Raw genomic sequence first — 55908 nt, 5'->3', positions numbered from 1 at the left:
TCTTGTACTTCTCGCTGACGTCCTTGTGGAACGTGGTCTGCAGCCACTCGCGGCAGCCCTTGCGGACCTCGCCCTTCCACACGTCGTCGTCGCACGCCTCGTCGTCGATCTGGATGCCGACGTGACCGGCGGCGCGCCGGAGTACGCCCTCGTCCTCGCTGTCCGCGGCCTGAACGACCTCGCGGATCTGCGGTGGCGTCTTGCCGGCGATGTCGAACGGGCTGCCCACCCCGTTCAGGACCGCGTTCGCCTTGTCGTTCACCAGCTGCGAAACCGTGTGGCAGGCCAGGCGCGTCGCGTCGGCGACATGGTTGATGCCGTCCGCGACGGCGGCGCCCTTCTTCGAGAAGTCGGCGACGTAGGCGCGCGAGTTGTCCGCGGCGTTGCCGTCCCAGCTCGACCACAGCTTCGACATCGACTTCTCGGAGTCGGCCTGCTGAGTGCGCAGATCGGTGGAGACCTGCCGCATCTCGACGATGTCCTGGTCGATCTTGTGGAAGTCGATGTCGCGCTGCTCTTCGTAGAGCGTCTTGACGTTGTTGTAGTCGGTGTTGACGTCCGCGCCGACACCGATGACCGACTTCGCCTCCGCGTAGACCGGGAGGAAGTTCTCGAAGTACTTGAGACCGGGCGCACCCGCGTCGAGCAGGGAGTTGGAGTTGCCGACGCCCGCGCCGCCGTCGGCCGCGCGCTGTTCGGACTGGTCGAGCGCGTTCTGGCCGTCCGTCTTCGCCTTGTTGTGGTCGTCGACCTTCTTCTGCCCGGCCTCGCCCGACTTCTTCGCGATGTCGTAGGCGTTGTTCAGCCGGTCTTCCGAGCTGTCCGACCACGGCATCGAGTTCGACAGCGACTGGCCGAAGCCGTCACCGTACGAGATGTCGTAGTCGTCGAGGTACCTCTCGAGCTCGTCGTTGTGCGTGCCCGTGACGTCCTGGTCCATCTCGGTCGTGTAGTACGCCTCGAGAAGGGCCTTCTTCTGGTCCGGCGGGATCTCCGGGTTGTCGCAGAGCTTCTTGACTTCTTCCCAGCTGGGCATCTGCGACTACCTTCCCTGCTTGTTGACTTTGGCGGCGTTGGCCTCTTCGGTCCAGGCGTAGCCGTTCGCGGACTCGCGCAGCTTGTCCGAGAGACCCTTCATCGCCGCGGAGTAGGCACTGATCGCCTCGGCTATCTTCGGCAGGCCGGCCTTGTACTTGCCGCCACCGGCGTGGTGCGCGCGACCGAAGTCCTTCTCGCTCACAGCGGTCGCGGTGATCTTGGCCTTGTAGTTCTCGATCTCGGTCGCGATGCCCTGGATGGTCGTCGCGGACGACATCATTTCGCCGGCGTTCGCCTGATAGCCAGACATGTGCTCCTGCCTCCCCTTGTCCCCGATCTGACGCAGTTCGGCTCAGCGGGGTTCCGCCATACAGTGCCAGCCCAGATCACACGCTGACCTGAGCTCCGTGATGTCGGTTGCCTTAGTAAACAGCCATCCGGCGGCGTCCGCCGACGATCACCACTGATTGGGTGGCGGCTGCTGACCAGGAGGTTGCTGGGGCCACTGCTGACCGGGCGGAGGGCCCTGCTGGGGGTACTGGCCGCCGGGAGGAGGCGGGTAGCCCTGGCCGGGAGGGAACTGCGGGTGCTGGGCCCGCTGCTTCTTCTGGTTCTTCACCACGACCACGATCACCACCGCGACCACGACCACCACGACGACGAACAGGAAGATCAACAGCTGGGCCGGTCCGAACTTCACGGCGGATCACCCGCCGATCTGTGCGGACGGCGGCTGGCCGGGCGCGGGTTGTTGCGGATACCCCTGCGGTGCGTACGGCTGCTGCGGGTACTGCTGTGGCGGGTACTGCCGGCCCTGGACGGGCGGATACGGGGGCCGGGCGGCGTTCTTCCTCTTCGTCGCCGTGACGACGGCGATGATGACGACCGCTGTCACTCCTCCCAGCAGCACCAGGAGTATCAACAACATCAGCACGCTCATCACCTTCCGGCCCCCGTTCCGTCGTCAGTGCACCGAGGAAACCACACCGGCCAGGCGCTGCGCGGCAGACTGGGCCTGTTCGTGGCTCGTGGCCTCGACCATCACCCGCACGAGCTGCTCGGTGCCGGACGGGCGCAGCAGCACGCGGCCGGTGTCGCCGAGCTCGGCCTCGACGGCGGCAACGGCCTCGCTGACCGACGAGGCCTTGGCGACGGCCGCCTTGTCGGTGACCTTCACGTTGATCAGGACCTGCGGCAGGCGGCGCATCACCGAGGCGAGGTCGGCGAGCGACTTGCCGGTCTCGGCCATGCGGGCCATCAGGCGCAGCGCGGTGAGCAGGCCGTCGCCGGTGGTGGCGTGCGCGGGCAGCACGACGTGGCCCGACTGCTCGCCACCGAGCGAGTAGCCGCCGGCCTTGAGGTCCTGCAGCACGTAGCGGTCGCCGACGGCGGTGGTGCGCAGGCGGATCGACGACTCCCGCATGGCGATGTGCAGGCCGAGGTTGCTCATCACGGTCGCGACGAGCGTGTCCTCGAACAGCTCGCCCGCGTCGCGCATGGCGAGCGCGAGGACCGCGAGGATCTGGTCGCCGTCGACCGGGTTGCCCTCGGCGTCCACGGCGAGGCAGCGGTCGGCGTCACCGTCGTGCGCGATGCCGAGGTCGGCACCGTGCTCGCGGACCGCGGCGGCGACGACGTCGATGTGGGTGGAACCACAGCCGGCGTTGATGTTGAGGCCGTCCGGGTTCGCGTTGATCGCGATCACCTCGGCCCCGGCGCGGCGGTACGCGTCCGGTGCGGCCACCGACGCGGCACCGTTCGCGCAGTCCACCACGACCTTGAGGCCGTCGAGGCGGTGCGGGGTGACCTTGATCAGGTGCTCGACGTACTGGATCTCGGCGTCGGGAACGTCGCGCACCCGGCCGATCGCGGCACCGGTGGGACGGTCGAAACCGGTGCCCATGTGCTGCTCGATCTCGTCCTCGACCGAGTCGGGCAGCTTGTGGCCACCGGCGGCGAAGAGCTTGATCCCGTTGTCCGGCATCGCGTTGTGCGACGCGGAGATCATCACGCCGATGTCGGCGCCGAGCGCGGCGACCAGGTACGCGACGGCGGGCGTGGGCAGGGCGCCGACGCGCAGCACGTCCGCACCGGCCGAGGTCAGACCGGCGGTGACGGCGGCGTCGAGCATCTCGCTGCTCGCCCTGGGATCGCGGCCGACGACGGCGACGGGGCGGTGGGAGCGGTCGTGCTCGGCGAGCACCCTTGCCGCCGCGGCGGCGACGGACATCGCGAGCTCGGGGGTGAGATCGGCGTTGGCGAGACCGCGTACACCGTCGGTGCCGAACAGGCGGGCCATGAATCCTCCGAATTGGACACAGCGAGGCGGCGGGAAAGGACCCGGAAAACACTGCGGGAGCAGCAGTTCGTGGTGAACTGCTGCTCCCGCAGGTATAGCTGGATGACGCTCGGAGTGCGGGGTGTCCCCGCACTCACCGCGGAGGAGCAGTGATCTGACGAACGCAGACACGGCTCGCCCCGCGGTGGGGCATCAACGCTTGGAGTACTGAGGCGCCTTGCGGGCCTTCTTCAGACCGTACTTCTTGCGCTCCTTGACCCGCGGGTCACGAGTGAGGAAGCCGGCCTTCTTGAGGACCGGACGGTCCTCGGAGTCGACGGCGATCAGCGCACGCGCGATGGCGAGACGCAGCGCACCGGCCTGGCCGGTGATGCCGCCGCCGTGCAGGTTCGCGATGACGTCGAACGTCTCGGGCTTCTCCGTGGTGACGAGCGGCTCCTTGATGAGCTGCTGGTGCACCTTGTTCGGGAAGTAGGTCTCGAGGGTCTTGCCGTTCAGCGTGAACTTGCCGGTGCCGGGCACGAGGCGGACGCGGACGACGGCCTCCTTGCGGCGGCCGACGGTCTGCGCGAGGTGCGCGGCGCCGTTCAGCGAGAGGGCGACCACCGGCGCGGAGGTCTCTTCGACGGCCTCGGCGTCGGCCTCGGCGGCGTCGGCCTCGGGGGCGTCAGCGTCAGCCTCGACGGCCTCAACCTCGACGGCCTCAACAGCCTCAGCCTCAACAGCCTCGGGAGCCTCTTCGGCCTCAGGAGCGTCGACGACCTCGGCCTCGACAACCTCAGCCTCGACCTCGGGGGTCTCGACCTCGGGGGTCTCGTTCTCAGGGGTGGTCACAGGAACTTCCTCGGTGTACTCGTCGCTCACTGGGCGATCTTCTTGATCTCGAAGGCCTGCGGCTGCTGCGCCTCGTGCGGGTGGCTCGCGCCTGCGTAGACCTTGAGCTTGTTCGCGATCTGACGGCCAAGGCGGTTCTTGGGCAGCATGCCCTTGATCGCCTTCTCCACCAGGCGGTCCGGACGGGTGTCCAGGACCTCGCCGAAGGACTGCTTGCGCAGACCACCGGGGAAGCCGGAGTGGCGGTACTGGAACGCCTGGTCGCGCTTCGCGCCGGTCAGAGCGACCTTGTCCGCGTTGATGATGACAACGAAGTCACCAGTGTCAACGTGAGGCGCATAAGTCGGCTTGTGCTTGCCGCGCAGCAGCGTCGCGGCCTGGGTGGCGAGCCGGCCGAGCACCACGTCCTGGGCGTCGATCACATGCCAGGTGCGGGTCACCTCACCGGGCTTCGGGCTGTACGTGCGCACGGATCTACCTCGTCGTCACTTGCGTCTGGGGTCACTGCGGCGGTTGCCCCAGACCGATCTTGGACGAACCAAGCGGTGGTTCCGAGACAGACGCGGCACACATGGGCGCCCGCTACCGCACAACAACGTCAGAAGATACCGGATGGGTGGCGCGGGCACCAAAACGGCCCCTCTCAAGCCACCCTTCCCTGGACATACGCGAGCCCCGGACCACGTGGTTCCGGGGCTCGCGAGGGTGTTACGAAGGCCGAGCAGGCTTACCAGCGGTTGGCGTTCTGGCGCTCGGACTGCTCGTAAGCCTCGCCGGACTGCTGCACGGCGGTACCGATGGCGGCGAGCACGGCCTGCAGGTCTGCGGCGGCCTTGTCCCACTTGTCCTGCGCTGCCTGGTACTGCGTGGCGGCGTCGCCCTCGTAGCCGGAGAGCGTCGCCGTCACCTTCGTGCGCAGGTCGTCCAGCTGCTGGTCAACGCTCTTGGCGGCGCTGCTGATCTGCGAAGCCGCGTTCGCCACCTCGGCGAAGGTAACCTGAATCGGACCACTCATTGCTATCTCCCCTGGGATCTGTTTTGAAGTCTGGAAACGCTAGAAGCGACTGACGAACGAAAGCGAGATCAGCTGCCACTGAGCCGGCCGGTGATGCCGGTCATGCTCTGCTGCTGCTCCTCCTCGTTGCGGGCGTAGACGTCAGCGGAGCTGGAGATCTGCTCGGCGATGGCCATCAGCGCTTGCTGCACCTTCGCCGCGTCCTCGTGGAAGCGCGACATCAGGTTGCCGAACGCGGTGGCGGCGTTGCCCTTCCAGGTGCCGGACAGCGTGTCGACGGTGCTGCCCACCTGACGGAGCGTGCCCTGCGTCTGCTCGTTGACGTCGGCAATGTGCTTCGCCAGGGCGTCGAGCTCTTCAGACGTAACGGTCAATGCCATTGGGAGATGCCCCCTTCAGAGAACTTCAAGTCGCACTTCTTGGTTCGTACGCCTCTTCCGACGAGGACCCTGCCACGTCGGTTCCGTTCTGTCGCGACTTCGTTCGAAGTAGTTGCGCTAGTAAACGGCTCCGGGTGAAACCGGGAGTCAGTAGAGGATTCGCGACTGCGAAAAGTCCTCGTCATCGTCACTCACACGGGGAAGCTGACCACTCGGACCGGCGACGGCCGACGAACCGAGAGTCACCCGTTCCGTCTCAGCTGGGACGGGTGCGGCCGGTTCGGTGGCGTCCGGCACCTGTTCGACAGCCAGCCCGCGGTCGGTGCGGAACCCCCTGGCGGCCTCCCGGACGTCGGCAGGTGTGGCCTGGCCACCGGGCTCGACCTTGCGATCACGGGCCAGCGCTGCGAGGTCACGCGTACGTTCCCGCAGCTTGGCGTTGCGTTCACCGATCTCACCCGACGCGCGGCGGGCACGGGTGACCGCTGCTCCGACCTCGGCGCGGAACCGGGCGAGGACCTCGGTGGCGGACATCGGCGACTCCCTGACGTTGCGGCTACGACTTGATGACCAGTGAGCGGACGATCTGCTCGCAGGCGGCGCCGACCTGGGCTTTTGTGGCTTCCGTCGCCTGACATCCGACGCTCACCTGGTGCTCGCCCACGAACTGGATGTACCAGTCGACACCGGTCGTCCCGATCACTTCGCGATAGTGAACAACAGACTTGCCGGCGAATGAGCTTTCTTCGGAGAAGTTGGCGACCACATCGCCTTTCTCCTTGCGTTGCTCAAAGGTGTTCTTCAACTCACTCAGCGCGCGAGAGCGATCCGCGTCGCTGTCGTACTCAAGTGTTTGCTCCTGCACAGCAATACGTGCTTCCGGCTGTTCGCCATCGGAATTCTTGCGATCAATCGGTTGCAAAAGCACCTGGCGGACGGGCGCGGCGCCGCCCGTCTGCTCCCACCCGTCCGGCCGGGTGAAGCTGTAGTCGTAAACGGCGATCCGGTCGCCCTGCGGAGCCGGCTGTTCCTGCGTCCCCTCGGGCTTCAGCCAGTAGTAGCCGCCGACGCCGGCCGCCGCGAGCACGGCCACGACACCGATCGTGATGAACAGGCGCGCCTTGCTCTTCTTCCGCGGCGGTGGCGAAGCCGCCGGGAACGAGACGGGGAACTGCCCGGACGGCGGTGGCGTGATCCGGCGGGTGATCTTCCGCGTGGCCTCGTCGCCGACCCGCAGGTTGTGAGTCACCTCACCCGACGGGCCCTTCGACTGGGGCTGCTGGGCCACACCGCCGGTCCGTTCCGGATCGAGGCTGACCGCCCGCAGCGCGCCGCGGGCCACCACCGTCTCCGGCTGGTCGATGCTCGTCGGCACCACGCGGATCTGCTCGTGCACCATGCGCGCGACCAGCGGGATCCGGCTGGACCCGCCGACCAGGAACACCCCGGCGAGCTGCTGGGGAGCGAGACCGGCGTCGCGGACCGCGGCACCGGCCAGCGCGGCCGCCCGGCTGATCGGCGCGGCGATCAACTGTTCCAGATCCGAGCGCGTCACGTGCGCGTCGGGGAACGGCGGCGGCATCGGCACGTCGGTGTAGGCGTGCCGGGACAACGTCTCCTTGGCGCCGCGCACGTCCTGCCGCAGCACCCGCCGCTTGCGCCGGTCGGCCATCTCGCGGCCCTCGACGAGCTGCCGCCACGCCTCGGGGTCCTTGGCCGCGACCAGCCCGCCGACGTGTTCGAGCAACGCCTGGTCGATGTCCGCGCCACCGAAACTCGGGTCGCCCTTCGCGGACAGCACCCGGAAGCTCCTGCCCGCCCGCGCCACCACGCTCGCGTCGACCGTGCCGCCACCGAGGTCGAGCACGGCGAGAGCGGCACCGTCCGGAATGGAGTGGCTCGCGGAGTGGAAGACGGCGGCGGCGACCGGTTCGGGCACCAGCACCACCTCGCGGCCGAGCCCGCGGGCCGCCTGCAGCAGGACGCGGGTGCGGACGGAGCCCCAGTCCGCGGGGTGGGTGAGGACGAGAAGGTCGACAGGCGCTCCGCCACCAACGCGCCGTGCTTCTCCCACGGCTCGTGCCAGCACCGCCCGCACAACGTCCACAACGGGCAGCACGGTGCTGCCGAGCAACAACTCCCCCTCGTCGATACGACGCTTCGGGTGCGGCTCGTAGCGCGCGGGATCGACCGCCGCCTGGCGTTCGGCCTCCTGGCCGACGAACAACGTGCCGTCGGCGGCCGCGAACACGGCGGACGGCACGAGCGGCTGGCCGTCGAACACGACGACCTGCGGCTCCCGCCCGTTCGCGGAGATCGCCACACAGGTGCTCGACGTGCCGAAGTCGACCGCGACGTGCAGGCTCATGCACATTCCCCTCTTCCGCGCACATGCTTACCCGATACGACTGCCTCGGACGACACGGATGGCCAAGTCGGTCATTCCGGACCAGGTCGAGCAGCGCCTGCTCCGGGCGCGACCGGGTGATCGTGCCGCCCCAGCCGGGAACGGTGTCATCGAGACGTGATCGCCGCGTGAGCGGTGTGCGGCAGAGTTCTCCCCAGCCGGTTCGGAGGAGTCAGCCTGGGGGGTGGCTCGGAAGAACAGCATCCGGAACGCCGGTGCGGTCGCCTCCCTCTTGACTGCATCGGCGTTCCGGATCCGGCGGCTGGGGGAAGGTACTACCTGGAAAGGCCCGTGGCTTCGGCCGCGGGCCTTTGCCGTTCGCGCCGAGCTCCCCCGAAAACGACTCGTGGGTGGCCCCGCCGTTGCGGCGAGACCACCCACGAAGACGTTGCTACGGGGTCTAGTCCGGCGTGATCCAGGCGAACTGGATGCGCTGCTGACCGTGCTTGCGGGTCACCAGCGTGCCCCGGCCGGGAGGCTGCGGCGACGGCTTGAGGTTGCCGACGATGTTGCCCTCCTCCTTCGAACCGGAACCGACGAAGATCGGCGCCGAGATCTCCTTCAGCTTGCCCATGATCGGGTCGTACATCGCGCGGGACGCACCACCCATGCGGCGGACGACGACGATGTGCAGACCGACGTCCTTGGCCTGCGGGATGAACTCGGCCAGCGGCTGCATGGGGTTCGCACCACCCTGCGGAGCGACCAGGTCGTAGTCGTCGACGATGACGAAGACCTCGGGGCCCTTCCACCAGGAACGGTTCTTGAGCTGCTCCTGCGTGACGTCCGGGCCGGGCATGCGGCCGGCGAGCGAGCCCTTGATCTCCTGCACGTTCTGCGTGAACTGCGGGCCCGACACCGCGTAGGTGAGCAGGTGGTCGGTGTCGATGAAGCCGAGCATCGTGCGGCGGTAGTCCGCGAGCAGGATCAACGCCTCGGACGAGGTGTAGCTCTGCATGATGCCGCGGACGATCGTGCGCAGGATGTTCGTCTTGCCCGACTCACCGTCCGCCAGCGCCATGAAGTGCGGGTCCGCGTCGAAGTCGAGGTAGACCGGCGCGAGCTCGTCCTCGTTGACGCCGACCGGGACGAGGCGCCCGCGGTTGGGGGCGGCCTGCTGGACGTGGGCCATGAACTGCCCGTGGTCGAGCAGGTCGGGCAGCATCCGGACCTGCGGGGCGCGCGGGCCCTGCCACGCCGCCGTGAGCTTGCTCGCGAGGTCGGCGACACCCGCCGTGACGCTGTTCGCGTCCTGCGAGGTGTCGATGCGCGGCAGGCCGACGAGGTAGTGCAGCCGGCGTCCACTGGAACCGTCCATGACGATGCCGCGGCCAGGGCGGCCCGGCGGCACGTTGACCGCCACCTTGCGGTCGACCTCGGACTCGCTCGGGTCACCGAGCCGCAGCTCGAAGCGCGTGCCGAGGAGGTCCTTCATCGCGGGCCGGATCTCCGCCCACCGGCTCGCGCCGACGATCACGTGCACGCCGTAGGACAGACCCTGCGCGGCGAGCGCCTGGATCTGCGGCTCGACCATCTCGAACTCCTGGCGGAAGTTCATCCAGCCGTCGACGATCAGGAACGCGTCACCGAACGCGTCGTCCTTGATCTCACCGCGACGCTTGCGGTTGCGGAACTCGGCCAGTTCGATGCGCTGGTCGCGCCAGCGGAGCTCGCGTTCCGCGATCAGGGTCTGCAGCTCGGCCACCATGCGGCGGACCTTGTCGACGTCGAGACGACCGGCGAAGCCACCGACGTGCGGCAGGTCCTCCATCGCGGCGAGCGAACCACCACCGAGGTCGATGAGGTAGAACTGCACCTCCTCCGGCGTGTGGGTGAGCGCCATCGACGCGACGAGCGTCCTGAGCATCATCGACTTGCCGGACTGCGGACCACCGACGATCGCGCCGTGACCGGCCGCACCGGAGAAGTCCGCCCACAGCAGGTCGCGGCGCTGCTCGAACGGCTTGTCGACGATGCCGACCGGGATCTGCAGCGTGCTGTTGGCCGGGTAGCCCGGCGACGTGAGACCGCGGTCCGGGGTCACGTCGAGCGGCGGCAGCATCGTGTCCATGGTCGGCGGCTCGTTGAGCGGCGGCAGCCACACCTCGTGCGCGGGCGGGCCCTGGCCGTAGAGGCGTTCGACGATGAGCTCGAGCTGGGTCGGCTCGTTCGCGTCCTCCTTGACCGGCTCCGCGACCTTCACCGGCTCGAGCGGGCGCTCCGGCTCCTTCGGGATCTCGATGAAGTCCGGCACGAAGAAGCGCGGGCGCTTGTCACTGCGCACGGCCACCGACTCACCGGCGGACTGCATGCCCGCGGGACGGTAGGTACCCGAGACGTAGAGCGCCTTGAACCTGGTCAGCGGCATGCCCTGCACGCTCAGGTAACCCGAGCCCGGGATCGGCGGCAGCTCGTAGGCGTCCGGCACACCGATCGCCGCGCGGGACTCAGCCGCGTTGAACGTCTTCAGACCGATCCGGTACGACAGGAACGTGTCCAGACCGCGGAGCTTGCCTTCCTCGAGCCGCTGCGACGCGAGGAGCATGTGCATCTGCAGCGACCGGCCGACACGACCGATCTGGAGGAAGATGTCGATGAAGTCCGGCTTCGCCGTCAGCATCTCGGAGAACTCGTCGATGCAGATGAACAGCGCGGGCAGCGGGTCGAGCTGGGCGCCGTTCTCACGGGCCTTCTCGTAGTCCCAGACGTTCTTGTAGTTGCCCTTCGCCAGGACCTCCTGGCGACGCGACACCTCGCCCTCGATGGCGTCCTTCATGCGGTCGACCAGGCTGAGGTCGCCGGCGAGGTTGGTGATCGTGGCGGCGACGTGCGGTGCCTTGTCCAGACCGAGGAACGTCGCACCACCCTTGAAGTCGACGAGGATCATGTTGAGCGCCGTCGACGAGTGCGAGGCCAGCAGACCGAGCACCAGCGTGCGGAGGAACTCCGACTTGCCGGAACCGGTCGCGCCGATGCACAGGCCGTGGGGGCCCATGCCGTCCTCGGCCGCTTCCTTGATGTCGAGCTCGACCGCCTGGCCGTGCTCGCCGATGCCGAACGGGATGCGGTAGCGGTCGCGCTTGGGCCGCGGCCGCCACGCCTGCTGCACGTCGAACGTGATCGGGTCGCCGGGAATGCCCATGAACTCGAGCAGCGGCGGGTTGTTGCTCATCGCCAACGGGTCCTCGCCCGAGTCGCCACCGGCCTCACCGGCGGCGCCCATGCGGTAGGGCGAAAGCCTGCGGGCGAGCGCCTCGGACTCCACGATGGACAGCCGGTCCGGGGCACCGAACCACTCGACACCGGTCGCGGAACGGGCGCCCAGCTGGTTGTTCTCGACGACGAGCCGCAGACCGCGCCGCGCCGTCAGGTTGCCCAGGCACTCGCTCAGGTCCAGCAGCGTGACGCCGACCAGACCCTCCTCGATGATGATCATCTCTTCGCGGCTGATGTCGCCGTCGTCGATGACGATCACGATGTGCGGCTGGTCGGGCGGCGGCGGGGCGTTGCGGGTGAACCGCTGCCGGTCGCGCAGGTTCTCGTCCAGCATCGCCTCGACCTCGGCGAGCGAGTTCGCCATCATGCGGCGCTGGCCGATGCCGTCGATGTCGGTGGGGTGCTGCGAGTGCGGCAGCCACTTCGCCCACTCCCACAACTGCTTGGTGCGGCCCGCGCTGACGACCGCGATCAGCAGGTCGTCCGGGGCGTGGAAGGTGACGAGCTGGGCGATGAGGGCGCGCGCGACGTCACGGCGGTCCTCGATCTCACCGAGCAGGCCGACCGCGGCGAAACCGCGCAGTGCGATGGAGATCGGGAGATCGGGCACGAGCGAGTGGGCGCGCACGAAACGGCGCAGCGCCAGCGTCGCGATCGGCTCGAGCTCCTCGACGGGACCGGTCTGCGGCGGCACCAGGCGGGTCGCGAGGCGCTGCGAGCCCCGTCCCGCGCGCAGGTGGCAGAAGTCCGGGTCGTTCTGACGGCGTTCCCACATGCGCCTGGTGGTGGCGAGCGACCACAGCATCTGCGGGTCGGGGTGCACCCACTCGCGCTCGGCGCGCTGCTCGTCGGCGGCCTCACGGGCGCGGTCGCGCATCTGGCCGAGGTACCGCAGGTAGTCCTTGCGGTCCTCGTTCATCTCGGCTTTCTTCTGACCCTTGCCCGAGCCCATGCCGCTCGCCATCATGCCGATGGTCGAGATCATCATCATGCCCGGCATGATCATCGCCGCGGGCTGCCGGGGCATGAACACCAGCATCATGCCCATCATGCCCATCGACGCCACGATCATGACGACGGGCATCGCCTTCATCATGATGTTGCCGGGAATGATCCGGGGGACCTCGGGTGGCGGTTCGAGGTGGACCTCACCGCCCGGAGGCCGGGGAGCAGCAAGGCGTGCCGTTCGCTTGAACTGCAGCGTGCTCAACTGACAGGCACCTCTTCGACTCGTTACGCCACCAGTAGCAACCGACACTATTGCGCATCCGCGCGCGTCACGAAGGTGGGTCGGAAAAAAACCCAGTCGAACGTGTTCTGCGAACCACACGTGCAAGAGGCGTCGGTCCGGCCATACTAGGGCCGCCCGCCGACCGTCCAGGTGGACCAATAGGGTCGGGCACATCGTTTGCAAGTGCTGATCTGACTTAGGGGGCCCTGGTGGCGACCGGTACGACGGTGTTCAGCCGTGTCACGGTGGTGGCACCTCGAACGCGTATCGACGTCGCGCTGCCTGCCGACGTGGCGGTGGCCGATCTCCTGCCGATGTTGCTGGACATGGCGAGAGAGGCCACTCCGGACGGCGGCGTGCGGCACGGTGGCTGGTGCCTCGCCAAGCTCGGCGACAGCCCGCTCGACCCGGCGCGCACGCTTGCTTCGCTCGGCGTCGTCGACGGCGAGCTGCTGCAGTTGCGGCGCCGCAACGAGAATCCGCCGCCGCCGTTGTACGACGACGTCGTCGACGCGATCGCGGAGTCCGATCCGGACTCCTTCCGGCCATGGACCAAGGAGACCGCGCAGCGGTTCGGTCACCTGGCCGGCGCGATCGCGCTGATCGCGTCCGCGGTGGCGTTGTTCCTGTCCGGCCCGATCACGCAGGGCGGTTCCGGCAGCGGTCTCGCCGCCGCGATCGCCGGTGGTGTCGGCGCGATCGCCATGCTGGCGGCGGGCGCGACGATCTCGCGGGCGTACAGCTCGGCGTCGACCGGTGTACTGATCGCCGCGTGCGGCTCGCTGCCGCTGGCGTTCGTCGCGGGCTTCCACGCCGTGCCCGGCGTCGGCTTCAACCCGAAGATGCTGCTCGCGTCCGCGCTGATGATGATCTTCGCGTGGGGCGGCATCCTGCTGATCGGCCAGGGCATCACGGTGTTCATCGCCGCGGCGACCGGCGGCACCCTCGTGGCGCTGGCGTTCCTCGTCGCGACGTTCGTCGAGCACCCGCTGTCCGGCGTGGCCGCCGCGACCGGCGCCGTGGCGCTCGCCGCGCTGTCGATGCTGCCGAGGCTCACGCTGCAGCTGGCCAAGATCCCGCCGCCCGTCGTGCCGACGAACGCCGAGGACCTCAAGGAGGACAGCGGCTTCCCGGAGTACGCGGTCATCGAGCGTCGCACGGCCGTCGCGCACGAGTACCTGACGGGCATGATCATCGGCACCGGCGTGGTCGCGGCACTGGCCGCCATCGTCGCCGCGGGCGCCGACACGATCTGGGGCCCGATCTACGGCGTGGTCGTCGCGATCGTGCTGATGATGCGCGGCCGGGCGTACGCGAACGGCGCGCAGGCCGTCGCCTTGCTGTCGACCGGCATGTTCGCCAGCGCGGGCATCCTGATCGGCTGGCTGATCGCGTCGACCTCGTTCGACCGCATCGCGTTCGTCTTCGGCGCGCTGCTGCTGCTGGGCGCGCTCGCGCTGGTGCTCGGTGTGATCTTCCCCGGCCAGAAGTTCTCGCCGCCGTTGCGCCGCACCGTCGACATCATCGAGGCGATCCTGATCGCCTCCGTGCTGCCGCTGGCACTGGCGGTCATGGACATGTACCAGGTGTTCCGAGGCTTGATCACGCTATGAGGACCGGCATCAGGCGCACCACGGCGGCAGCGACCGCCGGACTGCTTCTGCTGACGGGGACGCTGCCGCAGGCCTCCGCTCAGCCGTCCTCCACACCGGCGGCCGCACGCCCGAACTCGGTGCCGCCGGACCTGCCCGAGGGCACGCAGCCCCCGGCGGACGAGGGCAAGCCCGACGTGCCGTACAAGCGGACCTCGAAGGGGTGCGTGGAGTCCGACACCAAGAGCGAACTGATCGAGTACATGCCCTGGGGCCAGGTCTACCTGAACCTGGACCAGGCGCACAGGTTCGCCACCGGCAAGGGCATCAAGATCGCGATCATCGACACCGGTGTCGACCCGCGCAACCCGCGCTTCGGCGGCAGGGTCCAGGGCGGCGGAGACTACGTCTCCAACCAGAACGGCATTGACGACTGCGACGGCCACGGCACCGAAGTCGCCGGTGTCGCCGCCGCGGCCAAGACCGAGGGCGACTTCATCGGCGCCGCACCGGAGGCGACGATCCTGGCGATCCGCCAGACCAGCGACCGCTTCGAGTTCGAGGGCAACGCGACCACCGAGAAGCGCGCGTCAGCCGGCAAGGTCGGCACGCTGGCGCAGGCCATCGTCCGCGCGGCGAACCAGGACGCCAAGGTCATCAACATCTCGCTGACGAACTGCAGCAGTCCCAAGGGATTCAGCGCGGACGACCAGAAGCTGCAGGCCGCCATCAGGTACGCGGTGGACGTCAAGAACGTGGTGATCGTCACGGCGGCCGGCAACCTCAGCGACCAGGGCACCGGCTGCGCCGCGCAGAACAACAACCTGGACCCCACCAACGTCAACTCGGTCTCGTCGCCCGCGTGGTTCGCGAACGACGTGCTGTCCGTGGCGTCGATCGCCCGCTCCGGCGAGGTCTCGGCGTTCAGCGTCTGGGGCCCGTGGGTCAGCATCGCCGCACCGGGCGAGGAGATCATCTCCGTCGACCCCAAGGGCACTGGCCTGACCAACGCGAACGTCACCGCGCAGGGCGTGCAGGACATCAAGGGCACGAGCTTCGCGGCCCCGTACGTCTCCGGCATCACGGCGCTGGTGCGTGAACGGTTCCCGAACCTCAACGCACGCCAGGTGATGGACCGCATCAAGGCCACGGCCCTGCACCCCGGCAACGTGTCCGGAAAGGACAACAAGATCGGCTTCGGGATGATCAACCCCGTCGCCGCGCTGACCGCGGTGCTGCCCGGTGAGTCCAAGGGCTTCCAGAAGGAGCAGTCCAAGGAGATGAACACGGCCGTCACCCCGCCGCCGGGGCTGGACTGGCCGCCGATCATCGTGGCGTTGTCGGGCATCGGCGCCGGCGGCGGGTTGCTGTTGCTCACGTTGATCGTGCGCAACTCGCTGAACCGCAAGCGCGGCCGCCCGGCCTGACGGGCTCGGCTCCTCGACAACGTGAACGGCTCCGCAGGACAGTGTCCTGTGGAGCCGTTCACGTTGTGCGCCGTATTCGTGGACGGGTTTTCCGGCGAAACCCCGAAAATGATGCAATTCCCCCTCTACGATGGTCATCACATCGAAAGATTGTCGCTTTATTGGGGGTTTGGTGACAAAACGAATCATTGCCGTGACCGTGGCTGCTCTGGCAGGCATGACGCTCACCGCGATGCCGGCATCCGCCGCGGTTCAGAGGGACTACCAGGTGCAGGGCGCGAGCATCCGTGCTTCCGCACACGGTGACTCCACCAGGGTCGGCCTCGGTTACATCGGACAGGGCCTGACCGCCTACTGCGGCAAGTTCGGGCCGACGGGCAAGGGCTCGACCGCGGTGCTCTACTGGATCCACCACCGGAACAACCGCACCGGCGTGACCGGCTGGACCGCGGGCGGCAACGTCGGAGGAATCATCCACAACATTCCGAGCTGCTGAACAACGAGAACGGCCCCGCCGATTCGGCGGGGCCGTTCTCGTTGTTCCGGAAAGCTTTCAGTCGTCGTCGCCGATCGTCTTCGGCGCGGCCTTCTTGGGCTTGCCGAGCAGGTCCTCGATCGAGCCGGTGATCCGCTGCTTCGGCTTGTGCTCCTTGTCGCCGCCCTGCTGACCGCCGCCCATGCCACCCATCATCGGCATGCCGCCCATCATCGCGCCGCCGGGAGCGGCCCCAGGACGGCCACCAGCGGCCGCGGCGGCCGGAGCCGCCCCAGCACCCTTGTCCGCGAGCGGTACCTGTTCAGCGACGCCTGTGGCGCCACCGAACTGCATCGGCTGCGGTGTCGCGGCGGCCGGCGCACCGACTGAACCACCGCCACCAACCCCGCCACCGCCGACCCCGCCGCCGCCACCGCCCGACGAGGCACCGGTGCTCGCGGCGGCAGTGGCCGAGGTCCTGGCCGGTTCCGGCATCTTGGTCTCCGGCTTGGCGGGCGCCGCGTAGGTCCAGTCCTTGTCGGGATACCTGTGCTCCATCCGCACGTCACCGAAGCCGGCCGCGTCACCGGACACCCCGTCGCACAGCTTCAGGAACGCCTCCAGCACCTGCCGCGCGGACTCGTGCAGTTCGCGGACGGGATCCTTGAGCTCCTCGATGTGCCTGATCGCGCGCTCGTCGCCGTCCAGCGGCAGCGAGGCCGTGCCGGACACCGAGTCGGCGGCGTCGGCCAGCACGTGCGCCATGTCCTGCACGATGACGCGCACGCCGTCCGCGGTCTCCTCCAGCGCGTCCGCCATGGCGTTCATCGCGTCGGACATGTCGCCGCCCGCGAGCCCCACCTTGCGCATGTGCTCGAGGAACGCGTCGGCGTCCTTGCCCTCCCACCGCGCGTCGACCCCGCCCAGTGGCGCCGTGACGTGTTTGTTGACCGCCTCGGTCACCTTCGCGGCCTTGCGCCAGCGTTCGGCTTCCTCGCGCAGGTCGTTCCAGTCGCCCACCAGCGGGTCGAAGAAGTCGTGCACGAGGTCCACGACACCGAGTTTGCGGCTGACCTGCGAGAGGTAGTCGAGCTCGGGACCGACCTCGGCCGCGATCTGCTTGCCGTCCTTGGCCATCACAGCTCCCCCTACCGCCGGTCGGCCTTCTTGATCGCCTGCAGGGCGTCGTCATCGCCCCTGCCGTGTGCACCGGCGACGGCGTGCAGGCCCTTGGCGGCCGCGTCGAGCGTGTCGCAGGCACGGGCGAGCTGCGAGTTGAGCAGCTCGGCCGCACGCGCGTAACCCTGGGCCGTACCGACGGTTCTGCCGATCTCGCCGAACGACTGCGGGCGCAGCGGGGACACCTTCATGGCGTCCCGCACCCGCCTCAGATCGTCCGTCGTGCCGTCGATCCGATCGGCGTACTTCTCCAGCCACTCGGCGTCGACGCTGATACGACCGGCCACAACTCGTCCCCCAAACAACTTCCGGGTGCCTGGTGTGACGGCACTCACTGGCCGCCACACCTTGTCCACATTCGACGGTGATACACCCGGCGCGGTTCCGCTACTTCTGCGCGGCCTGCGGATCCTTGATGGTGCCCTTGGGCGCGAGGATCGAGTCGTAGCTGCGGTTCGCCTCGTTCTTGTTGAGCTGCGGTCCCATCGGCAACAGGCTCAGGATCTGGTTCGGTGCCGGCGGGAACGTCCCGGTAAGACCCAACGCCGTCGCGGTCGCCGCGTCCGGGACGCCGTAGCGGACGCCGCGGCCCGTGACGACCTGCACAGGCCCGGTCCCGAAGTCGCCCTTGCCCTGGCTCGCCCGCACGACGGCGGCCTTGCCCGGCAGCATCAGGAACTCGTCGAGGATCTCGCCCGTCGCGCCCGTCGCGTTCAACTCGACCGGGGTCATCTCCTTCGGACCGGGCAGCTTGGAGCCGATCGTCACGGAGGTGTGCTCGGCCTTGGTGTTCTCCGTGTAGTTGTCGGCCTTCCAGCCCAGGCACAACACGGTGTTGCCGGGGTTCGCCTCGAGCGTCGTCGGAATCCGCTCCGGGTACGAGTCGAGCTTGAGCGGGGACTTCGGGTCCCTGTGGTCCACGACCGCGTTCGGCGTGAGCGGGATCGACTTCTGGTTGTTCGAGTACGACCAGCGCAGCAGGTCGCCGACGGTCTGGTCGACCTCCTGGAAGCCGTCCTTGAGCGCCACCATGTACGTCGCGGTGCCGGTCAGGTTCACCTCGACGACCTCGCCGATGTTCACGTTCGTCTCGGTGACGTAGGTCGCCTTCTTGCCCTGGTCGGCGATGACCGGCGCGATCAGCGGGGCGACCTCGGGGATCGCGTTCAGCATCGCCGTGCTGATCGCGCGCGGCTGCTTGCCCTTCAGCTTGAGGGCGTTCATCACCTTGTCGTTCTTGAGGTCCACTTCGGCGCGGACCGTCGACGACGAGATGTTGCCCAGATCCTTGGGCTTCTTGTAGATCAGGTACGCCTTCTTGGCGCCGGTGCGCTGCTGCACCAGAATCGCCTCGTCGCCCAGTTCGGGGTTGCCGCCGCTCACACCGGCGACGACGGAGGTCTTGATCTGGTTCTCCGCCGCCTGGTTCTCACGGAACTCGTCCAGGTCGAGCGTGTCGCAGACGGACCACTGCGCGTCGATGCGGAGGTTCGCGTTCGGCAGCACGTCCGGAGCGTCCGGCAGGCCGGTCAGCCGGCCGCGCGGCAGGTTCGCGAGAGCCTTCTCACTCACCAGCTTCGGGGTCCCGCCGGCCGCCTCCTGCTGACCGCCCGCCGTGCCGGCCGGTGCGTCGCCGCCGCCCTGGCCCTGCTGCGCGTCGGGGCTGTTGCGCGAGTACCAGAGCAGCCGGGCGGAGGCCAGGTTCGTCATCGGGATCAGCCGCCGCGGCGCGTTGTCGACCACGTAGACCTGGCCGGTCTCCTTGCTGATGGCGATCTGTGTCTCGGTGTCGAGCTTCGGCGCCGGGCTGAAAAGCCCGACGATGAGGAAGCCCAGCAGACCGACGACACCGAGGACCACACCCACCGCTGTCGCGCGCGAGTGGTTGCGCATCGGGTCGTGCAGCATGACCGCGTCTCTGCGGACAAGCGCGGACTGCATCCGCTGCAGGACGAATCGGTAGGCCTGGACCTGTGACTTGGTGGTGGGTGTTGATGCCATTCTCGGCTCGCTGCTCTCCCAGTCGCGGTACGGTTCGGCAGGATAGCCGGACGCAGGTTGCTCCGTGGGCCGGTTCGCCAAGCCCGCCGACCATCGAGGGGAAAGAGACCACAACGGATGTCCGTGACCACTCCACATCCGCCCCGGCCCAACCCAGGGATGGCACGGCCGCAGGGATCCAAGGGTCCTGGCCAGCAGGCACCTGCGCCGCCCCGCCCGGTCGGGCGTGTCCGTCGCAGCACCTCCGGCGCCAGCCTCGGTTCGTTGCCGGTTTCCAACGTAGTCACGATCGAGGTCGGTCTCGCGATCGCACTCCTCGTGCTCACCCTCATGGGCGTCAAGCAGGGCGACGCGCTGAACGTCGTCTCGGTCTCGATCGCCGGCGGTGTGCTCCTCATCGCACTGATCCTGGCGTTCACCCGATCGCGTGGTCGCTGGCTCACCCAGTGGATCGGCGTCCGGATGCGCTACAACTTCCGGTCGCACAGCCGCACCGCGAAGCGCCTGGACCCGCAAGAGTCCAAGCCCGGTGACGACGAGATGCAGGTGCTCGGCCCGGAGGACCCGCGCGTCGCGTTGCTGCGACTCGCGATCCCGGACCTGGTGATCGCGAAGGGCGTCGACCACGAACGCCGTCCGCTCGCGCTGTCGTGGCACGAGGGCGTGTGGACCGCGGTGCTGCTCGTCGACCCGACGCCGCCGCTGATCTCCGCGGTCGGCTCGGCACCGTCGCTGCCTCTGGGAGCGCTCACCCCGTGCCTCGAAGACCGCGGTGTCGTGCTGGACGCGATCACCGTGATCTGGCACTGCTACCCCGGCAGCGCGGCACTCCCGCCGAACTCGCCGGCGATCAGCTCGTACATGGAGGTGCTCGGCCCGCTGCCCGCGGCGGCCCGGCGCACCACGTGGATCACGGTCCGGCTGGACCCGCGCCGCTGCGGCGAGGCGATCCGGGAGCGCGGCGGCGGCGTCGTCGGCGCGCACCGGGCGCTGATCGGCGCGTTGTCCCGCGTCCGCAACGCCCTGGAGTCCGCGGGCGTCACGATCCGCCCGCTCGACTCGGACGAACTGCTGCGCGCGGCGATCTCATCGGCCGAGCTCACCGCGGCCGTCGGCAACACGAACCCCGTGTCGCTGCGTGAGAAGTGGGCGGGCGTCACCGCGGGTGGCGTCGGTCACGCGAGCTACGCGATCACCGGCTGGCCGTCCAAGGGCCTCAAGGGCAACCTGAACGCACTGACCGGTGTGCGCGCTCTCTCGTCGACGCTCGCGATGTCCATCTCCCCGTCCCGTGAGGACGGTCAGGTCTCGCTGCGCGGCCTGGTGCGGGTGAGCGCCCGCACGCCGAGCGAGCTGGACCGCGCCGAGGACCAGTTGTCCAAACTGGGCGACAAGCTCGACATCACGCTGACCCCGTTGCGGGGCATGCAGCTCGCGGGCCTCGCCGCGACGCTGCCGCTGGGAGGTGTGGCATGAGCTCGTCGTCCCGTCTGCTCGACACGCGCGGCCGCGGCGCGGTGGCACCGGAGTTCCTGGTGTCGCCGGACATGCTCGACCTGGTCAGCCCCAGCGGTGACCGCGGCGGCATGATGCTCGGCCAGGGCACGAAGGGCGAGCCGCTCAGCGTGTCCGTGCTGCGCCCGACGCCGACCCGCATGGTGGTCGTCGGCGGCCTGTACCTGGCCCGCCAGATCGCGTTGCGCGCCATGGCGACCGGAGCGTGGATCATCATCGCGACGGGCCGTCCGCAGGCATGGCAGCCGGTCGTGCGCGCCGCGGGTCAAGGTCCGGACGGCCGTCCGTCCCAGTTGGTGCAGCTGCGCCGGCTGTCCCCGGCGGACCTCCCGCGCCCGACCGAGGACATGCCGCTGCTGGTGATCCACGACGGCGGCCACGTCCCGCAGGAACTGTTCCCGCCGCGCGCGCCGTGGCAGACCACGATGTACGTGCTGCCGTACCTGCACCCGCAGGCGTCGTCCACGGCGAACAACGCGGACCTCGTGCTCCTGCAGCGCCTCCCGATGGGCCAGGCACAGCTCGCCGGCCAGATGTGGCGCCTGCGCCCGCAGATGTTCCAGCAGCTCACCCAGCTCAAGGACGACCAGGTCATCGCGATGGGCCAGGACATGTGGGCGCACCTGCGCCTCTACACGACCCCGGCCGAGCAGCAGATCCTCGGAGCAGTCCGCAGAGGCGATTGAGACGCTCAGCAAATAGGCGAAACTTGCGCCCCGAACGGACAACCGTTCGGGGCGCAATTGTTTTGTAAAGAGATCAGCAGCACCAACTAATTCACAAAGCTGACCAAATCTGTTGATTCGGCATTCGAAGGCAATTTCGTGGACCTTCTTGTGCGAAATCAGTCCGCGCCACTAAGAAAACTCTCACCTGCACAACCCTGCGACGAGGGAGCTTGCTGCTATGGGAGAATCGTGGGCCAGACGAGCGGCTGGAATCGGGCTGGTGGCGGGCACTGCGCTCGTCCTGTCGTCCGTCTCCGCCACCGCTGCGCCCGAGGGGGAGATTCGCAACCTCGGTGCGTCCAACGCGGTCAAGGACAACTACATCGTCGTGCTGAAGGACATGGGCACGTCAAGCGTGGATAACCTCAGCGCTAAGTACGGCGCGAAGGTGAAGCACTCTTACAAGTCCGCTTTGCGCGGTTTCTCGGCGCAGATGTCCGAAACCCAGGCCAAGCGCCTGGCAGCAGATCCGGCCGTCGCCTACGTCGAACAGGACGGCGAGGTCCGCGTCTCCGACACGCAGACCCCGACCCCGTCGTGGGGCCTCGACCGCATCGACCAGCGCACGCTCCCGCTGGACAACAGCTACACCTACCCGAACCGCGGCACGGGCGTCACCGCGTACATCATCGACACCGGCATCCGCATCTCCCACACCGACTTCGGCGGCCGCGCCGTACACGGCAGGGACACCGTCGACAACGACAACGACGCCACCGACTGCAACGGCCACGGAACCCACGTCGCGGGCACCGTGGGCGGCACCAAGTACGGCGTCGCCAAGGACGTGAAGCTGGTAGGCGTCCGAGTCCTCAACTGCTCCGGCGGCGGCACCTTCGCGGGCGTCATCGCCGGCATCGACTGGGTCACCGAACAGGTGACCAACAGCCCCGCAAACAAGCCCGCGGTAGCCAACATGTCCCTGGGCGGCGGCGCCAACCAGACTGTCGACGACGCCGTGAAACGCTCCATCGCCGCAGGCGTCACCTACGGCCTGGCGGCAGGCAACGACAACGGCGGCAACGCCTGCAACACCTCACCGGCCCGCACCCCCGAGGCAATCACCGTCGGCTCAACGGACCGCACCGACGCCCGCAGCTCGTTCTCGAACCTCGGCAGCTGCCTCGACATCTTCGCCCCAGGCCGCGACATCACCTCGTCCTGGCACACCAACGACGACGCCACCAACACCATCAGCGGCACCTCAATGGCCACCCCGCACGTGGTGGGCGCAGCAGCCGTGTTCCTCGGCTCGTCCCCCACGGCCACCCCGCAGCAGGTCCGCGACGCCCTGGTCGAGAACGCCAGCTCCGACGTGGTCACGAACCCAGGCACCGGCTCCCCGAACAAGCTCCTCCAGATCACCGGCACGGCCCCCGGCAACCCGCCCGGCCAGTGCCCGGCCGTCACCAACGACACCGACACCGCCATCCCGGACGCCAGCGAGGTCAAGTCCGCGATCACGGTCGCCGACTGCAACGGCAAGGCCAGCACCACCGGCTCCGTGAAGGTGGCCATCAAGCACACCTACCGAGGCGACCTGGAACTGTCTCTGATCGCCCCCTCGGGCACGGTGAAGGTCCTTAAGGTCAGCAACGGCTCAGACAGCGCTGACGACGTCAACGCCACCTACGCCGTGAACGTCTCCGCAGAGGACGCCAACGGCACCTGGCAGCTCAGGGTCCGCGACCTCTACCGCCAGGACACGGGCCACATCGACTCGTGGACGCTCGACATCTAGCCAAGCCGCACCACCATGGAGCCCTCGGTCCCCCCTCCGGGGGCTCCTCCCTTTCCGGAAGGGCAGGCAGGCTGACGCAGGGGTACCCCCTGGCGGAAGGTCCCCCGCGACCCAACGTACAGAGCAGGTCTGACACTCCGACGAGGTCACGGCGGCGCGAAACAGCGCAAGGCAGGGCGAGCCGAGGCTCGACACGAGCCGGGACGTGGCAGGGCATGGCACGCGGGATGGCGCTGGGCAAGCAAGCCAACTCAACCGCGATGCCGCAGGCGAGCCGTCCTTACCGCACGGCATGGGTGGGGTGGTCCCCACCACCGCAACCCTCTAAGCAACGCAACTCCGCCCAAGGCAACAGGCGTGCCATCAACCCACGCATGGCGCGGGCCGGTCTTTGATCAGATTGTGGGGGGTCTGGGGGGCGGAGTCCCCCAGGAAGCAGCGCAACCACACGCCCGCAACAGCAACCCATCCCAACCGACGCGTCAACGCTCCAACGTACGAACCCGCCGAGTCGCCTCAGCCCGAGCCGCCAACTCCCCATCCCCAGGAAAATCCACCCGCACCAAGCACAACCCATGAGCAGGAGCCACGGTAACCCCGCTAGCCCGCCCACTAAGGCTCAACAACGACGAAGGCCACTCAACCGCCTTCCGCCCCTCCCCAACAGCCAGCAACGCCCCAATGAGCGACCGAACCATCGAGTGGCAGAACGCATCAGCAGACACGAACGCCGTAACCACCCCATCCACCTCAGACCGCACCAGCTCAAGCCGCTGCAGCTCCCGGATGGTCGTAGCCCCGTCACGCCGCTTGCAGAACGCGCAGAAGTCGTGTTCCCCCAACAAAAGCCGCGCGGCCTCGTTCATGGCGGAAACGTCCAGCGGACGAGGCCAGGCAAGGGTGTCCAGCCGCCGCAACGGATGCGCCCCGAAATCGGCATCCGCGACCCGGTACTCGTAGTGCCGCCGCAAGGCAGAGAACCTAGCGTCAAAGGCAGCAGGCACCACCCGAGCGGCAAACACCCGGACATCCGAAGGCAACGCCCGAGCCAGCCGCTTCGGCAGCCCGGCAACATCAACGGAGGCAGGCAGATCGGCGTGAGCGACCTGCCCGGAGGCGTGCACCCCGGCATCGGTGCGCCCGGCCACGGTCAGCGAGACGTCCTCCCGCAGCACCATCGACAGCGTGTCCTCGAGAACGCCGCAGACAGTCCGCCGGGAGGGCTGCCGGGCCCATCCGGAGAACTCGGTCCCGTCGTACCCGAGGTCGAACCGCACACGAACAAGCCCGCCGCCCCCAGCAAGGGGAGCGACGGGCTCGTCAGCAGGAGAACTGCTCAGGACTCGTCCTTCTTGTCCTTGGCCTCTTCTGCCTTGACATCCTCGGCCGACGGCTCGCCGTCAACCTCGACAGCGCCCTCGGCGGGCTCGTCGGCGGCGTCCTTCGTCGCGGACTCGGGCGCGTCAGCGTCCTGGTCGACGACCTCGGCGGCCGGCTTCTCGTCCTTGGCGAACTTGGTCTTGCGCGCAGCCTCGGCCTCGGTGGAGACGAGCTTCTGCTGCACCAGCTCGATGATGGCCATGGGGGCGTTGTCGCCCTTGCGCGCCAGCGTCTTGGTGATGCGGGTGTAGCCACCGGAACGGTCGCTGAAGAACGGACCGATCTCGGCGATCAGCTTGTGCACGACGTCCTTGTCGCGGATCAGCTTCATGATCTCGCGACGGTTGTGCAGGTCGCCGGCCTTGGCCTTGGAAATGATCTTCTCGGCGTACGGACGCAGCCGCTTCGCCTTCGTCTCAGTGGTCTTGATCCGGCCGTGCTGGAACAACGCCGTCGCCAGGTTGGCGAGCAGCAGCCGCTCGTGCGCCGGAGACCCACCGAGCCGGGGGCCCTTGGTAGGGGTGGGCATCGCTTGCTCCTGTAGTTACTAAAAGAGATCCTCTAGCTCTGAATCAGAGCGTCAGAGCTGCTCGGTCTCCGCGTAGTCCTGACCGTCGTCGTGCGGGTCCAGGCCGGTACCGGCGCCCCAGCCCGTGTCACCGGGGTGGTAGTCGGCAGCAGCCGCGGACGGGTCGAACCCAGGAGGCGAGTCCTTCAGCGCGAGGCCGAGACCGACGAGCTTCATCTTGACCTCGTCGATCGACTTCGCACCGAAGTTGCGGATGTCCAGCAGGTCCGCCTCGCTGCGCGACACGAGCTCGCCGACGGTGTGGATGCCTTCCCGCTTCAAGCAGTTGTAGGAACGGACCGTGAGGTCCAGATCCTCGATAGGCATCGCGAACGCGGCGATGGTGTCAGCCTCGGCCGGCGACGGGCCGATCTCGATGCCCTCGGCGTCGATGTTCAGCTCGCGAGCGAGGCCGAACAGCTCAACCAGGGTCTTACCCGCGGAGGCAACTGCGTCCCTCGGAGTGATCGAGGGCTTGCTCTCCACGTCGAGGATCAGCTTGTCGAAGTCCGTACGCTGCTCGACACGAGTGGCCTCGACCTTGTACGTCACCTTGAGAACCGGCGAGTAGATCGAGTCGACGGGGATGCGGCCGATCTCGGCGCCCGCCTGCTTGTTCTGGACAGCCGGGACGTAGCCGCGACCGCGCTCGACGACGAGCTCGATCTCCAGCTTGCCCTTGCCGTTCAGGGTGGCGATGTGCAGGTCGGGGTTGTGCACGGTGACACCGGCCGGAGGCACGATGTCGCCCGCGGTCACCACACCGGGGCCCTGCTTGCGCAGGTACATGGTCACCGGCTCGTCCTCTTCGGACGAGACGACGAGCTCCTTGAGGTTCAGGATGACGTCGGTGACGTCCTCCTTCACCCCGGGAACCGTGGTGAACTCGTGCAGCACGCCGTCGATGCGGATGCTCGTGACAGCAGCACCGGGGATCGACGAGAGCAGCGTGCGGCGAATCGAGTTGCCGAGCGTGTAACCGAAGCCCGGCTCCAGCGGTTCGATGACGAACCGGGAACGGGTCTCGGAGACCGCTTCCTCGGCGAGCGAGGGGCGCTGGGAAATCAGCACTGGGTTCTACCTTTCCGACAACGACGCCCGCTATTTGACGCCGCCAACTTCAGCCAGCCACGAGGACCGGCAAACGCACTCGGCACACCCTTCGCGCCGATGCGGGACCCGACCCGAGCCACCGCCCGGAGGACGGTGGCTCGGAGAGGATCACTTCGAGTAGAGCTCGACGATGAGCTGCTCGGTGACAGGCGTGTCGATCTGCGCGCGCTCGGGCAGCTGGTGCACGAGGATGCGCAGGTTCGAGGAGACGACCTGCAGCCAAGCGGGAATCGGGCGGTCACCGAAGGACGCGCGAGCAGCCTCGAAAGGCAGCGTCGGCATGGACTTCGGCTTCACGTCGATGATGTCGAACTTCGACACCTGGTAGCTCGGGATGTTCACCTTCTGGCCGTTGACCAGGAAGTGACCGTGCGCGACCAGCTGGCGAGCCTGGCGACGCGTGCGGGCGAGGCCCGCGCGGTACACCACGTTGTCGAGGCGGGCCTCGAGGATCTGGAGCAGGTTCTCGCCGGTCTTACCCGGGCGACGAACCGCTTCCTTGTAGTAACGGACGAACTGCTTCTCGAGCACGCCGTAGGTGTAACGAGCCTTCTGCTTCTCCTGGAGCTGCAGCAGGTACTCGGACTCCTTGACCCGGCCACGACCGTGCTGGCCGGGCGGGTACGGACGGCGCTCGAAGGCCTGGTCCCCACCAACGAGGTCAACCTTCAGACGACGCGAGATGCGCGTCGCGGGTCCCGTATAACGAGCCATTAGTTCTTACTCCTCCCCGTGCCTCAGACCCGGCGCCGCTTGGGCGGGCGGCAGCCGTTGTGGGGCTGCGGGGTCACGTCCTGGATGGTGCCGACCTCGAGACCGGCGGCCTGCAGCGAACGGATCGCGGTCTCACGGCCGGAGCCGGGACCCTTGACGAACACGTCCACCTTGCGCATGCCGTGCTCGGCGGCCTTGCGGGCGGCGTTCTCGGCAGCCATCTGCGCCGCGAACGGCGTGGACTTGCGCGAGCCCTTGAAGCCCACGTGGCCGGCAGACGCCCAGCTGATCACGTTGCCCAGCGGGTCCGTGATGGACACGATGGTGTTGTTGAACGTGCTCTTGATGTGCGCCTGGCCGTGCGAGACGTTCTTCTTTTCCTTGCGCCGGATCTTCTTGACCCCGGCGCCCGTGCGGGACTTGGGTGGCAAAACGAACTCCTAAGTTGAGGGCAGCAGACGCGAGGTCTTACTTCTTGCCGGCCTTCTTCTTGCCGGCCACGGTCTTCTTCGGACCCTTGCGGGTACGGGCGTTCGTCTTCGTGCGCTGCCCACGAACGGGCAGGCCGCGACGGTGCCGAAGACCCTCGTAGCAGCCGATCTCCATCTTGCGACGGATGTCGGCCGCGACCTCACGGCGAAGGTCACCCTCGACCTTGTAGTTCGTCTCGATGTGGTCCCGCAGCTTGGCGAGGTCGTCGTCCGTCAGATCCTTCACCCGGAGGTCCGGGGAGATCTCCGTGGCGGTGAGCAGCTCCTTGGAGCGCGTACGACCGATGCCGAAGATGTAGGTGAGCGCGATCTCCATCCGCTTTTCGCGGGGGAGGTCGACGCCAGCGAGTCGTGCCATGTGGCGATTAACTCCTGTCGATTACTTCCAGGTCTGCTCCTCGCCCAATTCCGGTGACTGACTCGCTGTCTGTCGTTCCGGCTGCTCTCACAGCCGGCGTCCCGGCCCCGGCCTGGAATCCGGGGGTGTCCGCACGCATGGAGCCCGTGCGGTAGGTGCGAGGAGTTTCTCGTTACTGCGTCATCGAAAGACCTCGACGAGCGCGAGTGGAACTGCTCAGCCCTGGCGCTGCTTGTGGCGCAGGTTCTCGCAGATCACCATGACCCGGCCGTGACGGCGGATCACCTTGCACTTGTCACAGATCTTCTTGACGCTCGGCTGAACCTTCACGCCTGAGATCTCCTGCTACTGGAGGTCACTTGTAGCGGTAGACGATGCGCCCGCGGGACAGGTCGTAGGGCGAGAGCTCCACGACAACCCGGTCCTCAGGGAGGATGCGGATGTAGTGCTGTCGCATCTTGCCGCTGATGTGCGCGAGTACCTTGTGACCGTTCTCCAACTCGACCCTGAACATCGCGTTGGGGAGCGGCTCGACTACGCGGCCCTCGACCTCAATGGCCCCGTCCTTCTTGCCCATGTCCTCCGCGTTTCGTGACGGTGATATTAACCTTTGGACGCGCGCCACCCCGGTTCGATCTGACCTCGGAGGGCACGACTGAACCGGCGCGACTGATGCGCCACCTGACCAGTGTACGCAGCTCACTGCGGCAACCCAAATCGGGTCCTCTCAGCGCCCGTGGAGGGCTGTACACCCCGTTCGAGCACCGGCTTCAGGCGCGCGATGTCGTTGATCTCGGACTCGTGCCTGCCGAGCACCGACTTCAGCGTCCGCAGGCGCTGGGCAGCGGTCCTCGATCCGTACCCGGTCTCGTCGGAACACTGCTGAGCTGCGTTGCTGAGCGCGGCGTCGCCGGATCCGACGCCGTAACTCTCCGGGCTCGGATCGCCTGGCCCACGCTGGGTGAACCCGGCGCGGTCGAGACAGTGCAGCAACGTCGCCCCGGTGGCCCGCGTCTCGGCGGCCTCCGGCCCGGACCGGAGCAGGACGTCCCACTCCCGCACGACGACGTCGTGCAGCACCGTGATGCGACTCACTGCGTCGACGTACTCCCACGACGCGGTGGCACGAGCGTCTCCCCCGCACCCGCCGTCGACGGCCGGCGGCGGACTGACGAAGTTCGGACGCCGCACGATGACGTCGGAGAACGGTGGTCGGCAGCCCTCCGCCGCGGCGATGGCGTCGGCCAGGAAGATCCGGTCGGCGACCCGCTCCGCCGGCACGTCCTGGTAGGTGAGATCGGTGGCCGGCTTAGAGGCAGCGCAGCCTGCAAGTGGAATCAAAAGGGCGGACAGGACGAAACGGGTTACCCCCACAATGCCCCCAAGCATTGGACTCGCTCGTCAGCCTCGACCGTATCGGGCCTGACAAACGAAATAGCCCCGTTCACCGCAGGGTGAACGGGGCTACGTCCGAAAACGTTGGGGCGCTTGGCTTTACTCGGGTGCGGTGAGCACCCAGGGGCCGTCCTCGGTGATCGCGACGCTGTGCTCCCAGTGGGCGGCACGCGTGCCGTCGAGCGTGACGACGGTCCAGCCGTCCTCCAGCTCCTGGGAGTCGTCCGTGCCGAGCGTGAGCATCGGCTCGATCGCGATGGCCATGCCGACCTTGAGCCTCGGGCCCTTGCCGGGCTTGCCGAAGTTCGGCAGGAACGGCTCCATGTGCATCTTGGAGCCGATGCCGTGGCCGCCGTAGTCCGCGACAACGCCGTACTCGATGCCGTCGCGCTCCCCCGACTCGATGGCGGAGGACTCGATGGCGAACGAGATGTCCGTGAGCCGGCCGCCGGGCAGCGCGGCCTCGATGCCCGCGAGCATCGACAGCCTGGTCGCCTCGGACAGCTTGTGGTCCGCGGGAGACAGCTCGCCGACGCCGACCGTCACGGCCGAGTCGCCGTGCCAGTCGTCGAGGATCGCGCCGCAGTCGATGGAGATCAGATCGCCCTCGGCCAGCACCTGCGTCCTGCTGGGGATGCCGTGGACGATCTGCTCGTTCACCGACGCGCAGATGCTCGCCGGGAAGCCGTGGTAGCCCTTGAAGGACGGGACGGCGCCGGCGTCGCGGATGGTCTGCTCGGCGATCTCGTCGAGGTCCCAGGTGGACACCCCGGGCTTCACCGCGTCCACGACGTTCTGCAACGCCCGTGCCACGACCAGACCGGAGGCGCGCATGGCCTCCAGCTGGCCGCGGGTCTTGATCTCGATCTTGCTCATGCCTTCACGATCTGTTGCACGTGTGACGACGGAACGGAGCCGGTCGACCAGCCCGCCGGTCACTTCTCGTTCAGCGCGGCGAGTGCCCGTTCGCTGATCTCGTCGATCTCGCCCACCGCGTCGATGGAGATGACCTTCTCCGCGTAGTAGCTCAGCAGCGGCGCGGTCTCGTTGCGGTACACCTGCTGGCGGTGACGGATGACCTCTTCCTTGTCATCCGTGCGGCCACGCGCGAGCAACCGCTCCACCACGACGTCCTCGTCGACCCGGAACTCCAGCACCGCGTCGAGCGAGTGGCCACCGACAGCCAGGAACTCGCCCAGCTTGTCGGCCTGGGCGACGTTGCGGGGGAACCCGTCGAGCAGGAACCCGTCCGCGGCGTCGGACTCGGCCAAGCGCTTGCGCACCATCTCGTTCGTGATGGAGTCCGGCACGAGAGCGCCCTCGTCGAGGATGCTCTGCACCTCCAGCCCGAGCTCGGTCTGGTTGCTGATGTGTGACCGGAAGAGGTCGCCCGTCGAGATGTGCGGCACGCCGAGCTTGCGGCTCAGAACTTCGGCCTGGGTGCCCTTGCCCGCACCGGGCGGGCCAACGAGAACGAGTCGCATCTAGCGGAGGAACCCTTCGTAATTGCGCTGCATGAGCTGGCTCTCGATCTGCTTCACGGTGTCGAGACCGACGCCGACCATGATCAGAACCGCGGTGCCGCCGAACGGGAAGTTCTGGTTCTGGCCGTCACCGGTCAGGTCCAGGAACAGGTTCGGCAGGATCGCCACGATGCCGAGGTAGAGCGAACCGGGCAACGTGATGCGGCCCAGGACGAACTTGAGGTACTCGGCGGTGGGGCGCCCAGGGCGGATGCCGGGGATGAAGCCACCGAACTTCTTCATCTCGTCAGCACGCTCGTCCGGGTTGAACGTGATGCCGACGTAGAAGTACGTGAAGAAGACGATCAGCAGGAAGTACGAGGCGATGTGCACCGGGCTCGACTGCTTGACCAGGTGGGTCTGGACGAACGTCGAGAACCAGTTCTGCTCGGTGGAGGTGCCCTGAGTGAGGCGCACGACCAGGTCCGGCAGGTAGAGCAGCGAGGAGGCGAAGATGACCGGGATGACGCCGGCCTGGTTCACCTTGAGGGGAAGGTACGTCGACGTGCCGCCGTACATGCGGCGACCGATCATGCGCTTCGCGTACTGCACCGGGATGCGACGCTGGGCCTGCTCGACGTAGATGACGCTCGCGATGATGATCAGGGCAGCCACGACCACCAGGAAGAAGGTGATCCGGCTCTCGTCCTTGTCCCAGATGTTCTTGCCCTCGGCCGGGATACGGGCAGCGATACCGGTGAAGATCAGCAACGACATACCGTTGCCGATGCCCTTCTCGGTGATCAGCTCACCCAGCCACATGATGACCGAGGTACCGGCGGTCATGGTGATGACCAGCACGATAAGGGTGAAGATGCTGTCCTTGTTCGGGATGACGTCCTGCTCGCACTCACCGAACAGCTGCCCGCGTACCGCCAGGGCGATGAGGCCGGTGGACTGCAGGATCGCAAGCCCGATCGTCAGGTAGCGCGTGTACTGCGTGAGCTTGCCCTGACCGGCCTGTCCTTCCTTCTTCAACTGCTCGAACCGCGGGATGACCACGGTGAGCAGCTGGATGATGATGCTCGCGGTGATGTAGGGCATGATGCCCAGCGCGAACACGGACAGGTTGAGCAAGGCCCCACCGCTGAACAGGTTGATCAGCGAGTAGATGTTCTGGCCTTCAAGCGCTTCAGCACACGCGCGCACGTTCTTGAAGGAAACGCCCGGCGCGGGCATGGTCGCGCCAAGCCGATACACAACGATGATCCCGAGAGTGAACAGGATCTTCTTGCGTAGATCCGGCGTCGCGAGAGCCGAGCGGAATGCGCCGAGCACGCGAACCTCCTGAGCGTTGCCGACCCCCAGGGACCGGCGCATGCGGTAGTTGGCAGGCCGAGTCAGGTAGCCACGACCAAGCAACCCGGAGGACATCCGGGTTCAGCCCGCGACTCTAACAGCCCTCCAGGACCAGCCCGTACCCAGTGGCCAATCACAGGTTCCAACTCGTTGATCTCTGACGGAACCACTAGGCCATCCGGGGTAGCACACCCCGCAAATCCGTGCTACGAGCAGTGATTACGCCGTCCGCGAACGTCAGCGGACGCCTCAAAGTTCCCCAAGGGGTGTCAACTCGACACGCTTTTCATCTACCTACGCACGGCGTGGACCCCCTGATCAGATTGCCGGGGGTCTGGGGGCAGCGCCCCCAGGGGAAGCACGCAAGGCGACCAGGCCGCCCGCAAGGTGACCACAGCACAAGGTCGCCGCCCGCAAGGCGCCCCACAGCACGAACCCGCGACCCAACGCCAAAGGGCCCCGAGGCAAAGCCTCAGGGCCCTTCAGACAAGTACCAGCGGCAATCAGGAAGCCACGGTGGAAGACCCACCAGCAGCCGCCAACTTCTCCACAGCGGTCTTGGAGAACTTGTCAGCCGTGACATCCAGCTTCACGCTGACGTCGCCGTCACCCAGCACCTTGACGAGCGAGCCCTTGCGGACCAGCCCGGCCAGCACCAGCGCGGGAACGTCCACCGAGCCGCCCTCCGGGAAGGAGGCAGCGATCGAGGAGACGTTCACGACCTGGTACTCGGTGCGGAACGGGTTCTTGAAGCCCTTGAGCTTCGGGAGCCGCATGTGCAGCGGCATCTGGCCACCTTCGAAGCGCGGCGAGACGTTCTTGCGAGCGCCCGTGCCCTTCGTACCGCGGCCGGCGGTCTTGCCCTTGGAGCCCTCACCACGACCGACGCGGGTCTTGGCGGTCTTGGCGCCGGGGGCCGGACGCAGATCGTGAATCTTGATGGTCACGACTGGACCTCCTCGACAACCACCAGGTGGCGCACGGCGTTGATCAGGCCGAGAACCTGGGGGGTGTCCTCACGCACGACCGACTGACGGATCTTGCGCAGCCCGAGGGTGCGCATCGACTCGCGGTGGTTGTGCTTGGTACCGATGGTGCTCTTCACCTGAGTGATCTTGAGCTGAGCCATGATCACACCCCCTGGCCCGCGCGAGCGCGGATCATGCCGGCGGGGGCGACATCCTCGAGAGGCAGGCCACGACGGGCCGCGACCTCTTCCGGACGCTGCAGACCCTTGAGGGCCGCCACGGTCGCGTGCACGATGTTGATCGCGTTGTCGGAGCCGAGCGACTTCGACAGCACGTCGTGCACGCCGGCGCACTCGAGGACGGCGCGGACAGCGCCACCCGCGATGACACCGGTACCGGCCGATGCCGGACGAAGCAGAACCTCGCCGGCGGCCTTCCTGCCCGTGATCGGGTGCGGGATCGTGCCGGCGATGCGAGGTACGCGGAAGAAGTTCTTCTTCGCCTCTTCGACACCCTTGGCGATGGCCGCGGGAACTTCCTTGGCCTTGCCGTAACCGACGCCGACCATGCCGTCGCCGTCACCCACCACGACGAGCGCGGTGAAGCTGAACCGACGACCACCCTTGACCACCTTCGAGACGCGGTTGATAGCAACCACGCGCTCGATGTGGGGGGTCTTCTCCTGGGCCGCGCCGCCGCGGCCGCCGTCACGACGGTCGCGGCGCTCTCCGCGCTCGCCCCCGCCGCCTTCGCGACGCGTACGTCCTGGCATCAGGCGTCCCTCTCAATTCCAGTGATGATCATTGTCAGAACTCCAGCCCCGCCTCGCGAGCGGCATCCGCCAGAGCAGCGATCCTGCCGTGGTACGCGTTGCCACCGCGGTCGAACACGACCGCCGTGACGCCGGCGTCCTTGGCGCGGGCCGCGGCCAGCTGGCCGACCTTGGCCGCACGGGCCTTCTTGTCGCCATCCAGGGCACGGACGTCGGCTTCCATGGAGGAAGCGGCCGCGATCGTGTGGCCCTTCAGGTCGTCGATGATCTGCACGGTGATGTGCTTCGACGAACGGTGCACGGCCAGGCGCGGACGCTCGGCGGTGCCGTTGACCTTCTTGCGGAGGCGGAAGTGGCGACGGGCCTTCGCAACACGACGCCTGGTGGAGATGTCCTTGCCCACCGGCTTGCGCTTCGTAACAGTCGACTCGCTCATGTCACTTACCCGTCTTTCCGACCTTGCGACGGATCTTCTCGCCCGAGTACCGGACGCCCTTACCCTTGTACGGGTCGGGCTTGCGCAGCTTGCGGATGTTGGCGGCAACCTCACCGACCAGCTGCTTGTCGATACCCGAGACGGAGAACCGGGTCGGGGTCTCGACCGTGAAGGTGATGCCCGCGGGGGCCTCCACCTTGACGGGGTGCGAGTAACCGAGCGCGAACTCGAGCTCAGAGCCCTTGAGCGCGACGCGGTAACCGACGCCGTGGATTTCCATCTTCTTTTCGTAACCCTGGGTCACGCCGACGACCATGTTGTGCACGAGCGTGCGCGACAGGCCGTGGAGCGCGCGGTTGCGCCGCTCGTCGTTCGGGCGCTTGACCTCGAGAGTGCCGTCTTCGGCCTTCTCGACGATGATCGGCTCAGCGAGCGTGAGCGTCAGGAGACCCTTGGGGCCCTTGATGCTGACGTCCTGGCCGGCGATGTTCACGTCGACCCCGGAGGGGACAATGATCGGCTGCTTACCGATGCGCGACATGTCTACTCCCCCTTACCAAACGTAGGCGAGGACTTCTCCGCCCACGCCTGCCTTGTTGGCCTGACGGTCGGTCATGAGACCGCCAGAGGTCGAAATGATCGCCACGCCGAGGCCACCGAGAACTCGGGGCAGGCCAGTGGACTTCGCGTACACACGCAGACCGGGCTTGGACACGCGGCGGAGGCCGGCGATGCTGCGCTCACGGTTCGGGCCGTACTTCAGCTCGACGACCAGGTTCTTGGCCACCTCGCCGTCCTCGTCGCGGTACGAGGCGATGTAGCCCTCGCGCTTGAGGATCTCGGCGATGTTCGCCTTGATCTTGGAGTGCGGCATCACGACCTTGTCGTGGTAAGCCGAGTTCGCGTTCCGCAGACGAGTGAGCATGTCTGCGATTGGATCGGTCATCGTCATGGTGACCTGGTCAACCTTTCTCGCTGCGGTTCACCGGCTCAGGGTCCAGACCCGCCCTCTCCCCCGAGGGGGAGAGGACAGGACGGTCGTGTGCGGGCCTACAGCGAAGTAATGAAGCTTTGGATTACCAGCTGGACTTGCTCACGCCAGGCAGCTCACCGCGGTGAGCCATCTCGCGCAGGCAGATCCGGCAGAGGCCGAACTTGCGGAACACCGCGTGAGGGCGCCCGCAACGCTGGCACCGGGTGTAACCCCGGACCTTGAACTTCGGCTTCTTCGCGGCCTTGTTGATCAACGCCTTCTTGGCCATCGAGTCAGTTCTCCTTGAACGGGAAGCCCAGGTGCTTCAGCAGCGCCCGGCCCTCCTCGTCGTTCGTGGCGGTGGTGACGACGGTGATGTCCATGCCGCGAGGCCGGTCGATAGCGTCCGGGTCGATCTCGTGGAACATCGACTGCTCGTTCAGACCGAACGTGTAGTTGCCGTTGCCGTCGAACTGCTTGCCCGAGAGGCCGCGGAAGTCGCGGATACGGGGCAGCGCGATCGTCAGCAGACGGTCGAGGAACTCCCACATGCGGTCGCCGCGCAGCGTGACGCGCGCACCGATCGGCATGCCTTCACGCAGCTTGAACTGCGCGATGGACTTGCGGGCCCGGCGGACCTCGGGACGCTGGCCGGTGATGATCGACAGGTCCCTGACGGCACCCTCGATCAGCTTGCCGTCACGGGCGGCGTCGCCGACACCCATGTTGACGACGACCTTCACGACGCCCGGGATCTGCATCACGTTGGAGAAGTCGAACTGCTTCTGCAGCTCGGCCTTCACCTCGGCGCGGTAGCGCGTCTTGAGCCGCGGGATGATCTTCTCTGCGGTAGTCATGATCAGATGTCCTTCCCGTTACGACGGGAAATGCGGACCCGCTTGCCCTCGTCGTTCGTCCGGTAACCAACACGGGTCGGCTTGCCGTCCGAGTCGACCACCATCACGTTGGAGACGTTGACCGGAGCTTCCTGGGTCACGATGCCACCAGACTGCGCGCCCCGCTGGGTCTGCGTGATCTTGGTGTGCTTCTTGATCCGGTTGACGCCCTCGACCAGGACCTTGCCGGTCTCCGGGTAGGCCTGGATGACCTTGCCCTTCGCGCCCTTGTCCTTGCCGGCGATAACGACGACCGTGTCGCCCTTCTTCACCTTCATGGTCAGAGCACCTCCGGAGCCAGCGAGATGATCTTCATGAACTTCTTGTCGCGCAGCTCGCGACCGACCGGGCCGAAGATGCGGGTACCGCGGGGCTCGTTGTCGTTCTTGATGAGCACGGCGGCGTTCTCGTCGAAGCGGATGTACGAGCCATCCGGACGACGGCGCTCCTTGACGGTGCGGACGATGACGGCCTTGACGACGTCACCCTTCTTCACACCGGCACCGGGGATCGCGTCCTTGACGGTCGCGACGATGATGTCGCCGATGCCCGCGTAGCGGCGACCCGAACCACCGAGAACACGGATGCAAAGGATTTCCTTTGCACCAGTGTTGTCGGCGACACGAAGTCGCGACTCCTGCTGAATCACTTACTTGCTCCTGACCATTCCTGGCCCGCCGGATTTCCGACCCGACGGGCTCGGTCTGTCTACAGTGTCTAATCCCTTATGGGGACTACTTGGCCTTCTCGAGGATCTGCACGAGACGCCAGCGCTTGGTCGCCGACAGGGGCCGGGTCTCCATGAGCAGGACGCGGTCGCCGACGCCCGCCGAGTTCTCCTCGTCGTGCACCTTCACCTTGGTGGTGGAGCGCATGATCTTGGAGTAACGCGGGTGCTTCTTGCGGTCCTCGAGCGCGACCACGATCGTCTTGTCCATCTTGTCGGACACGACGAGGCCCTCACGGACCTTGCGGTCGTTGCGCTTCTCGGTCTGGACTTCGTTGCTTTCGGTCATGCCGCACCCTCACCAGTGGAATCCGGCGTAACGGAGAGCCCGAGCTCCCGCTCCCGCATCACGGTGTAGATCCGGGCAATGTCATGCCGGACCGTGCGCAGACGCCGGTTGTTGTCGAGCTGGCCCGTGGCCATCTGGAAACGAAGGTTGAACAGCTCTTCCTTCGATTCCTTCAGACGCAGCACGAGCTCTTCCTCGGTGAGCTCACGCAGCTCGGAAGCGGTAGTACCCGCTGCCATCAGAACTCACCACCCTCACGCGTAACGATGCGGCACTTCATCGGGAGCTTGTGGATCGCGCGGCGAAGAGCCTCGCGGGCCACCTGCTCGTTCGGGAAGGCCATCTCGAACATGACGCGACCCGGCTTGACGTTCGCGACCCACCACTCCGGCGAACCCTTACCGGAACCCATGCGGGTCTCGGCCGGCTTCTTCGTCAGCGGGCGGTCCGGGAAGATGTTGATCCAGACCTTGCCGCCACGACGGATGTGACGCGTGATGGCGATACGAGCGGACTCGATCTGCCGGTTGGTGACGTAGGCGGGCTCGAGAGCCTGGATGCCGTACTCACCGAAGGTGACCTTCGTGCCGCCCTTGGCAGCGCCCGAACGCTTCGGGTGGTGCTGCTTGCGGTGCTTGACCCTACGAGGGATGAGCATGACTCAGCTCTCCGTCTTCTCTGCAGCAGCCGGAGCCTCGGCCGACGCCGAAGCGTCAGCTGCGGCACGACCGGCCTCGGTGCTCGTCGCGGTGGTGCCGCTGGCACCGGAGCGACGGGCCCGGTTCGGACGCTCGCCACGGTCACGGCGCGGGGCGCGGTCCGCACCCTGTGCGGGGGCCGCGTCGAGCGCGCGCTTGGCCGAGATGCCACCGACGATGTCGCCCTTGTAGATCCACACCTTCACGCCGATACGGCCGAACGTGGTGCGGGCCTCGAAGAAGCCATAGTCGATGTTGGCGCGGAGCGTGTGCAGCGGCACGCGGCCGTCGCGGTAGTGCTCCGAGCGGGACATCTCGGCGCCGCCGAGGCGACCGCCGCACTGCACACGAATGCCCTTGACCTGCGGCGAACGCATGGCCGACTGAATGGCCTTGCGCATCGCGCGCCGGAAGGCGACGCGGTTGGACAGCTGCTCGGCGACACCCTGTGCCACGAGCTGCGCGTCCGACTCGGGGCTCTTGACCTCGAGGATGTTCAGCTGGACCTGCTTCTTGGTGAGCTTCTCCAGCTCACCGCGGATGCGGTCCGCCTCGGCACCACGACGGCCGATGACGATGCCCGGCCGGGCGGTGTGGATGTCGACGCGCACCCGGTCACGGGTCCGCTCGATCTCCACCTTGGAGATGCCGGCACGCTCCATGCCCTTGCTGAGCAGGCGACGGATCTTGACGTCCTCCGCCACGTACTCGGCGTACTGCTTGTCTGCGTACCAGCGGGACTTCCAGTCGGTGGTGATCCCCAGCCGGAAGCCGTGCGGGTTGATCTTCTGGCCCACTACCGCGTTCCCTTCACGCTGGTCTTCTTGGGACGAGACTCCACCTCGATGGTGATGTGACTCGTCCGCTTGCGAATCCGGTACGCGCGGCCCTGGGCACGCGGGCGGAAACGCTTGAGGGTCGGACCCTCGTCCACATAGGCCACCGCAACCCAGAGGGTCGAGGGGTCCAGGGACATGTTGTTCTCGGCATTGGCCATGGCGCTGGCGAGCACCTTCGCGACCGGCTCAGAGGCGGCCTGGGGCGCGAACTGGAGCACGGCCAGGGCCTCGCTTGCGTTACGACCCTTGATGAGCTCGACGACGCGACGGACCTTCATGGGGGTGTCGCGGACGTAGCGAGCCCGAGCCACGGCGCGCGGAAACTCCTGCGCCTCAGCGTCCTTACGGGCGTTCATCGCTGCTTTTCCCTTGCTCTTCTCAGTTCGACGCCTAGCGGCGACGAGACTTCCGGTCGTCCTTGATGTGGCCCTTGAAGGTGCGGGTCGGGGCGAACTCGCCCAGCTTGTGCCCGACCATCGCCTCGGTCACGAACACCGGGACGTGCTTGCGGCCGTCGTGCACCGCGATGGTGTGACCCAGCATGTCCGGGATGATCGTGGATCGGCGGGACCACGTCTTGATGACGGTCTTCTTGCCCGCTTCGTTCTGAACGTCCACCTTCTTGAGCAGGTGGTCGTCGACGAAGGGACCCTTCTTAAGGCTGCGAGGCATCCTTCACTCCCTCCCTGCTCAGCGCTTCTTACCGGTGCGACGACGCCGGACGATGAGCTTGTCGCTTGGCTTACGGCGGCGGGTACGACCCTCGGGCTTACCAGCCGGGTTCACCGGGTGGCGACCACCGGAGGTCTTACCCTCACCACCACCATGCGGGTGGTCAACGGGGTTCATGGCGACACCGCGGACGGTGGGCTTCTTGCCCTTCCACCGCATGCGGCCGGCCTTGCCCCAGTTGATGTTCTGGTGGTCCTTGTTGCCGACCTCGCCGAGCGTGGCGCGGCAGCGCACGTCCACGTTGCGGATTTCGCCCGAGGGCAACCGCAGCTGGGCGTACGGACCGTCCTTCGCCACGAGCTGGACCGAGGCACCAGCCGAGCGAGCCATCTTCGCGCCGCCACCGGGGCGGAGCTCGATCGCGTGGATCACGGAACCGACCGGGATGTTGCGCAGCGGCAGGTTGTTACCCGGCTTGATGTCGGCCTTGGGGCCGTTCTCAACCGTGTCACCCTGCTTGAGCTTCTCCGGGGCGATGATGTAGCGCTTCTCGCCGTCTGCGTAGTGCAGCAGCGCGATGCGCGCGGTGCGGTTCGGGTCGTACTCGATGTGAGCGACCTTGGCCGGCACGCCGTCCTTGTCGTTGCGACGGAAGTCGATCAGGCGGTAAGCCCGCTTGTGACCGCCGCCCTTGTGACGCGTGGTGATCTTGCCCGACGCGTTGCGCCCACCCAGCTTGTGCAGCGGGCGGATCAGCGACTTCTCCGGAGTCGACCGAGTGATCTCGGCGAAGTCGGAGACGCTCGCACCGCGACGACCAGGCGTCGTCGGCTTGTACTTGCGAATGCCCATCTCTACGCAGTCCTCGTCATCAGGCGGCAGGGCCGCCGAAGATCTCGATCGTCTTGCTGTCAGCCGACAACGTGACGATCGCGCGCTTCGTGTCCTTGCGCTTGCCGAAACCGCTCTTGGTCCGCTTGCGCTTGCCCTGGCGGTTGATGGTGTTGACGCTGACGACCTTGACGCCGAAGACCTTCTCCACGGCAATCTTGATCTGGGTCTTGTTCGAACCCGGCGCCACCAAGAAGGTGTACTTGTTCTCTTCGAGCAGCCCGTAGGACTTCTCGGAGATCACGGGCGCGAGCAAGATGTCCCTGTGGTCGGGGATCACTTCGAGGCCTCCTCGTCCACCGCGGTCGCCGTGGCCTCGGCCGAGCCAGAACCCTGCTGGGCCTTGCTGGCGAGGAACACGTCGAGCGAGTCCTTGGTGAACACCACGTCGTCGTTGACGAGCACGTCGTAGGTGTTGAGCTGGTCGGGCGCGATCACGTGCACGTGCTGAAGGTTCCGCACGCTGACCCACGCGACCTCGTCGGTGCGGTTGAGCACCACGAGAACGCGACGAGCCTGGGTGACCGACTCCAGGACCTTGCGCGCGGTCTTGGTCGACGGGGTGTCCCCGTCCACCAGGCCGGACACGACGTGGACCTGGTTGGCGCGAGCCCGGTCGGAGAGGGCGCCACGCAGAGCAGCGGCCTTCATCTTCTTGGGCGTCCGCTGCGAGTAGTCGCGCGGCTGCGGGCCGTGGACGATGCCACCGCCGGCGAACTGCGGCGCACGCGTCGAACCCTGGCGGGCACGACCGGTGCCCTTCTGGCGGTACGGCTTCTTGCCGCCACCACGAACTTCGCCGCGGGTCTTCGTCGAGTGCGTGCCCTGGCGCGCGGCGGCCTGCTGGGCCACCACGACCTGGTGCAGCAGCGCGACGTTCGCCTGCGCGTCGAACACGGCGGAGGGCAGCTCGACCGAGCCGGCCGTCTTGCCATCCGGGGTGCGGATCTCAACCGTCGACATCAGGCACCGCCCTTCGCAGCAGTCTTGACGAACACCAGACCGCCCTTGGGACCGGGAACCGCGCCCTTGATGAGCAGCAGGCCGTTCTCAACGTCGATCTTGTGCACCTTCAGGTTCTGGGTCGTGACGCGCTCGTGGCCCATGCGGCCAGCCATGCGCAGACCCTTGAAGACGCGACCAGGCGTGGCACAGCCACCGATGGAACCCGGCGAGCGGTGCTTGCGCTGGGTGCCGTGGCTGGAGCCGAGGCCCTTGAAGTTGTGGCGCTTCATGACACCCGCGGTGCCCTTGCCCTTGCTGGTGCCGGTGATGTCGACAACAGCGCCGGCCTCGAACACCTCAGCGGTGATCTCCTGGCCGACCGTGTACTCGCTGGCATCCGCCGTGCGCAGCTCCACCAGGTGGCGACGGGGCGTGACCCCGGCCTTGGCGAAGTGCCCAGCAACGGGCTTGTTGACCTTGCGCGGGTCAATCGCGCCGGCCGCCAGCTGGACGGCGGTGTAGCCGTCCTTCTCTTCGGTGCGAACCTGGGTCACGACATTGGGCTCAGCCCTGACGACGGTCACCGGGACAACCCGGTTGTTCTCGTCGAAGACCTGAGTCATGCCGAGCTTGGTGCCCAGGATGCCCTTCATCTGCCTGTCAGACATTGGTTCGTTACTCTCCGCGCCCAACGCTTACTGGATGTTGACGTCGACGCTGGCCGGCAGGTCGATGCGCATGAGCGCGTCAACCGTCTTCGGCGTCGGGTCGAGGATGTCGATCAACCGCTTGTGCGTGCGCATCTCGAAGTGCTCGCGCGAGTCCTTGTACTTGTGCGGCGAGCGGATGACGCAGTACACGTTCTTCTCAGTGGGCAGCGGCACAGGCCCGACGACCCGAGCGCCGGTGCGCGTCACGGTCTCCACGATCTTGCGCGCAGACGCGTCGATCGCTTCGTGGTCGTAGGCCTTGAGCCGGATGCGGATCTTTTGTCCCGCCATAATGGCTTGCCGTTCCTCTGCTTCTCGTAACCGCTGCGGGCGGTGCCTCGGATGAGGCCTTTTACAGCCTCTTGGCGCGCTCCGCCCCTGTTGAAGTGTCATGGTGCCCGGTCCACGCGGTCGGGCGTGTCGCGCCCGGTGCGCATACCGGTCCCACTCAAGGTCTCCCCGGTGGGATTGGGCCTACCACAGCCCATGCACCCTGATGCCCATCTCCGCAAGGAGGCGTTCACTAACAGGGCGCGGACGCTCAATCGAAAGACACGGACACGCGGTGAAGCGAGCCCGGCCTTCATTGAGCAACCCGTAAAGAATGCCACACGGACGTGGGGCACTCCAAATCGGGGTGGGTGAGTTGGACCCAGATCACGTGCGGATCTTGGCCGGTGAGCCGCTGTCGTCCGTCGCATGTGGAGCGACGGCCATGCCGGTTTCATTGTCCGGCAACAGGTTCCCGACGACGGCTCTTCACCCGCGCGCCTGCGACAGCCCGACGTGAGCTGCCGCACAATTTTTGTCCTGACGACGAAAGCCGGGCCAACGAAGATCGCTGGCCCGGCTTCACGCCGAACTGGTGAAGCTAGATCACTTGAGGATCTTGGTGACCGAGCCGGCGCCGACGGTGCGGCCACCCTCACGGATCGCGAAGCGGAGGCCCTCGTCCATGGCGATCGGCTGGATCAGCTTGACGTCCATACCGGTGGTGTCACCCGGCATGACCATCTCGGTGCCCTCGGGCAGCGTCACAACGCCGGTCACGTCCGTCGTCCGGAAGTAGAACTGGGGACGGTAGTTGTTGAAGAACGGCGTGTGGCGGCCACCCTCGTCCTTGGACAGGATGTAGACCTGCGCCGTGAACTCGGTGTGCGGGGTCGTGGTGCCCGGCTTGACGATGACCATGCCGCGCTCCACCTCCTCGCGCTTGATGCCACGGAGCAGCAGCGCGGCGTTGTCGCCGGCGCGGCCCTCGTCCAGGAACTTCTTGAACATCTCGATCGAGGTGACCGTCGTCTTCTTCGACGTCTCCTTGATACCGACGATCTCGATCTCGGAGTTCACGTTGATGATGCCGCGCTCGATACGACCGGTCACGACGGTGCCGCGGCCGGTGATCGTGAAGACGTCCTCGACGGGCATGAGGAACGGCTTCTCGGTGTCGCGCTCCGGCTCCGGGATCGCCGAGTCAACGGCGGCCATGAGCTCGAGCACGGACTTGCCCCAGGTCTCGTCGCCCTCCAGCGCCTTCAGCGCCGAAACGCGCACGACCGGCAGGTCGTCGCCCGGGAACTCGTACTCGGAGAGCAGCTCGCGGACCTCGAGCTCGACGAGCTCCAGGATCTCCTCGTCGTCCACCATGTCGGCCTTGTTCAGCGCGACAACGATGTAGGGAACGCCGACCTGGCGGGCCAGGAGGACGTGCTCCTTCGTCTGCGGCATGGGACCGTCGGTCGCCGCGACCACGAGGATGGCGCCGTCCATCTGCGCCGCACCGGTGATCATGTTCTTGATGTAGTCGGCGTGCCCGGGGCAGTCGACGTGCGCGTAGTGACGGTTCTCCGTCTGGTACTCGATGTGCGCGATCGAGATCGTGATGCCGCGCTGCTTCTCTTCCGGCGCCTTGTCGATCTGGTCGAACGCGAACGAGGCGTTGACATCGGGGAACGCGTCGTGCAGAACCTTGGAGATCGCCGCGGTCAGCGTGGTCTTGCCATGGTCGATGTGACCGATGGTGCCGATGTTGACGTGCGGCTTCGTCCGCTCGAACTTCGCCTTGGCCACTGGATTGTCCTCCTGGACTTCTTTTTTGCTGGTCCGGCGGGTATCTGTGGCCACCCGCCGGACTACACGTCAGGGTCGGAAAGTGCGGACCCCAGGGATTCATCCCCGGAGAGCCCGCGGTGGAACTGCGGTGCTCCGGTTGGGGACTATTCCCCGGTCGCCTTCGCGATGATCTCCTTCGAGACGCTCGCTGGCACCTCGGCGTAGGAGTCGAACACCATCGAGTAGTTGGCACGACCCTGGGTCTTGGACCGCAGGTCACCCACGTACCCGAACATTTCCGACAGCGGAACCAGTGCCTTGACGACACGGATACCGCTGCGCTCCTCCATGGCCTGGATCTGGCCACGGCGGGAGTTCAGGTCGCCGATCACGTCGCCCATGTACTCCTCGGGCGTCGTGACCTCAACGGCCATCAGCGGTTCGAGGATCGCGGGAGACGCCTGACGGGCGGCTTCCTTGAGGGCCATCGAACCAGCGATCTTGAACGCCATTTCCGAGGAGTCGACCTCGTGGTAGGCGCCGTCGAGCAGCGTCACCTTCACGCCGACCAGCGGGTAGCCCGCCAGCACGCCGTACTGCAGCGCGTCCTGTGCACCCGCGTCGACCGACGGGATGTACTCACGCGGGATGCGACCACCGGTGACGGCGTTGACGAACTCGTAGAGCGCGCCGTCTTCCTTCTTCTCCAGCGGCTCGACGGTGACGAGCACCTTCGCGAACTGGCCGGAGCCACCGGTCTGCTTCTTGTGGGTGTAGGAGTACTTCTCCACCGCACGGCGGATGGTCTCCCGGTACGCCACCTGAGGCTTGCCGATGTTGGCCTCGACCTTGAACTCGCGGCGCATGCGGTCCACCAGGATGTCCAGGTGGAGCTCGCCCATGCCGGCGATGATGGTCTGGCCCGTCTCCTGGTCGAGGTTGACCCGGAACGTCGGGTCCTCCTCGGCCAGCTTCTGGATCGCGGTACCCAGCTTCTCCTGGTCGGCCTTCGTCTTGGGCTCGATGGCGACCTGGATGACCGGCTCGGGGAACGTCATCGACTCGAGCACGATGGGGTGCTGCGGGTCGCACAAGGTCTCACCGGTCGTGGTGTCCTTGAGACCGATCACGGCGTAGATGTGGCCCGCGATGGCCTCGGTGACCGGGTTCTCCTTGTTGGCGTGCATCTGGAAGATCTTCCCGATGCGCTCCTTGCGGTCCTTGGTCGCGTTGATGACCTGGGTGCCCGCAGCGACCTTGCCCGAGTAGACCCGGATGTAGGTCAGCTTGCCGAAGAACGGGTGCACGGCGATCTTGAAGGCCAGCGAGGAGAACGGCTCGTCCGTGGACGGGCTGCGCTTCACGATGGTCTCGCCGTCCTGCAGCGTGCCCTCGACCGGCGGAAGGTCGAGCGGCGACGGCAGGTAGTCGATGACCGCGTCGAGCATGGGCTGAACGCCCTTGTTCTTGAACGCCGAGCCACAGAGGATCGGGTACGCGGTACCGGCGGCGACGATCTTGCGGAGGCCGGCCTTGATCTCCTCGACGGACAGGTCGCCCTGCTCGAAGAACTTCTCGGTCAGGTCGTCGTCGGTCTCGGCGACGGCCTCGAGCAGCTGCTCGCGGAACTCCTGCGCCTTCTCGAGCAGATCCGCGGGGATCTCCTCGATCGCGTAGTCCTCACCCTTCGAGACTTCGCCACGCCACGTGAGCGCACGCATCTCGATCAGGTCGACGACGCCGATGAACTCGCTCTCGGAGCCGATCGGGATCTGGAGCGGCAGCGGCTTGGCAGCCAGCCGGTCCTGGATCGTCTTGATCGTGAAGTAGAAGTCCGCGCCGAGCTTGTCCATCTTGTTGACGAAGCAGATGCGCGGGACGTCGTACTTGGTCGCCTGCCGCCAGACCTGCTCGGACTGCGGCTCGACGCCCTCCTTGCCGTCGAAGACGGCAACGGCGCCGTCGAGGACGCGCAGGTTGCGCTCGACCTCGACGGTGAAGTCGACGTGGCCAGGCGTGTCGATCAGGTTGATCTGGTGGTCTTTCCAGAAGCAGGTCGTCGCGGCCGACGTGATCGTGATGCCGCGCTCCTGCTCCTGCTCCATCCAGTCCATCACGGCAGCGCCGTCGTGAACCTCGCCGATCTTGTAGCTGATCCCCGTGTAGAAGAGGATCCGCTCAGTCGTCGTGGTCTTGCCCGCGTCGATGTGGGCCATGATCCCGATGTTCCGGACCTTGGCAAGATCAGTGAGCACGTCCTGTGCCACGGGTCTTTCCCCTGTCTTGAGCTAGTGAGCTCACTAGGGCTGGGAGAGCCCGGCCTCACCGAGGCCGGGCGTCAGATCACCAGCGGTAGTGGGCGAAGGCCTTGTTGGACTCGGCCATCTTGTGCGTGTCCTCACGGCGCTTGACGCTCGCACCGAGACCGTTGCTCGCATCGAGCAGCTCGTTCATCAGACGCTCGACCATCGTCTTCTCACGGCGCTGCCGGGAGAAGGTGATCAGCCAGCGCAGCGCCAGCGTGGTCGAACGGCCCGGCTTGACCTCGATCGGCACCTGGTAGGTCGCACCACCGACGCGGCGGCTCTTGACCTCCAGCGACGGCTTCACGTTGTCCAGGGCGCGCTTCAGCGTGACGACCGGGTCGGTACCGGTCTTCTCGCGAGCACCTTCGAGGGCTTCGTAGACGATCTTCTCGGCCACGGAGCGCTTACCGTCGACCAGCACCTTGTTGATGAGCTGGGTCACGAGCGGCGAGCTGTACACCGGGTCAGAGATAAGCGGCCGCTTCGGGGCCGGTCCCTTGCGGGGCATTAGCTCTTCTCCTTCTTCGCGCCGTAGCGGCTGCGAGCCTGCTTGCGGTTCTTGACACCCTGCGTGTCGAGAGAGCCACGGATGATCTTGTAGCGAACACCCGGCAGGTCCTTCACACGACCGCCGCGCACGAGCACCATCGAGTGCTCCTGGAGGTTGTGACCCTCACCGGGGATGTAGGCCGTGACCTCGATACCGCTGGTCAGCTTCACGCGAGCGACCTTGCGCAGTGCGGAGTTCGGCTTCTTGGGGGTGGTGGTGTAAACGCGGGTGCACACACCGCGCCGCTGCGGCGAGCCCTTGAGGGCCGCCGTCTTCTGCTTGGCCACCTTGTCCTGGCGGCCCTTGCGGACCAGCTGCTGGATCGTTGGCATTCGCCGGCTGCTTCTTCCGTCTTTGAGGGCTGGCCTTCCGGTTCACCCTCGTGTTTCTTGATCCCTCTCTGCACCCGAGGTCGGGCGTGTCGCCCGCTCCCAAGGTCCGCAAGCAACAGTTCAACTGCCACTGCGAGTGGAGGACACCACGGCCTCGCGGGCACGCGGAGCGGCCCGACATGGGTCGGGCACAGGTAGCAAAGATACCCGCCCACGTCTACCTGGGTCAAAACGGGGGTACCGCACCCGCGCCTGCAGTAGACATGCTTCCTGCGGAATTGCGCTTGGGAGAGGCGCAAAGCGATGGGGCGTCAGTGGATTGTGCCCGGCGTGCTCACGGCTGCGTGCGTGGCGGGACTCACAGTGCTCACTCAGGAGCTGAAGGACGAACGCACCGCGCCCACCCCCAGCGACTGCTACGCGGTGGTCGCGGCGAAGCGAAGCATCAAGCTCGTAGAGGCCGACTGCGCGTCCCACGGCGCCACTTACAGGGTAGCGCTGAGGGTCGACTCCCCCGACTGGTCGCTAGACCCCGGAGCGTGCCCCGACGGGCCCTACCGAGCCCTACGGCCGCGCATCACCGCCGACACGCTGTGCATGACGCTCAACGTGCGGGAGGGTGACTGCCTCCAGCGCGTGGAGCCGTGGGGGAAGAAGAAATTCGGACTCAGTGAGCTCGCGGAACACGTGCGGACCCGCAGCGGAGGTGAAGGTGGCGAGAGTCGTCACGGGGCCCCACGAGAGCTGTGGGCCGGGACAGAAGACGAACCATTACTCGAAGTCGGCCTTGACCGTCTGCCTGGGGAGGCCATGAAGCCCGCCGTCCTGATCGTGACGCTCGCGCTGCTGCTGTCCGGCTGCTCCGGCTGGCACGAACAGGCCGGCGTCGGCGAGTGCGCGAAACAGGTCGACGTCAACAACACGGACGTCGAAATGGCCGAAGTGGACTGTTCGTCCCAAGAGGCCGTGTACCGCGTGTCCTCACGTGAGCGACGCACGATGTGCCCGACCGGCGACTACCTGGACGAGTCGTCCGGACGGTCGAGGAAGAACGGCACGACGCGGCTCTGCTACGTCCTCAACGTGCAGGAGGGCGACTGCCTCAAGGCGGTCAACCAGTACTTCGAACGGGTGGCGTGCGGGGCCGGGACGCGCAAGGTCACGAAGGTCGTCGACGGCAAGTCGGACCGGGAGCTGTGCGCGGGTGAGGACTCGAAGACGTACTCGCAGCCGATGAAGACGATCTGCATCACCAGGTGAGCCCCGGAGGTGGAGCGCGGCCCGCCTGATCGGCGAACTGATTCACTGTGCGCGTGGACGACCTGATCAGGGCGATGGCCTCGCTGACCGGCTCTTCCGCCGACCCGGAGGTGCTCGGCGGCGACCGCGGTGACGTCGTGGTGGTGCGCGTGGGCGACGTGGTGGCCAAGGCGCATCCCGCGGACACCGACGTGGAGGCGTTGCGGCAGCGGGTGGAGATCGCGGCGGCGCATCCCGAGTTGATGCTGGCGCCGCTGAAGCCGTTGCAGTTCGTGGACGACCGGCCGGTGACGGTGTGGCCGTACGGATCGCCGGTGAGTCAGGCGGATCCCGATGGCGCGCCGTGGGAGGAAAGCGCGGCACTGCTGGCGAAGCTGCACTCGTTGCCCGTGCGAGGGCCTGTGGCCGGTACACCGGAACGGATTGTGCGCGCTATTGAGGCGTTGTCACCGGACCTGCCGCATGCCGATGTCGTGCTGCGCGCGTATGAAGTCTTGCCTCCGTTGGACATGAACGGCCGTGCGTTGATCCACGGCGATTGGCATCTCGGGCAGTTGGTGCACCGGGGTGGCTGGCGGCTCATCGACGTGGACGATCTCGGCGTCGGCGATCCGGTGTGGGACCTGGCGCGACCTGCGGCTTTGTTCGCCGCGGGGGTGCTGCCCGATGACCTGTGGGCGCGGTTCCTCAACGCCTACCGTGAAACGGGTGGTGTGGCTCTGCCGACATCCGAATGGGAAGCACTCAACATCCCGGCCCAGGCGTACGTTGTGCAGATGGCAGCACGGGCACTCATGTCCGGGCTGCAGGCAGTGGAACCGCTGGTTGAAGCCTGTCGTCGGATCGTCGCGACGCACGAGAGCAGTGACCGCGGCTAATATCGTTTTTGTCCGGTCCCACCGCAGGAGGCTCACCACGATGCAGTGTCCCAAGTGTCATGCGAACATGCGCACGTTCGACCGCATGGGCGTTCACATCGAGCAGTGCGACGGCTGCCGCGGGGTCTTCCTCGACTACGGCGAGCTCGAGTCGATCACGCGCCTCGAGGCCCAGATGCAGGCGCCGCCGCCCGCCGCTCCGGCGCCGCCGCCCGCCGCCTACCCGCAGCCGGCCCAGCCTGCCTGGGGTGCCGCGCCGCAGCAGGTCCACCACCACCACGGCGGTCACGCGGGCTACGGCGGCGGCTACGGCCACCGCAAGCACCGCGGCCTCGGTGGTCTCTTCTTTTCCTCCTGAGTGCGCGACGGCCCCGGATCTCTGGTCCGGGGCCGTTGACGACTACCGAGAAACAGGTGGATAATCGGTAGTCAACGGGAGGAGTAGCCATGTCTGTCGCGACCGAGGCCGCCCACATCCGCGACCTCTTCGACACGATCGAAGAGCTGGAAGCCGTCGCGTCATCCCTGTCGGAAGGCGACGAACGCCGTCGCCGCCTGGACGGTGTGGTGGCCAAGACCCTTCGCCAAGCCCCGCCGGTACGTCCCGTGGTGGCAGGCGAACTGCTCGACCTCACCGAGAAGACCGTCAAGGCCTGGGCCCGCGAAGGCGTACTCGCCATCCACAGCCAGGAACCCCGCATGCTGCTCGACACCGTGCGCCTGCACGAGGTCCTCCACCTGGTGTCCGACCTCCGCCGCGCAGGCAAGACCCGCGGCCTCATCGACGAAGTCCACCGCCGCCTGAGCGACCAGTCACTGCTGGACCGCCCCGACCTGGCCTCGTCCCTCGACGAGATGCGCAGCGGCAAGGGACGCGTGGTCCGCCCAGTTTGATCGAGGTAGTGGAAACCCCCACCGCACACGCCCAGGCGAACGGCCTGCGCGGCCGAGCCCGCGTGGCCTACGAACGCTTCCTGGACGAACTCGCCCACTCGGGCTGCGCAGCACTCGGCTACCGCGTGACGGGCCCAGAACCCCTACCGCGCCTCTGCGTGAAACACCTCCGAGGCGCCGACCGCGTAGTAGTCGCCTTCCCCTCACCAGAAGTCGTGTGGGTGCTCCTGGTGGGCCCACACGACGACGACCCAGGCCAGGACCTCTACGAAGCCCTCTACGAGATGGCCGGAGTCCGCCCCCGCCTCTCGGAGAAGCGCACCAAACCCCGCTGCTGCACCGACGAGTCCGGCATCCCACCCCTGGTCGACGAGCACCTGGTGGACGACCTGGTCATCCGAGCCCGATCCCTGGCAAGAGCCCGCCGCCGCTAGCCAGACTCCCAACAAATCAGGCATCCACAACCAGTCACCGACAAATTTTCTTGTCAAGACAGCCAGAGTTGTCCTACGCTCTGTTCAACGACGAACGGAGACCACGATGTCCTTCCAGGCCTACCTCGACGGCGCGGAGAAGAAGACCGGCAAGACCCCGGCCGAACTGCTGACGGCAGCCGCAGAACGCGGCTTCGATGGCACCACGAAGGCAGGCGTGGTCCTGGATTGGCTGAAGACCGACTACGACCTGGGCCGAGGCCACGGCATGGCGCTCTACCACGTGCTGAAGAACGGCGCACAGATCAGCGAGAAGCACGTCGGCACCAACGGCAGCCACCGAGACGACTCGACAACGCTCCGCCTGGACGGAATCGCCAACCGCTGACGGCAGGCCAAAGCAGGGGTCCCCTCGGAGGGGTGTCAACTCGACACGCTTTTCGTCGAGTTGACACCCCTACCTGCATGTGGCCCGCTCTTGGCTCGGCTCGTGATGGGACCCCACCGCCAACGCACCCAGCTACGCAACAGGCAGCCGCCCAACTCAACAGGCGTGCCATCAACCCGCTGACGGCGTGGACCCCCTGATCAGATTGCCGGGGGTCTGGGGGCAGCGCCCCCAGGGGAAGCACGCAACCGCAACCAGGCCGCCCGCAAGCCAACCACCCACAAGAGTCGCGCCACACAAACCCGAGGAAACGCAAAACGGCCCCCCGAAGCCAAAGCTCCAGAGGGCCGTAAAGCAACTCACCTAGCGGTAATCCCGCCCAAAGTCGTAGTCATCCAGCGGCACCGCAGCACCAGTCCCAGTCCCGAAGACGTCAGGCGTGTAGTACCCGTCGTCGTAAGAAGGAATGGCGTAAGCAGCAGCCCGCGCCTCCTCAGTCGGCTGAACCTGGATGTTGCGGTAGCGGTTGATACCCGTACCAGCCGGGATCAACTTACCGATGATCACGTTCTCCTTGAGACCGATGAGCTTGTCCGAACGCCCGTTGATGGCAGCGTCGGTCAGAACCCGGGTGGTCTCCTGGAACGACGCCGCGGACAACCAGGAATCGGTCGCCAGCGAGGCCTTCGTGATACCCATCAGCACCGGACGACCGGCAGCCGGCTCGCCACCCTCGGCGACGACGGCGCGGTTACCGGACTCGAAGTCCGCACGCTCGACCAGCGAACCCGGCAGGAACTCGGTCGCGCCGGAGTCGATGATCGTGACCCGGCGGAGCATCTGCCGGACGATGACCTCGATGTGCTTGTCGTGGATCGCCACGCCCTGGGCGCGGTACACCTTCTGGACCTCGCCCACCAGGTGCAGCTGCGCCTCGCGCGGGCCCATGACACGCAGGACCTCGTGCGGGTCAGGAGTACCTTCCAGCAGCTGCTGGCCGACGGACACGTGGTCGCCGTCCTGCAGCGGGCCGGTGGCCGTGTTGGCGAGACGCTGACGCTTGGACAGCTTCTCGAACACGATCTCCTCGGAGCCGTCGTCCGGGATCAGCGTGATCTTCCAGAAGCGGTCGCCGTCCTCGATGCGGACGCGGCCGTCGACGTCGGCGATCGGCGCCTTGCCCTTCGGGACGCGGGCCTCGAAGAGCTCCTGGACACGGGGCAGACCGGTCGTGATGTCGTCACCGGCCACACCGCCCTGGTGGAACGTACGCATCGTCAGCTGCGTGCCGGGCTCACCGATCGACTGGGCGGCGACGATGCCGACGGCCTCGCCGACGTCGACCAGCTGGCCGGTGGCCATCGAGCGGCCGTAGCAGGACGCGCACACGCCGACCGCGGACTCGCAGGTCAGCACCGAGCGGACCTTCACGCGGACGATGCCGGCCTCGACCAGCGACGCGAGCGCCGGGTCGCCGAGGTCGTCGCCGCGGTTCAGGACCAGGTTGCCCTGGGCGTCGGTGATGTCGTCCGCCACCGTGCGGGCGTAGACCGACGTCTGCGCGAACTCGTGCAGACCGACCTTGTCGCCCAGCTGCTCGCCGACGATCATCTGCACACCACGGGTGGTGCCGCAGTCGACCTCGCGGATGATGACGTCCTGCGAGACGTCCACCAGACGACGGGTCAGGTAACCCGAGTCGGCGGTACGCAGGGCGGTGTCGGCCAGACCCTTACGGGCACCGTGCGTCGCGATGAAGTACTCCAGCACCGACAAGCCCTCGCGGAACGAGTTCTTGATCGGGCGCGGGATGTACTCACCCTTCGGGTTGGTGACGAGACCACGCATACCCGCGAGCGAACGGACCTGCGTCATGTTGCCGGCGGCGCCGGACTGCACGATGACACGGATCGAGTTGTCCTCGGGGAAGTTGTCTTCCATGATCTCGTGGACCTGCTCGGTGGCCTTGGTCCACACCTTGACCAGCTCGGAGTTGCGCTCGTCGTGCGAGAGCTGACCGCGCTGGTAGCGCTTCTCCACCGCGTCCGCGAGGCGCTCGTGCTCCTCGAGGATGTCCTGCTTCGCGGCCGGCACGAGGACGTCCGAGATCGCGACCGTCACGCCGGAGCGGGTGGCCCAGTAGAAACCGGCGTCCTTCAGCTTGTCCAGCGTCCGGGCGACGGTGACCATCGGGTACCGCTCGGCGAGGTCGTTGATGATCACGGCCTGCCGCTTCTTGGGCATGACCTCGTTGATGAAGGCGTAGTCCTGCGGCAGGATCTCGTTGAACAGCACGCGACCCAGCGTGGTCTCCGCGAGCCACGGCTGACCGGGCTCCCAGCCCTCCGGCTCCTGCCCCTTGGGCGGGTTCTTGTCGGAGACGCGGATCTTCACCATCGACTGCAGGCCCAGGACCTTGCGGTCGAACGCCATCAGGGCCTCGGCGGACGACGAGTAGGAGTGACCCTCGCCGATGTCGCCGATCTTGTGCCGGGTCAGGTGGTACAGACCCGTCACCATGTCCAGACGCGGCATGGCCAGCGGCTTGCCGGACGCCGGGGACAGGATGTTGTTCGACGACAGCATCAGGACGCGGGCCTCGGCCTGCGCCTCGGCGGACAGCGGCAGGTGGACTGCCATCTGGTCACCGTCGAAGTCGGCGTTGAACGCCTCACAGACCAGCGGGTGCAGCTGGATGGCCTTGCCCTCGACCAGCTGGGGCTCGAAGGCCTGGATGCCGAGGCGGTGCAGCGTGGGTGCGCGGTTGAGCAGCACCGGGTGCTCGGTGATGACCTCTTCCAGCACGTCCCACACGGCCGGGCGCGCACGCTCGACCATCCGCTTGGCGGACTTGATGTTCTGCGCGTGGTTGAGGTCGACGAGCCGCTTCATCACGAACGGCTTGAAGAGCTCCAGGGCCATCTGCTTGGGCAGACCGCACTGGTGCAGCTTGAGCTGCGGGCCGACCACGATGACCGAACGGCCGGAGTAGTCGACGCGCTTGCCGAGCAGGTTCTGGCGGAACCGGCCCTGCTTGCCCTTGAGCAGGTCGGACAGCGACTTCAGCGGGCGGTTACCGGGACCGGTGACCGGGCGGCCGCGGCGGCCGTTGTCGAACAGTGCGTCGACGGCCTCCTGCAGCATCCGCTTCTCGTTGTTGACGATGATCTCGGGCGCGCCGAGGTCGATCAGTCGCTTCAACCGGTTGTTGCGGTTGATGACGCGGCGGTACAGGTCGTTCAGGTCGGACGTCGCGAAACGGCCACCGTCGAGCTGCACCATCGGGCGCAGGTCCGGCGGGATGACCGGGACGCAGTCCAGGACCATGCCCTGCGGGTTGTTGCGGGTCGCCTGGAAGGCGGCAACGACCTTGAGGCGCTTGAGCGCACGCAGCTTCTTCTGGCCCTTGCCGCTGCGGATCGTCTCGCGCAGGACCTCGGACTCGGCGTCGACGTCGTAGTCACCCAGGAGCCTCTGGATGGCCTCCGCGCCCATGGCACCGGTGAAGTAGTCGCCGTAGCGGTCGTAGAGCTCGCGGTAGAGCAGCTCGTCCGCGATCAGCTGGGCCTTGTCCAGCTTGGTGAACGTGGACCAGATCTCGTCGAGGCGGTCCAGCTCGCGCTGGGCGCGGTCGCGGAGCTGGCGCATCTCACGTTCGCCACCCTCCTTGACCTTGCGGCGCACGTCGGACTTGGCACCCTCGGCCTCGAGCTCGGCCAGGTCGGCCTCGAGCTTCTGGGCGCGGGCCTCCACGTCGGCGTCGCGGCGGTTCTCGACGCGCTTGCGCTCGACCTGCATCTCGCTCTCGAGCGTCGGCAGGTCGTTGTGGCGCAGCTCTGCGTTCACGCCCACGATGACGTAGGCGGCGAAGTAGATGATCTTCTCGAGGTCCTTGGGGGCCAGGTCGAGCAAGTAGCCCAACCGGCTGGGGACGCCCTTGAAGTACCAGATGTGCGTGACCGGAGCGGCGAGCTCGATGTGGCCCATGCGCTCACGACGCACCTTCGCACGGGTCACCTCGACGCCGCAGCGCTCACAGATGATGCCCTTGAAGCGCACGCGCTTGTACTTGCCGCAGTAGCACTCCCAGTCCCGGGTGGGACCGAAGATCTTTTCGCAGAACAAGCCGTCCTTCTCCGGCTTGAGCGTGCGGTAGTTGATGGTCTCGGGCTTCTTGACCTCGCCAAAGGACCACTGGCGGATGTCGTCCGCGGTCGCGAGACCGATACGGAGCTCATCGAAGAAGTTGACGTCGAGCACGTCTACTCTCTTCCCCTTTTTTGGATCGGTGGCAAAAGGAGCTGGTCGGAGGGCCGGTGAAGGGGACGCGGGAGGCATCCCCTTCACCGGCCTGCGAGGTGACTAGTTGACGACGTCGTCCACGGAGGGCGACTCGGACCTCGACAGGTTGATGCCGAGGTTCGCGGCCGCGCGCTCCAGGTCTTCGTCGTCGCCGTCGCGCATCTCGATCGCGGCACCGTCCGAAGACAGCACCTCGACGTTGAGGCAGAGCGACTGCAGCTCCTTGAGCAGCACCTTGAAGGACTCCGGGATACCGGGTTCCGGGATGTTCTCGCCCTTGACGATGGCCTCGTAGACCTTCACGCGGCCAAGCACGTCGTCGGACTTGATGGTGAGAAGTTCCTGCAGGGTGTATGCGGCGCCGTACGCCTGCATCGCCCAGCACTCCATCTCACCGAAGCGCTGACCACCGAACTGCGCCTTACCACCCAGCGGCTGCTGCGTGATCATCGAGTACGGACCGGTCGAACGCGCGTGGATCTTGTCGTCCACCAGGTGCAGCAGCTTCAGGATGTACATGTAGCCGACCGACACGGGGAACGGGTACGGCTCGCCGGAGCGGCCGTCGAAGAGCTGCGCCTTCCCGTTCTCCTTGACCATGCGCTCGCCGTCGCGGTTCGGGATCGTCGAGCCGAGCAGGCCCGTGATCTCCTCTTCCTTCGCGCCGTCGAACACGGGGGTCGCGGTCTTGGTGCCGGGCTCGACATCCATCAGGTCCTCGGACAGGTTCTTCGCCCAGTCCGGGTCCCCGTTGATGCTCCAGCCCTGCTTGGCGAT

The 55908-nt window shown here is 67.0% G+C and carries 66 protein-coding genes (2 of these 66 cut by a window edge); 12 read left to right on the top strand and 54 right to left on the bottom strand.

Annotated features, from left to right (window positions below; genetic code table 11):
- From IG04_RS46595 to IG04_RS0120790, 12 genes are all read right to left on the bottom strand, one after another.
- A protein-coding gene (locus IG04_RS46595; protein WP_030478345.1) for a hypothetical protein crosses the window boundary here: on the bottom strand, window positions 1-1036 show its 5' end (the start). 1628 nt of this gene lie to the left of the window's left edge; only the first 1036 of its 2664 coding nucleotides appear in the window; the start codon lies at window positions 1034-1036; the stop codon falls past the left edge of the window.
- 6 nt (window positions 1037-1042) lie between these two features.
- Window positions 1043-1348 (bottom strand): type VII secretion target, encoded by a 306-nt coding sequence (locus IG04_RS0120845; protein WP_030478344.1) that lies wholly within the window; start codon window positions 1346-1348, stop codon window positions 1043-1045.
- A gap of 147 nt (window positions 1349-1495) precedes the next feature.
- Entirely contained in the window at window positions 1496-1738 is a 243-nt protein-coding gene (locus IG04_RS0120840) for a hypothetical protein (protein ID WP_051770304.1), read from the bottom strand.
- 6 nt (window positions 1739-1744) lie between these two features.
- Window positions 1745-1966 (bottom strand): hypothetical protein, encoded by a 222-nt coding sequence (locus IG04_RS0120835; protein WP_245815955.1) that lies wholly within the window; start codon window positions 1964-1966, stop codon window positions 1745-1747.
- Between the two features lie 36 nt (window positions 1967-2002).
- On the bottom strand, window positions 2003-3337 hold the full coding sequence (gene glmM / locus IG04_RS0120830; RefSeq protein ID WP_030478341.1) for a phosphoglucosamine mutase: 1335 nt from the start codon (window positions 3335-3337) through the stop codon (window positions 2003-2005).
- Between the two features lie 192 nt (window positions 3338-3529).
- Window positions 3530-4171 carry a 30S ribosomal protein S9 gene (gene rpsI, locus IG04_RS48190; RefSeq protein ID WP_245815887.1) on the bottom strand — a complete coding sequence of 214 codons (642 nt, stop codon included), beginning with the start codon at window positions 4169-4171 and terminating at the stop codon, window positions 3530-3532.
- Between the two features lie 26 nt (window positions 4172-4197).
- A complete protein-coding gene (rplM, locus tag IG04_RS0120820) occupies window positions 4198-4641 on the bottom strand; it encodes a 50S ribosomal protein L13 (RefSeq protein WP_030478339.1) in 444 nt (147 codons plus the stop codon).
- A 257-nt stretch (window positions 4642-4898) separates the two neighbouring features.
- Window positions 4899-5186: a WXG100 family type VII secretion target gene (locus tag IG04_RS0120815; protein WP_030478338.1), complete on the bottom strand. Its 288-nt coding sequence runs from the start codon at window positions 5184-5186 to the stop codon at window positions 4899-4901.
- Window positions 5187-5254: 68 nt separating this feature from the next.
- A complete protein-coding gene (locus tag IG04_RS0120810; RefSeq protein WP_030478337.1) occupies window positions 5255-5566 on the bottom strand; it encodes a WXG100 family type VII secretion target in 312 nt (103 codons plus the stop codon).
- A 147-nt stretch (window positions 5567-5713) separates the two neighbouring features.
- The gene (locus tag IG04_RS44115; protein WP_051770297.1) at window positions 5714-6100 is read right to left on the bottom strand and encodes a hypothetical protein; all 387 of its coding nucleotides are present in this window, start codon (window positions 6098-6100) and stop codon (window positions 5714-5716) included.
- Window positions 6101-6122: 22 nt separating this feature from the next.
- Window positions 6123-7934: a type VII secretion-associated protein gene (locus tag IG04_RS0120800; RefSeq protein ID WP_030478335.1), complete on the bottom strand. Its 1812-nt coding sequence runs from the start codon at window positions 7932-7934 to the stop codon at window positions 6123-6125.
- A gap of 439 nt (window positions 7935-8373) precedes the next feature.
- Window positions 8374-12399: a type VII secretion protein EccC gene (locus IG04_RS0120790; protein WP_030478334.1), complete on the bottom strand. Its 4026-nt coding sequence runs from the start codon at window positions 12397-12399 to the stop codon at window positions 8374-8376.
- Window positions 12400-12629: 230 nt separating this feature from the next.
- Here IG04_RS0120790 and eccD point away from each other — a divergent pair, with 230 nt between their 5' ends.
- The 3 genes from eccD to IG04_RS0120775 all read left to right on the top strand — a co-directional run bounded on the left by eccD (window position 12630) and on the right by IG04_RS0120775 (window position 15935).
- A complete protein-coding gene (eccD, locus tag IG04_RS0120785) occupies window positions 12630-14033 on the top strand; it encodes a type VII secretion integral membrane protein EccD (RefSeq protein WP_030478333.1) in 1404 nt (467 codons plus the stop codon).
- Window positions 14030-15439 carry a type VII secretion-associated serine protease mycosin gene (gene mycP / locus IG04_RS0120780; RefSeq protein ID WP_030478332.1) on the top strand — a complete coding sequence of 470 codons (1410 nt, stop codon included), beginning with the start codon at window positions 14030-14032 and terminating at the stop codon, window positions 15437-15439. Before eccD ends, mycP begins: the two co-directional genes overlap by 4 nt.
- Window positions 15440-15638: 199 nt before the next feature.
- Window positions 15639-15935 carry a hypothetical protein gene (locus IG04_RS0120775; RefSeq protein WP_144065189.1) on the top strand — a complete coding sequence of 99 codons (297 nt, stop codon included), beginning with the start codon at window positions 15639-15641 and terminating at the stop codon, window positions 15933-15935.
- A 57-nt stretch (window positions 15936-15992) separates the two neighbouring features.
- Here IG04_RS0120775 and IG04_RS44110 read toward each other — a convergent pair whose 3' ends face one another.
- The 3 genes from IG04_RS44110 to eccB form a co-directional block, all read right to left on the bottom strand.
- Window positions 15993-17051 (bottom strand): WXG100 family type VII secretion target, encoded by a 1059-nt coding sequence (locus tag IG04_RS44110; RefSeq protein WP_051770293.1) that lies wholly within the window; start codon window positions 17049-17051, stop codon window positions 15993-15995.
- An 11-nt stretch (window positions 17052-17062) separates the two neighbouring features.
- A complete protein-coding gene (locus tag IG04_RS0120765; protein ID WP_245815886.1) occupies window positions 17063-17380 on the bottom strand; it encodes a type VII secretion target in 318 nt (105 codons plus the stop codon).
- Window positions 17381-17480: 100 nt separating this feature from the next.
- Window positions 17481-19094 carry a type VII secretion protein EccB gene (gene eccB / locus IG04_RS0120760; RefSeq protein WP_030478328.1) on the bottom strand — a complete coding sequence of 538 codons (1614 nt, stop codon included), beginning with the start codon at window positions 19092-19094 and terminating at the stop codon, window positions 17481-17483.
- Between the two features lie 159 nt (window positions 19095-19253).
- Here eccB and eccE point away from each other — a divergent pair, with 159 nt between their 5' ends.
- The 3 genes from eccE (at window position 19254) to IG04_RS0120745 (ending at window position 23078) form a co-directional block, all read left to right on the top strand.
- Window positions 19254-20570 carry a type VII secretion protein EccE gene (eccE, locus tag IG04_RS0120755; protein WP_420843950.1) on the top strand — a complete coding sequence of 439 codons (1317 nt, stop codon included), beginning with the start codon at window positions 19254-19256 and terminating at the stop codon, window positions 20568-20570.
- Complete coding sequence (locus tag IG04_RS0120750; protein WP_030478326.1) at window positions 20567-21295, top strand: hypothetical protein; 729 nt, start codon at window positions 20567-20569, stop codon at window positions 21293-21295. Before eccE ends, IG04_RS0120750 begins: the two co-directional genes overlap by 4 nt.
- Before the next feature lie 220 nt (window positions 21296-21515).
- Window positions 21516-23078, top strand: a complete 1563-nt coding sequence (locus tag IG04_RS0120745) for a S8 family peptidase (RefSeq protein WP_030478325.1) — start codon at window positions 21516-21518, stop codon at window positions 23076-23078.
- A 482-nt stretch (window positions 23079-23560) separates the two neighbouring features.
- Here the strand turns inward: IG04_RS0120745 and truA are convergent, their stop codons facing one another.
- The 37 genes from truA to rpsL form a co-directional block, all read right to left on the bottom strand.
- Window positions 23561-24355 (bottom strand): tRNA pseudouridine(38-40) synthase TruA, encoded by a 795-nt coding sequence (gene truA, locus IG04_RS0120740; protein ID WP_211257786.1) that lies wholly within the window; start codon window positions 24353-24355, stop codon window positions 23561-23563.
- Window positions 24356-24414: 59 nt separating this feature from the next.
- Window positions 24415-24987 (bottom strand): 50S ribosomal protein L17, encoded by a 573-nt coding sequence (gene rplQ, locus IG04_RS0120735; RefSeq protein ID WP_030478323.1) that lies wholly within the window; start codon window positions 24985-24987, stop codon window positions 24415-24417.
- Between the two features lie 51 nt (window positions 24988-25038).
- A complete protein-coding gene (locus IG04_RS0120730) occupies window positions 25039-26097 on the bottom strand; it encodes a DNA-directed RNA polymerase subunit alpha (protein WP_030478322.1) in 1059 nt (352 codons plus the stop codon).
- A 150-nt stretch (window positions 26098-26247) separates the two neighbouring features.
- Window positions 26248-26853: a 30S ribosomal protein S4 gene (gene rpsD, locus IG04_RS0120725; protein WP_030478321.1), complete on the bottom strand. Its 606-nt coding sequence runs from the start codon at window positions 26851-26853 to the stop codon at window positions 26248-26250.
- 23 nt (window positions 26854-26876) lie between these two features.
- Entirely contained in the window at window positions 26877-27284 is a 408-nt protein-coding gene (rpsK, locus tag IG04_RS0120720; RefSeq protein WP_030478320.1) for a 30S ribosomal protein S11, read from the bottom strand.
- Window positions 27285-27321: 37 nt separating this feature from the next.
- The gene (gene rpsM / locus IG04_RS0120715; RefSeq protein ID WP_030478319.1) at window positions 27322-27702 is read right to left on the bottom strand and encodes a 30S ribosomal protein S13; all 381 of its coding nucleotides are present in this window, start codon (window positions 27700-27702) and stop codon (window positions 27322-27324) included.
- A 216-nt stretch (window positions 27703-27918) separates the two neighbouring features.
- Window positions 27919-28032, bottom strand: a complete 114-nt coding sequence (rpmJ, locus tag IG04_RS0120710) for a 50S ribosomal protein L36 (protein WP_010148647.1) — start codon at window positions 28030-28032, stop codon at window positions 27919-27921.
- A 25-nt stretch (window positions 28033-28057) separates the two neighbouring features.
- On the bottom strand, window positions 28058-28279 hold the full coding sequence (gene infA, locus IG04_RS0120705; RefSeq protein WP_005166804.1) for a translation initiation factor IF-1: 222 nt from the start codon (window positions 28277-28279) through the stop codon (window positions 28058-28060).
- 122 nt (window positions 28280-28401) lie between these two features.
- Entirely contained in the window at window positions 28402-28983 is a 582-nt protein-coding gene (locus IG04_RS0120700; protein WP_030478318.1) for a hypothetical protein, read from the bottom strand.
- A gap of 213 nt (window positions 28984-29196) precedes the next feature.
- Window positions 29197-29973, bottom strand: coding sequence for a type I methionyl aminopeptidase (gene map / locus IG04_RS0120695; RefSeq protein ID WP_030478317.1), 777 nt, complete (start codon window positions 29971-29973; stop codon window positions 29197-29199).
- Between the two features lie 59 nt (window positions 29974-30032).
- The gene (locus IG04_RS0120690; protein WP_030478316.1) at window positions 30033-30581 is read right to left on the bottom strand and encodes an adenylate kinase; all 549 of its coding nucleotides are present in this window, start codon (window positions 30579-30581) and stop codon (window positions 30033-30035) included.
- Complete coding sequence (secY, locus tag IG04_RS0120685; protein WP_030478315.1) at window positions 30582-31898, bottom strand: preprotein translocase subunit SecY; 1317 nt, start codon at window positions 31896-31898, stop codon at window positions 30582-30584.
- Between the two features lie 524 nt (window positions 31899-32422).
- Window positions 32423-32866 carry a 50S ribosomal protein L15 gene (gene rplO, locus IG04_RS0120680; protein ID WP_030478314.1) on the bottom strand — a complete coding sequence of 148 codons (444 nt, stop codon included), beginning with the start codon at window positions 32864-32866 and terminating at the stop codon, window positions 32423-32425.
- Window positions 32863-33048 carry a 50S ribosomal protein L30 gene (gene rpmD, locus IG04_RS0120675; protein WP_030478313.1) on the bottom strand — a complete coding sequence of 62 codons (186 nt, stop codon included), beginning with the start codon at window positions 33046-33048 and terminating at the stop codon, window positions 32863-32865. Before rpmD ends, rplO begins: the two co-directional genes overlap by 4 nt.
- A gap of 2 nt (window positions 33049-33050) precedes the next feature.
- Entirely contained in the window at window positions 33051-33659 is a 609-nt protein-coding gene (gene rpsE, locus IG04_RS0120670; protein ID WP_030478312.1) for a 30S ribosomal protein S5, read from the bottom strand.
- 34 nt (window positions 33660-33693) lie between these two features.
- Window positions 33694-34095, bottom strand: a complete 402-nt coding sequence (gene rplR, locus IG04_RS0120665; protein ID WP_030478311.1) for a 50S ribosomal protein L18 — start codon at window positions 34093-34095, stop codon at window positions 33694-33696.
- Window position 34096: 1 nt separating this feature from the next.
- Complete coding sequence (rplF, locus tag IG04_RS0120660) at window positions 34097-34636, bottom strand: 50S ribosomal protein L6 (RefSeq protein ID WP_030478310.1); 540 nt, start codon at window positions 34634-34636, stop codon at window positions 34097-34099.
- A gap of 12 nt (window positions 34637-34648) precedes the next feature.
- Window positions 34649-35047: a 30S ribosomal protein S8 gene (rpsH, locus tag IG04_RS0120655; protein ID WP_030478309.1), complete on the bottom strand. Its 399-nt coding sequence runs from the start codon at window positions 35045-35047 to the stop codon at window positions 34649-34651.
- 124 nt (window positions 35048-35171) lie between these two features.
- Window positions 35172-35357, bottom strand: a complete 186-nt coding sequence (locus IG04_RS0120650) for a type Z 30S ribosomal protein S14 (protein WP_030473455.1) — start codon at window positions 35355-35357, stop codon at window positions 35172-35174.
- A 4-nt stretch (window positions 35358-35361) separates the two neighbouring features.
- The gene (gene rplE, locus IG04_RS0120645; protein WP_030478308.1) at window positions 35362-35925 is read right to left on the bottom strand and encodes a 50S ribosomal protein L5; all 564 of its coding nucleotides are present in this window, start codon (window positions 35923-35925) and stop codon (window positions 35362-35364) included.
- A 2-nt stretch (window positions 35926-35927) separates the two neighbouring features.
- Window positions 35928-36242: a 50S ribosomal protein L24 gene (rplX, locus tag IG04_RS0120640; protein ID WP_030478307.1), complete on the bottom strand. Its 315-nt coding sequence runs from the start codon at window positions 36240-36242 to the stop codon at window positions 35928-35930.
- A 2-nt stretch (window positions 36243-36244) separates the two neighbouring features.
- The gene (gene rplN / locus IG04_RS0120635; protein WP_030478306.1) at window positions 36245-36613 is read right to left on the bottom strand and encodes a 50S ribosomal protein L14; all 369 of its coding nucleotides are present in this window, start codon (window positions 36611-36613) and stop codon (window positions 36245-36247) included.
- An 85-nt stretch (window positions 36614-36698) separates the two neighbouring features.
- Window positions 36699-36980, bottom strand: coding sequence for a 30S ribosomal protein S17 (gene rpsQ, locus IG04_RS0120630; protein WP_030478305.1), 282 nt, complete (start codon window positions 36978-36980; stop codon window positions 36699-36701).
- Window positions 36977-37219, bottom strand: a complete 243-nt coding sequence (gene rpmC / locus IG04_RS0120625; RefSeq protein WP_030478304.1) for a 50S ribosomal protein L29 — start codon at window positions 37217-37219, stop codon at window positions 36977-36979. Before rpmC ends, rpsQ begins: the two co-directional genes overlap by 4 nt.
- Complete coding sequence (gene rplP, locus IG04_RS0120620; RefSeq protein WP_030478303.1) at window positions 37219-37638, bottom strand: 50S ribosomal protein L16; 420 nt, start codon at window positions 37636-37638, stop codon at window positions 37219-37221. The genes rpmC and rplP overlap by 1 nt, the downstream gene beginning before the upstream one ends.
- Window positions 37639-37641: 3 nt before the next feature.
- On the bottom strand, window positions 37642-38475 hold the full coding sequence (gene rpsC, locus IG04_RS0120615) for a 30S ribosomal protein S3 (RefSeq protein WP_030478302.1): 834 nt from the start codon (window positions 38473-38475) through the stop codon (window positions 37642-37644).
- Complete coding sequence (rplV, locus tag IG04_RS0120610; RefSeq protein ID WP_030478301.1) at window positions 38475-38873, bottom strand: 50S ribosomal protein L22; 399 nt, start codon at window positions 38871-38873, stop codon at window positions 38475-38477. The genes rpsC and rplV overlap by 1 nt, the downstream gene beginning before the upstream one ends.
- A 34-nt stretch (window positions 38874-38907) precedes the next feature.
- Window positions 38908-39189: a 30S ribosomal protein S19 gene (rpsS, locus tag IG04_RS0120605; RefSeq protein WP_030478300.1), complete on the bottom strand. Its 282-nt coding sequence runs from the start codon at window positions 39187-39189 to the stop codon at window positions 38908-38910.
- A gap of 18 nt (window positions 39190-39207) precedes the next feature.
- The gene (gene rplB, locus IG04_RS0120600; protein WP_030478299.1) at window positions 39208-40041 is read right to left on the bottom strand and encodes a 50S ribosomal protein L2; all 834 of its coding nucleotides are present in this window, start codon (window positions 40039-40041) and stop codon (window positions 39208-39210) included.
- Window positions 40042-40060: 19 nt separating this feature from the next.
- Window positions 40061-40360, bottom strand: a complete 300-nt coding sequence (rplW, locus tag IG04_RS0120595) for a 50S ribosomal protein L23 (RefSeq protein ID WP_030478298.1) — start codon at window positions 40358-40360, stop codon at window positions 40061-40063.
- Window positions 40357-41043: a 50S ribosomal protein L4 gene (gene rplD, locus IG04_RS0120590; RefSeq protein WP_030478297.1), complete on the bottom strand. Its 687-nt coding sequence runs from the start codon at window positions 41041-41043 to the stop codon at window positions 40357-40359. The genes rplW and rplD overlap by 4 nt, the downstream gene beginning before the upstream one ends.
- Complete coding sequence (gene rplC, locus IG04_RS0120585; RefSeq protein ID WP_030478296.1) at window positions 41043-41693, bottom strand: 50S ribosomal protein L3; 651 nt, start codon at window positions 41691-41693, stop codon at window positions 41043-41045. Before rplC ends, rplD begins: the two co-directional genes overlap by 1 nt.
- Window positions 41694-41720: 27 nt before the next feature.
- The gene (gene rpsJ, locus IG04_RS0120580) at window positions 41721-42026 is read right to left on the bottom strand and encodes a 30S ribosomal protein S10 (protein ID WP_003938093.1); all 306 of its coding nucleotides are present in this window, start codon (window positions 42024-42026) and stop codon (window positions 41721-41723) included.
- Between the two features lie 585 nt (window positions 42027-42611).
- Window positions 42612-43805 carry an elongation factor Tu gene (tuf, locus tag IG04_RS0120575; protein WP_030478295.1) on the bottom strand — a complete coding sequence of 398 codons (1194 nt, stop codon included), beginning with the start codon at window positions 43803-43805 and terminating at the stop codon, window positions 42612-42614.
- Between the two features lie 146 nt (window positions 43806-43951).
- The gene (gene fusA, locus IG04_RS0120570; RefSeq protein ID WP_030478294.1) at window positions 43952-46054 is read right to left on the bottom strand and encodes an elongation factor G; all 2103 of its coding nucleotides are present in this window, start codon (window positions 46052-46054) and stop codon (window positions 43952-43954) included.
- 76 nt (window positions 46055-46130) lie between these two features.
- Complete coding sequence (gene rpsG, locus IG04_RS0120565) at window positions 46131-46601, bottom strand: 30S ribosomal protein S7 (RefSeq protein ID WP_030478293.1); 471 nt, start codon at window positions 46599-46601, stop codon at window positions 46131-46133.
- Window positions 46601-46975, bottom strand: coding sequence for a 30S ribosomal protein S12 (rpsL, locus tag IG04_RS0120560; RefSeq protein WP_030473471.1), 375 nt, complete (start codon window positions 46973-46975; stop codon window positions 46601-46603). The genes rpsG and rpsL overlap by 1 nt, the downstream gene beginning before the upstream one ends.
- Window positions 46976-47305: 330 nt before the next feature.
- Here rpsL and IG04_RS42720 point away from each other — a divergent pair, with 330 nt between their 5' ends.
- From IG04_RS42720 to IG04_RS0120530, 6 genes are all read left to right on the top strand, one after another.
- Window positions 47306-48235 (top strand): LppU/SCO3897 family protein, encoded by a 930-nt coding sequence (locus IG04_RS42720; protein WP_144065187.1) that lies wholly within the window; start codon window positions 47306-47308, stop codon window positions 48233-48235.
- A gap of 53 nt (window positions 48236-48288) precedes the next feature.
- Complete coding sequence (locus IG04_RS0120550) at window positions 48289-49113, top strand: phosphotransferase family protein (RefSeq protein WP_245815885.1); 825 nt, start codon at window positions 48289-48291, stop codon at window positions 49111-49113.
- A gap of 40 nt (window positions 49114-49153) precedes the next feature.
- Window positions 49154-49471 carry a TFIIB-type zinc ribbon-containing protein gene (locus IG04_RS0120545; RefSeq protein ID WP_030478291.1) on the top strand — a complete coding sequence of 106 codons (318 nt, stop codon included), beginning with the start codon at window positions 49154-49156 and terminating at the stop codon, window positions 49469-49471.
- Between the two features lie 89 nt (window positions 49472-49560).
- Entirely contained in the window at window positions 49561-50007 is a 447-nt protein-coding gene (locus IG04_RS0120540; RefSeq protein ID WP_030478290.1) for a hypothetical protein, read from the top strand.
- A gap of 8 nt (window positions 50008-50015) precedes the next feature.
- On the top strand, window positions 50016-50441 hold the full coding sequence (locus IG04_RS46590; RefSeq protein WP_144065186.1) for a hypothetical protein: 426 nt from the start codon (window positions 50016-50018) through the stop codon (window positions 50439-50441).
- A gap of 106 nt (window positions 50442-50547) precedes the next feature.
- Window positions 50548-50829 carry a DUF4287 domain-containing protein gene (locus IG04_RS0120530; protein ID WP_030478288.1) on the top strand — a complete coding sequence of 94 codons (282 nt, stop codon included), beginning with the start codon at window positions 50548-50550 and terminating at the stop codon, window positions 50827-50829.
- A gap of 363 nt (window positions 50830-51192) precedes the next feature.
- On the opposite strand, the gene IG04_RS0120525 is transcribed toward IG04_RS0120530, so the two are convergent.
- Together IG04_RS0120525 and rpoB are read right to left on the bottom strand one after the other, a co-directional pair.
- The gene (locus IG04_RS0120525) at window positions 51193-55089 is read right to left on the bottom strand and encodes a DNA-directed RNA polymerase subunit beta' (protein ID WP_030478287.1); all 3897 of its coding nucleotides are present in this window, start codon (window positions 55087-55089) and stop codon (window positions 51193-51195) included.
- Window positions 55090-55191: 102 nt separating this feature from the next.
- Window positions 55192-55908, bottom strand: partial view of a DNA-directed RNA polymerase subunit beta gene (rpoB, locus tag IG04_RS0120520; RefSeq protein WP_030478286.1) — the end only. Its footprint extends 2769 nt past the window's final position; 717 of the gene's 3486 nt are visible here — the last part of the coding sequence; its start codon lies beyond the right edge, outside the window — the gene reads right to left on this strand; it ends in the stop codon at window positions 55192-55194.

Source organism: Lentzea albidocapillata (genome assembly GCF_000719115.1).
GTDB lineage: Bacteria > Actinomycetota > Actinomycetes > Mycobacteriales > Pseudonocardiaceae > Lentzea > Lentzea albidocapillata.
This window is presented reverse-complemented; position numbering and strand designations above follow the sequence as displayed.

Coding starts and splice junctions, on each gene's coding strand:
- rplC (WP_030478296.1), bottom strand. CDS start 41,693: ATGTCTGACAGGCAGATGAAGGGCATCCTGGGCACCAAGCTCGGCATG.
- IG04_RS0120540 (WP_030478290.1), top strand. CDS start 49,561: ATGTCTGTCGCGACCGAGGCCGCCCACATCCGCGACCTCTTCGACACG.
- IG04_RS0120750 (WP_030478326.1), top strand. CDS start 20,567: ATGAGCTCGTCGTCCCGTCTGCTCGACACGCGCGGCCGCGGCGCGGTG.
- IG04_RS0120835 (WP_245815955.1), bottom strand. CDS start 1,966: ATGTTGTTGATACTCCTGGTGCTGCTGGGAGGAGTGACAGCGGTCGTC.
- rpsG (WP_030478293.1), bottom strand. CDS start 46,601: ATGCCCCGCAAGGGACCGGCCCCGAAGCGGCCGCTTATCTCTGACCCG.
- rpsL (WP_030473471.1), bottom strand. CDS start 46,975: ATGCCAACGATCCAGCAGCTGGTCCGCAAGGGCCGCCAGGACAAGGTG.
- rplB (WP_030478299.1), bottom strand. CDS start 40,041: ATGGGCATTCGCAAGTACAAGCCGACGACGCCTGGTCGTCGCGGTGCG.
- IG04_RS0120545 (WP_030478291.1), top strand. CDS start 49,154: ATGCAGTGTCCCAAGTGTCATGCGAACATGCGCACGTTCGACCGCATG.
- rplD (WP_030478297.1), bottom strand. CDS start 41,043: ATGTCGACGGTTGAGATCCGCACCCCGGATGGCAAGACGGCCGGCTCG.
- IG04_RS44110 (WP_051770293.1), bottom strand. CDS start 17,051: ATGGCCAAGGACGGCAAGCAGATCGCGGCCGAGGTCGGTCCCGAGCTC.
- rplR (WP_030478311.1), bottom strand. CDS start 34,095: ATGAGCGAGTCGACTGTTACGAAGCGCAAGCCGGTGGGCAAGGACATC.
- rplV (WP_030478301.1), bottom strand. CDS start 38,873: ATGAACGCCCGTAAGGACGCTGAGGCGCAGGAGTTTCCGCGCGCCGTG.
- eccB (WP_030478328.1), bottom strand. CDS start 19,094: ATGGCATCAACACCCACCACCAAGTCACAGGTCCAGGCCTACCGATTC.
- IG04_RS0120845 (WP_030478344.1), bottom strand. CDS start 1,348: ATGTCTGGCTATCAGGCGAACGCCGGCGAAATGATGTCGTCCGCGACG.
- infA (WP_005166804.1), bottom strand. CDS start 28,279: ATGGGCAAGAAGGACGGGGCCATTGAGGTCGAGGGCCGCGTAGTCGAG.
- rpsE (WP_030478312.1), bottom strand. CDS start 33,659: ATGCCAGGACGTACGCGTCGCGAAGGCGGCGGGGGCGAGCGCGGAGAG.
- map (WP_030478317.1), bottom strand. CDS start 29,973: ATGAGCAAGATCGAGATCAAGACCCGCGGCCAGCTGGAGGCCATGCGC.
- glmM (WP_030478341.1), bottom strand. CDS start 3,337: ATGGCCCGCCTGTTCGGCACCGACGGTGTACGCGGTCTCGCCAACGCC.
- rpsD (WP_030478321.1), bottom strand. CDS start 26,853: ATGGCTCGTTATACGGGACCCGCGACGCGCATCTCGCGTCGTCTGAAG.
- IG04_RS0120530 (WP_030478288.1), top strand. CDS start 50,548: ATGTCCTTCCAGGCCTACCTCGACGGCGCGGAGAAGAAGACCGGCAAG.
- rpsQ (WP_030478305.1), bottom strand. CDS start 36,980: ATGACCGAAAGCAACGAAGTCCAGACCGAGAAGCGCAACGACCGCAAG.
- rplE (WP_030478308.1), bottom strand. CDS start 35,925: ATGACTACCGCAGAGAAGATCATCCCGCGGCTCAAGACGCGCTACCGC.
- rpsH (WP_030478309.1), bottom strand. CDS start 35,047: ATGACGATGACCGATCCAATCGCAGACATGCTCACTCGTCTGCGGAAC.
- rpsS (WP_030478300.1), bottom strand. CDS start 39,189: ATGCCTCGCAGCCTTAAGAAGGGTCCCTTCGTCGACGACCACCTGCTC.
- mycP (WP_030478332.1), top strand. CDS start 14,030: ATGAGGACCGGCATCAGGCGCACCACGGCGGCAGCGACCGCCGGACTG.
- IG04_RS0120810 (WP_030478337.1), bottom strand. CDS start 5,566: ATGGCATTGACCGTTACGTCTGAAGAGCTCGACGCCCTGGCGAAGCAC.
- IG04_RS0120745 (WP_030478325.1), top strand. CDS start 21,516: ATGGGAGAATCGTGGGCCAGACGAGCGGCTGGAATCGGGCTGGTGGCG.
- IG04_RS0120650 (WP_030473455.1), bottom strand. CDS start 35,357: ATGGCCAAGAAGGCGTTGATCAACAAGGCCGCGAAGAAGCCGAAGTTC.
- rpsJ (WP_003938093.1), bottom strand. CDS start 42,026: ATGGCGGGACAAAAGATCCGCATCCGGCTCAAGGCCTACGACCACGAA.
- rplQ (WP_030478323.1), bottom strand. CDS start 24,987: ATGCCCACCCCTACCAAGGGCCCCCGGCTCGGTGGGTCTCCGGCGCAC.
- rplF (WP_030478310.1), bottom strand. CDS start 34,636: ATGTCGCGCATCGGTAAGCAGCCGATCATTGTCCCCTCCGGGGTCGAC.
- IG04_RS0120800 (WP_030478335.1), bottom strand. CDS start 7,934: ATGAGCCTGCACGTCGCGGTCGACTTCGGCACGTCGAGCACCTGTGTG.
- rplP (WP_030478303.1), bottom strand. CDS start 37,638: ATGCTCATCCCTCGTAGGGTCAAGCACCGCAAGCAGCACCACCCGAAG.
- IG04_RS44115 (WP_051770297.1), bottom strand. CDS start 6,100: ATGTCCGCCACCGAGGTCCTCGCCCGGTTCCGCGCCGAGGTCGGAGCA.
- IG04_RS0120815 (WP_030478338.1), bottom strand. CDS start 5,186: ATGAGTGGTCCGATTCAGGTTACCTTCGCCGAGGTGGCGAACGCGGCT.
- rpmC (WP_030478304.1), bottom strand. CDS start 37,219: ATGGCAGCGGGTACTACCGCTTCCGAGCTGCGTGAGCTCACCGAGGAA.
- eccE (WP_420843950.1), top strand. CDS start 19,254: ATGGCACGGCCGCAGGGATCCAAGGGTCCTGGCCAGCAGGCACCTGCG.
- rpmD (WP_030478313.1), bottom strand. CDS start 33,048: ATGGCTCAGCTCAAGATCACTCAGGTGAAGAGCACCATCGGTACCAAG.
- rplX (WP_030478307.1), bottom strand. CDS start 36,242: ATGAAGGTGAAGAAGGGCGACACGGTCGTCGTTATCGCCGGCAAGGAC.
- rpsM (WP_030478319.1), bottom strand. CDS start 27,702: ATGGCACGACTCGCTGGCGTCGACCTCCCCCGCGAAAAGCGGATGGAG.
- IG04_RS0120690 (WP_030478316.1), bottom strand. CDS start 30,581: ATGCGACTCGTTCTCGTTGGCCCGCCCGGTGCGGGCAAGGGCACCCAG.